General features: G+C 64.5%; 56 protein-coding genes and 1 pseudogene (2 of these 57 cut by a window edge). 25 read left to right on the top strand and 32 right to left on the bottom strand.

The window, feature by feature from the left end:
- A protein-coding gene (locus J1M86_RS09245; RefSeq protein WP_206510020.1) for an FAD-dependent oxidoreductase crosses the window boundary here: on the bottom strand, positions 1-1,168 show its 5' portion. The gene continues 410 nt to the left of window position 1, outside the view; the window shows 1,168 of its 1,578 coding nt (coding positions 1-1,168); the start codon lies at positions 1,166-1,168; its stop codon lies beyond the left edge, outside the window.
- Between the two features lie 260 nt (positions 1,169-1,428).
- Here J1M86_RS09245 and J1M86_RS09240 point away from each other — a divergent pair, with 260 nt between their 5' ends.
- Both J1M86_RS09240 and J1M86_RS09235 read left to right on the top strand, forming a co-directional pair.
- Positions 1,429-2,934, top strand: a complete 1,506-nt coding sequence (locus J1M86_RS09240; protein WP_075839720.1) for an APC family permease — start codon at positions 1,429-1,431, stop codon at positions 2,932-2,934.
- Positions 2,934-3,695, top strand: a complete 762-nt coding sequence (locus tag J1M86_RS09235) for an IclR family transcriptional regulator (protein ID WP_206509609.1) — start codon at positions 2,934-2,936, stop codon at positions 3,693-3,695. Before J1M86_RS09240 ends, J1M86_RS09235 begins: the two co-directional genes overlap by 1 nt.
- A gap of 29 nt (positions 3,696-3,724) precedes the next feature.
- Here J1M86_RS09235 and mftD (J1M86_RS09230) read toward each other — a convergent pair whose 3' ends face one another.
- From mftD (J1M86_RS09230) to mftA, 5 genes are all read right to left on the bottom strand, one after another.
- Positions 3,725-4,873: a pre-mycofactocin synthase MftD gene (mftD, locus tag J1M86_RS09230; RefSeq protein ID WP_206510019.1), complete on the bottom strand. Its 1,149-nt coding sequence runs from the start codon at positions 4,871-4,873 to the stop codon at positions 3,725-3,727.
- 17 nt (positions 4,874-4,890) lie between these two features.
- Entirely contained in the window at positions 4,891-6,069 is a 1,179-nt protein-coding gene (gene mftD, locus J1M86_RS09225; RefSeq protein WP_206509608.1) for a pre-mycofactocin synthase MftD, read from the bottom strand.
- A gap of 13 nt (positions 6,070-6,082) precedes the next feature.
- Entirely contained in the window at positions 6,083-7,315 is a 1,233-nt protein-coding gene (mftC, locus tag J1M86_RS09220; protein ID WP_075839700.1) for a mycofactocin radical SAM maturase, read from the bottom strand.
- A gap of 64 nt (positions 7,316-7,379) precedes the next feature.
- Positions 7,380-7,679 (bottom strand): mycofactocin biosynthesis chaperone MftB, encoded by a 300-nt coding sequence (gene mftB, locus J1M86_RS09215; protein WP_075839699.1) that lies wholly within the window; start codon positions 7,677-7,679, stop codon positions 7,380-7,382.
- A gap of 2 nt (positions 7,680-7,681) precedes the next feature.
- Complete coding sequence (gene mftA / locus J1M86_RS09210; protein WP_075839718.1) at positions 7,682-7,795, bottom strand: mycofactocin precursor MftA; 114 nt, start codon at positions 7,793-7,795, stop codon at positions 7,682-7,684.
- Positions 7,796-7,909: 114 nt separating this feature from the next.
- Between mftA and mftR the strand changes: the two genes are divergently transcribed.
- Positions 7,910-8,530, top strand: coding sequence for a mycofactocin system transcriptional regulator (mftR, locus tag J1M86_RS09205; protein WP_075839698.1), 621 nt, complete (start codon positions 7,910-7,912; stop codon positions 8,528-8,530).
- Between the two features lie 15 nt (positions 8,531-8,545).
- Complete coding sequence (gene mftM, locus J1M86_RS09200; RefSeq protein WP_206509607.1) at positions 8,546-9,370, top strand: mycofactocin oligosaccharide methyltransferase MftM; 825 nt, start codon at positions 8,546-8,548, stop codon at positions 9,368-9,370.
- Here mftM and J1M86_RS09195 read toward each other — a convergent pair.
- The 3 genes from J1M86_RS09195 to J1M86_RS09185 are packed head-to-tail and all read right to left on the bottom strand — an operon-like array spanning position 9,363 to position 12,561.
- Entirely contained in the window at positions 9,363-10,013 is a 651-nt protein-coding gene (locus tag J1M86_RS09195; protein WP_075839696.1) for a response regulator transcription factor, read from the bottom strand. The two genes, mftM and J1M86_RS09195, sit on opposite strands and share 8 nt — an antisense overlap.
- On the bottom strand, positions 10,010-11,356 hold the full coding sequence (locus J1M86_RS09190) for a histidine kinase (RefSeq protein WP_307786579.1): 1,347 nt from the start codon (positions 11,354-11,356) through the stop codon (positions 10,010-10,012). The genes J1M86_RS09195 and J1M86_RS09190 overlap by 4 nt, the downstream gene beginning before the upstream one ends.
- Positions 11,353-12,561: an iron-containing alcohol dehydrogenase gene (locus tag J1M86_RS09185; protein WP_241259901.1), complete on the bottom strand. Its 1,209-nt coding sequence runs from the start codon at positions 12,559-12,561 to the stop codon at positions 11,353-11,355. The genes J1M86_RS09190 and J1M86_RS09185 overlap by 4 nt, the downstream gene beginning before the upstream one ends.
- Before the next feature lie 236 nt (positions 12,562-12,797).
- Here J1M86_RS09185 and J1M86_RS09180 point away from each other — a divergent pair, with 236 nt between their 5' ends.
- The gene (locus tag J1M86_RS09180) at positions 12,798-13,841 is read left to right on the top strand and encodes a ferredoxin--NADP reductase (protein ID WP_206509606.1); all 1,044 of its coding nucleotides are present in this window, start codon (positions 12,798-12,800) and stop codon (positions 13,839-13,841) included.
- Positions 13,842-13,869: 28 nt separating this feature from the next.
- Here the strand turns inward: J1M86_RS09180 and J1M86_RS09175 are convergent, their stop codons facing one another.
- The 7 genes from J1M86_RS09175 to J1M86_RS09145 are packed head-to-tail and all read right to left on the bottom strand — an operon-like array spanning position 13,870 to position 20,863.
- The gene (locus tag J1M86_RS09175; RefSeq protein WP_206509605.1) at positions 13,870-14,511 is read right to left on the bottom strand and encodes an ABC transporter ATP-binding protein; all 642 of its coding nucleotides are present in this window, start codon (positions 14,509-14,511) and stop codon (positions 13,870-13,872) included.
- Positions 14,508-15,419 (bottom strand): ABC transporter ATP-binding protein, encoded by a 912-nt coding sequence (locus J1M86_RS09170; RefSeq protein WP_206509604.1) that lies wholly within the window; start codon positions 15,417-15,419, stop codon positions 14,508-14,510. Before J1M86_RS09170 ends, J1M86_RS09175 begins: the two co-directional genes overlap by 4 nt.
- 10 nt (positions 15,420-15,429) lie before the next feature.
- Positions 15,430-16,251: an ABC transporter permease gene (locus J1M86_RS09165; protein ID WP_206509603.1), complete on the bottom strand. Its 822-nt coding sequence runs from the start codon at positions 16,249-16,251 to the stop codon at positions 15,430-15,432.
- Positions 16,244-17,320: an ABC transporter permease gene (locus tag J1M86_RS09160; RefSeq protein WP_241259899.1), complete on the bottom strand. Its 1,077-nt coding sequence runs from the start codon at positions 17,318-17,320 to the stop codon at positions 16,244-16,246. The genes J1M86_RS09165 and J1M86_RS09160 overlap by 8 nt, the downstream gene beginning before the upstream one ends.
- Positions 17,275-18,882, bottom strand: coding sequence for an ABC transporter substrate-binding protein (locus J1M86_RS09155; protein WP_206509602.1), 1,608 nt, complete (start codon positions 18,880-18,882; stop codon positions 17,275-17,277). The genes J1M86_RS09160 and J1M86_RS09155 overlap by 46 nt, the downstream gene beginning before the upstream one ends.
- A gap of 36 nt (positions 18,883-18,918) precedes the next feature.
- The gene (locus J1M86_RS09150) at positions 18,919-19,695 is read right to left on the bottom strand and encodes a glutamate racemase (protein ID WP_206510015.1); all 777 of its coding nucleotides are present in this window, start codon (positions 19,693-19,695) and stop codon (positions 18,919-18,921) included.
- Positions 19,696-19,699: 4 nt separating this feature from the next.
- Complete coding sequence (locus J1M86_RS09145) at positions 19,700-20,863, bottom strand: cystathionine gamma-synthase (protein ID WP_075839691.1); 1,164 nt, start codon at positions 20,861-20,863, stop codon at positions 19,700-19,702.
- 96 nt (positions 20,864-20,959) lie between these two features.
- Between J1M86_RS09145 and J1M86_RS09140 the strand changes: the two genes are divergently transcribed.
- Positions 20,960-22,147 (top strand): acyl-CoA dehydrogenase family protein, encoded by a 1,188-nt coding sequence (locus tag J1M86_RS09140; protein ID WP_206509601.1) that lies wholly within the window; start codon positions 20,960-20,962, stop codon positions 22,145-22,147.
- A 61-nt stretch (positions 22,148-22,208) separates the two neighbouring features.
- On the opposite strand, the gene J1M86_RS09135 is transcribed toward J1M86_RS09140, so the two are convergent.
- Complete coding sequence (locus J1M86_RS09135; protein ID WP_206509600.1) at positions 22,209-23,594, bottom strand: cystathionine beta-synthase; 1,386 nt, start codon at positions 23,592-23,594, stop codon at positions 22,209-22,211.
- 123 nt (positions 23,595-23,717) lie between these two features.
- Between J1M86_RS09135 and J1M86_RS09130 the strand changes: the two genes are divergently transcribed.
- The gene (locus J1M86_RS09130; RefSeq protein ID WP_075839690.1) at positions 23,718-24,686 is read left to right on the top strand and encodes an SGNH/GDSL hydrolase family protein; all 969 of its coding nucleotides are present in this window, start codon (positions 23,718-23,720) and stop codon (positions 24,684-24,686) included.
- Positions 24,687-24,779: 93 nt separating this feature from the next.
- Positions 24,780-26,000, top strand: a complete 1,221-nt coding sequence (locus J1M86_RS09125) for an acetyl-CoA C-acetyltransferase (protein WP_206509599.1) — start codon at positions 24,780-24,782, stop codon at positions 25,998-26,000.
- A 145-nt stretch (positions 26,001-26,145) separates the two neighbouring features.
- On the opposite strand, the gene J1M86_RS09120 is transcribed toward J1M86_RS09125, so the two are convergent.
- Complete coding sequence (locus J1M86_RS09120) at positions 26,146-26,994, bottom strand: Bax inhibitor-1/YccA family protein (RefSeq protein ID WP_206509598.1); 849 nt, start codon at positions 26,992-26,994, stop codon at positions 26,146-26,148.
- Between the two features lie 201 nt (positions 26,995-27,195).
- Between J1M86_RS09120 and J1M86_RS09115 the strand changes: the two genes are divergently transcribed.
- Positions 27,196-27,618: a hypothetical protein gene (locus J1M86_RS09115; protein ID WP_075839689.1), complete on the top strand. Its 423-nt coding sequence runs from the start codon at positions 27,196-27,198 to the stop codon at positions 27,616-27,618.
- Positions 27,619-27,621: 3 nt separating this feature from the next.
- On the opposite strand, the gene J1M86_RS09110 is transcribed toward J1M86_RS09115, so the two are convergent.
- The 3 genes from J1M86_RS09110 to J1M86_RS09100 all read right to left on the bottom strand — a co-directional run bounded on the left by J1M86_RS09110 (position 27,622) and on the right by J1M86_RS09100 (position 30,323).
- A complete protein-coding gene (locus J1M86_RS09110) occupies positions 27,622-28,743 on the bottom strand; it encodes a methyltransferase (protein WP_307786577.1) in 1,122 nt (373 codons plus the stop codon).
- A gap of 240 nt (positions 28,744-28,983) precedes the next feature.
- Positions 28,984-29,508 (bottom strand): peroxiredoxin, encoded by a 525-nt coding sequence (locus J1M86_RS09105; RefSeq protein WP_075839688.1) that lies wholly within the window; start codon positions 29,506-29,508, stop codon positions 28,984-28,986.
- Positions 29,509-29,525: 17 nt separating this feature from the next.
- Positions 29,526-30,323 carry a tyrosine-protein phosphatase gene (locus tag J1M86_RS09100; RefSeq protein ID WP_075839687.1) on the bottom strand — a complete coding sequence of 266 codons (798 nt, stop codon included), beginning with the start codon at positions 30,321-30,323 and terminating at the stop codon, positions 29,526-29,528.
- 52 nt (positions 30,324-30,375) lie between these two features.
- On the opposite strand from J1M86_RS09100, the gene J1M86_RS09095 reads away from it, so the two are divergent.
- The 6 genes from J1M86_RS09095 to J1M86_RS26290 all read left to right on the top strand — a co-directional run bounded on the left by J1M86_RS09095 (position 30,376) and on the right by J1M86_RS26290 (position 35,489).
- Positions 30,376-31,506: an FAD-binding oxidoreductase gene (locus J1M86_RS09095; RefSeq protein WP_206509597.1), complete on the top strand. Its 1,131-nt coding sequence runs from the start codon at positions 30,376-30,378 to the stop codon at positions 31,504-31,506.
- Between the two features lie 30 nt (positions 31,507-31,536).
- Entirely contained in the window at positions 31,537-32,016 is a 480-nt protein-coding gene (locus tag J1M86_RS09090) for an Lrp/AsnC family transcriptional regulator (protein ID WP_075839686.1), read from the top strand.
- Between the two features lie 115 nt (positions 32,017-32,131).
- On the top strand, positions 32,132-33,328 hold the full coding sequence (locus tag J1M86_RS09085) for a CdaR family transcriptional regulator (RefSeq protein ID WP_206509596.1): 1,197 nt from the start codon (positions 32,132-32,134) through the stop codon (positions 33,326-33,328).
- A 169-nt stretch (positions 33,329-33,497) separates the two neighbouring features.
- A complete protein-coding gene (locus J1M86_RS09080; RefSeq protein ID WP_075839685.1) occupies positions 33,498-34,499 on the top strand; it encodes a TerC family protein in 1,002 nt (333 codons plus the stop codon).
- Positions 34,500-34,551: 52 nt separating this feature from the next.
- Positions 34,552-35,100 carry a Dps family protein gene (locus tag J1M86_RS09075; RefSeq protein WP_206509595.1) on the top strand — a complete coding sequence of 183 codons (549 nt, stop codon included), beginning with the start codon at positions 34,552-34,554 and terminating at the stop codon, positions 35,098-35,100.
- Positions 35,101-35,333: 233 nt separating this feature from the next.
- Positions 35,334-35,489 carry a DUF6131 family protein gene (locus J1M86_RS26290; RefSeq protein ID WP_230555501.1) on the top strand — a complete coding sequence of 52 codons (156 nt, stop codon included), beginning with the start codon at positions 35,334-35,336 and terminating at the stop codon, positions 35,487-35,489.
- Between the two features lie 82 nt (positions 35,490-35,571).
- Here J1M86_RS26290 and J1M86_RS09065 read toward each other — a convergent pair whose 3' ends face one another.
- Entirely contained in the window at positions 35,572-36,624 is a 1,053-nt protein-coding gene (locus tag J1M86_RS09065) for a Gfo/Idh/MocA family oxidoreductase (protein WP_206509594.1), read from the bottom strand.
- Between the two features lie 170 nt (positions 36,625-36,794).
- Between J1M86_RS09065 and J1M86_RS09060 the strand changes: the two genes are divergently transcribed.
- The 4 genes from J1M86_RS09060 (at position 36,795) to glgX (ending at position 41,542) form a co-directional block, all read left to right on the top strand.
- On the top strand, positions 36,795-37,367 hold the full coding sequence (locus J1M86_RS09060) for a giguanylate cyclase (RefSeq protein ID WP_230555321.1): 573 nt from the start codon (positions 36,795-36,797) through the stop codon (positions 37,365-37,367).
- 305 nt (positions 37,368-37,672) lie between these two features.
- Positions 37,673-38,638, top strand: coding sequence for a DICT sensory domain-containing protein (locus J1M86_RS09055; RefSeq protein WP_206509593.1), 966 nt, complete (start codon positions 37,673-37,675; stop codon positions 38,636-38,638).
- 267 nt (positions 38,639-38,905) lie between these two features.
- A complete protein-coding gene (locus J1M86_RS09050) occupies positions 38,906-39,385 on the top strand; it encodes a GNAT family N-acetyltransferase (RefSeq protein ID WP_206509592.1) in 480 nt (159 codons plus the stop codon).
- Positions 39,386-39,472: 87 nt separating this feature from the next.
- A complete protein-coding gene (glgX, locus tag J1M86_RS09045) occupies positions 39,473-41,542 on the top strand; it encodes a glycogen debranching protein GlgX (protein WP_206509591.1) in 2,070 nt (689 codons plus the stop codon).
- 4 nt (positions 41,543-41,546) lie between these two features.
- Here glgX and J1M86_RS09040 read toward each other — a convergent pair whose 3' ends face one another.
- From J1M86_RS09040 to J1M86_RS09005, 8 genes and pseudogenes are all read right to left on the bottom strand, one after another.
- Positions 41,547-43,334, bottom strand: a complete 1,788-nt coding sequence (locus tag J1M86_RS09040; RefSeq protein ID WP_206509590.1) for an acyl-CoA dehydrogenase — start codon at positions 43,332-43,334, stop codon at positions 41,547-41,549.
- A gap of 10 nt (positions 43,335-43,344) precedes the next feature.
- Positions 43,345-43,992 (bottom strand): ScbR family autoregulator-binding transcription factor, encoded by a 648-nt coding sequence (locus J1M86_RS09035; protein WP_075839713.1) that lies wholly within the window; start codon positions 43,990-43,992, stop codon positions 43,345-43,347.
- 136 nt (positions 43,993-44,128) lie between these two features.
- Positions 44,129-44,731: an isopentenyl-diphosphate Delta-isomerase gene (gene idi / locus J1M86_RS09030; RefSeq protein ID WP_075839683.1), complete on the bottom strand. Its 603-nt coding sequence runs from the start codon at positions 44,729-44,731 to the stop codon at positions 44,129-44,131.
- Positions 44,732-44,741: 10 nt separating this feature from the next.
- A pseudogene (locus J1M86_RS26980) lies at positions 44,742-44,834 on the bottom strand (hypothetical protein); the annotation flags it as partial.
- 192 nt (positions 44,835-45,026) lie between these two features.
- On the bottom strand, positions 45,027-46,511 hold the full coding sequence (locus J1M86_RS09020; RefSeq protein ID WP_206509589.1) for an FAD-dependent oxidoreductase: 1,485 nt from the start codon (positions 46,509-46,511) through the stop codon (positions 45,027-45,029).
- A 63-nt stretch (positions 46,512-46,574) separates the two neighbouring features.
- Positions 46,575-47,483 carry a diiron oxygenase gene (locus J1M86_RS09015; RefSeq protein WP_206509588.1) on the bottom strand — a complete coding sequence of 303 codons (909 nt, stop codon included), beginning with the start codon at positions 47,481-47,483 and terminating at the stop codon, positions 46,575-46,577.
- Between the two features lie 115 nt (positions 47,484-47,598).
- A complete protein-coding gene (locus J1M86_RS09010) occupies positions 47,599-48,774 on the bottom strand; it encodes a 4-hydroxybenzoate 3-monooxygenase (RefSeq protein ID WP_206509587.1) in 1,176 nt (391 codons plus the stop codon).
- Positions 48,775-48,820: 46 nt separating this feature from the next.
- Complete coding sequence (locus tag J1M86_RS09005; RefSeq protein ID WP_206509586.1) at positions 48,821-49,585, bottom strand: IclR family transcriptional regulator; 765 nt, start codon at positions 49,583-49,585, stop codon at positions 48,821-48,823.
- Positions 49,586-49,769: 184 nt separating this feature from the next.
- Between J1M86_RS09005 and J1M86_RS09000 the strand changes: the two genes are divergently transcribed.
- Positions 49,770-50,978 carry a GGDEF domain-containing protein gene (locus J1M86_RS09000; RefSeq protein WP_206509585.1) on the top strand — a complete coding sequence of 403 codons (1,209 nt, stop codon included), beginning with the start codon at positions 49,770-49,772 and terminating at the stop codon, positions 50,976-50,978.
- A gap of 10 nt (positions 50,979-50,988) precedes the next feature.
- On the opposite strand, the gene J1M86_RS08995 is transcribed toward J1M86_RS09000, so the two are convergent.
- Positions 50,989-51,798, bottom strand: coding sequence for a hypothetical protein (locus J1M86_RS08995; protein ID WP_241259739.1), 810 nt, complete (start codon positions 51,796-51,798; stop codon positions 50,989-50,991).
- Between the two features lie 249 nt (positions 51,799-52,047).
- Between J1M86_RS08995 and J1M86_RS08990 the strand changes: the two genes are divergently transcribed.
- The 3 genes from J1M86_RS08990 to glsA all read left to right on the top strand — a co-directional run bounded on the left by J1M86_RS08990 (position 52,048) and on the right by glsA (position 54,670).
- Complete coding sequence (locus J1M86_RS08990; RefSeq protein ID WP_206509584.1) at positions 52,048-53,070, top strand: Rv1355c family protein; 1,023 nt, start codon at positions 52,048-52,050, stop codon at positions 53,068-53,070.
- A gap of 158 nt (positions 53,071-53,228) precedes the next feature.
- The gene (locus J1M86_RS08985; protein ID WP_206509583.1) at positions 53,229-53,483 is read left to right on the top strand and encodes a hypothetical protein; all 255 of its coding nucleotides are present in this window, start codon (positions 53,229-53,231) and stop codon (positions 53,481-53,483) included.
- Complete coding sequence (gene glsA / locus J1M86_RS08980) at positions 53,480-54,670, top strand: glutaminase A (protein ID WP_206509582.1); 1,191 nt, start codon at positions 53,480-53,482, stop codon at positions 54,668-54,670. Before J1M86_RS08985 ends, glsA begins: the two co-directional genes overlap by 4 nt.
- 4 nt (positions 54,671-54,674) lie before the next feature.
- Here glsA and J1M86_RS26285 read toward each other — a convergent pair whose 3' ends face one another.
- On the bottom strand, positions 54,675-55,352 hold the full coding sequence (locus J1M86_RS26285; protein WP_307786575.1) for a HemK2/MTQ2 family protein methyltransferase: 678 nt from the start codon (positions 55,350-55,352) through the stop codon (positions 54,675-54,677).
- A gap of 382 nt (positions 55,353-55,734) precedes the next feature.
- On the opposite strand from J1M86_RS26285, the gene J1M86_RS08970 reads away from it, so the two are divergent.
- Positions 55,735-56,727, top strand: coding sequence for an iron-containing redox enzyme family protein (locus tag J1M86_RS08970; RefSeq protein ID WP_206509580.1), 993 nt, complete (start codon positions 55,735-55,737; stop codon positions 56,725-56,727).
- 82 nt (positions 56,728-56,809) lie between these two features.
- Positions 56,810-57,238 carry the beginning of a hypothetical protein gene (locus tag J1M86_RS08965; RefSeq protein ID WP_241259738.1) on the top strand. The gene runs 696 nt beyond the window's last position, so 429 of the gene's 1,125 nt are visible here — the first part of the coding sequence; the start codon lies at positions 56,810-56,812; the stop codon falls past the right edge of the window.

Here is a 57,238-nt window from a genome sequence, read left to right as displayed (position 1 = left end):
TGATCTGGGATATGTCCATGTCGGTGTTGCTGGCGCCACCGTAGATGCGCTCGTCGGTCTCCCACCATCGCCGCGAGTACTCGATACCGAGCTTTCCGGACGGTGTCGCTTTGGCTGACTTCAGCGCGAGCAGCACGTCGGCCGGCAGATTGTTCTCGAGCCGCGTGACGAGTGCGGGCGGGATCGTGCAGATGACGTAGTCGGCTGAGATCGACTCCGCGGATCCATCTTTCACGTACTCCACCGTCGCCCCGTCGGAGGTGTTCTTCAGTGCTGTGACCTCGGCGCCGTAGACGATGTTGTCGGCACCGATGGCATCGGAGAACGCGTAGTAGATCCGATCCATGCCCCCCACCGGGCTGAACATCAGCATCGCCTGGTCGTAGCCGAACTCGAAGCTGAAGTTTCGTCCGATGCCGCTCTGGATGACGTCGGACATTCCATAGGGCTTGGTCTCGTCGCCGAAGTTCAGGCCTGCACCCGGCTCCGAGCTGTATCCACGACGGGTGGACCCGATGTAGCGTCCGTCGTCGGAGAGGTCTCCGAAGCTGGACAGGAACTCCGACAGGGCGTCCTTGTCGTCGGGCGTCAGGACGTCGTCGAGAGCACCTCTGCTGGTGGCCTTCTGCAACAACTCCGACATGTAGCCGTAGGTATCGGCCTTGGCCGCGCGGTAGGACACCGACTGCTGATTCAACGCAGTGCCGCTCTTGTAGTTGACGAGCGTGTTCGCATTCTGGTTGCCGAATGTCTGCAACTCGACGCCGAGTTCCTTGCAGTAGTCCATCGTGATGTGGCTCTGCGGGATTCGTGTTGCGCCGATGTTGTAGAAGTGTCCGTCGGAGAAGGTGCACTTCTGGGTCTCCCCATTGAGGTCGGTCTCCTCGGCCCCACCGCGGATGGACCACACTCGCCCGCCCGGCCGCTGCCGCGCCTCGAGGATCGTCACTGCGTATCCGGCCTTCTGCAGCTCGTACGCTGAGCAGAGACCAGCGGGCCCGCCGCCGAGGACGACGACTTTCGGGCTTCCTTCGACCCTTCCGATCAGGTCGGCCATCGCAGGCGACTGAAACCGCTTGGGCGCCGCTGCGGCCGACGGTGCAAGACCGATCGACGACATCGCTCCGTAGGCAAGTCCTGCACCACCTGTGACACCGAGGCCACGCATGAACGATCTCCGTGTAACTGCCATGGGTTTCTTCCACTCCTTCTGCCGGCTTTCACTCGAATTACCGGCCGAAATCGACTGGTTTCGAGTTCGGTCAATGGTGGAATCTCGAGAATTCGAGAATGCGTAGCACGCGAAACGTTCATTCGACTCCGGGTGAGAACTCGACCACGACTCGGCTGGAGTTCTCACTCGATCGAATTCAGGCGAAGCATCGACGCAATGCGGCCGCAACAATGCGCAGCTACTTTTCGGCCATCATGTCTGCACTCGAACAGGCCATCACGGCCTCCTTCGCCGCTCGAGAGCCGGAGCGGCCGGCACTGTCACCACTGCGCGCACTCGGCCGCCGCCAGCTGTCGGGTATCGAAGTGTTCGCGCAATCGGTAGCCACGACCGCTCCGGCCGCATCGATGGTGATCCTGCCGATCACGATGTTGACCAACGAGACGATGCTCGGCGGTCTGCTGACGATAGCGGCCGCAACGATCGTCGTGTCGCTGATCGCGTTCTGTGTCTCGCAGTTCACGAGGCGGTTCTCGTCCTCCGGCGGTCTCTACAGTTTCGCGGTGAAGGGTTCGGGATCGCGCGGGGCTCTGACGGTCGGTATTGCGATGCTGTGCAAGTACTGCGCCAGTGGGGCGCTGACGCTTTATTTCGGCGGCCAGGCGGTGCGCACGGTGCTCCGTGAGACCGGAATACCCACCGGTGGAGTCGTTGGCGCCGTGGTGATTCACGCCGTGATCGCTCTCGGAATACTCGGATGTCTGGTCCGCGGAGTCAGATTCGCGGCTGCCGCAATTCTGGTGGTCGAGCTGTGCTCGCTGGTGTTCATCACCGCCCTACTCCTGTTGCCAGAGAGTCAACCGGTTACCGTCGAACCGTCCGGGGCACCGAACGGCCTGCTCCTCGTCGCTCTCGGTGCGATGTTCGCCCTCGCAGGATTCGAGAGTGCTACGTTCTTCGGTCCCGAGGCGAAACGTCCACTCGTCACTGTGACCAGGACGGTTCTGTTGACCCCGATGATCTGCGGCGCGCTCTTCACATTCGCGGCGTGGGCAGCGTGGTCCGGTCGAGGCGGTGTGCTGATCGGTGCGTACCAACACGGCTCCTCGACGGGTATCGATGTGTGGCTGGTCGTCGCATTGAATCTCGGACTGAGCTGCTCGTGGCTCGCCTCGGCCATGGCTTCGTCCAACGCGGCGTCGAGACTGCTCTACACGATGGGGATCGAGCGCGTCGTTCCCGATCGATTCGCCCGCGTCCACCAGACCTTCCGCACCCCGTACGTTGCACTCTGCGTAGTCCTCGGCGGATTGGTCGTAGTCAGTTCGACTTTCGTGGTGTTCAGCAGCTCCGCCGTGCTCGACGACGCGCGGCTTCTGGCTCGGGCGGCCCTCATCGTCGGATATGCCGTCGTCGCCATCGCCGCAGTGGTCTTCCTCAGGCGTATAGGAGAACTCACTGCGACGGTAGTGCTTGCCGGAGTGCTCGCGTGCACCGCTGGATGCGCCGTCCTGGCCAACCTCGTCGTAACGGTGGGGCTAGCGCAGAACGTCACCATGTTGATCATGCTCGGCGTGCTCGCACTGTCCGGATTCTGCTGGCGCGTCTATCTACACGTACACAGACCGGCCGCCCTCACCGCCGTCGGGGTGTTCGACAGCGCAGAAAGCCGCGACGTCCTACCGGGTGCTGCCGCGTACGGGGAAAACTCGCGCGGCGCGGTTGCCGTGGTGAAGAGTCCCTGGACCGACGCCCGCTGATGGCAGTGCGGACGGTGAGAACGAGCGAAGTCGGAGGACACGAACCGCGTGCCGTCCAGAAGGCGCTTGCGCTGCTCGAAGCCGTCGCACATCTAGGTTCGGGGGCAACGGCCAAGGAGGTCGCGCACGCCACAGCAATTCCACCTGCCACGGCGTACCGACTGCTCAATCTTCTGGTCGCCGACGGCTTCCTGGTGCGCATCGAAGACCTGTCGGGCTTCGCTCTCGGTCGCCGAACGAGAGAGCTCGCCACAGCGGCGCCTGCGAGCGAGGTCGACAATCACCACATCGTGGACGAGCTTCGTGCCCGCATCAGGTTCGGGGTGTACCTGGCGTCGTACGAGAACGATCGAATTCAGTTGATCGACCGAGACCCCGACCACGAACTGTCCGGCGAGACTGCACTGGTAACTCATATCCATGCGTCGGCGATCGGAAAACTGTTACTGGCCCACCGACCCGATCGCACCGTTCTGTCCGATCTCAGGAAATTCACGGCGCACACCATCGTCGATCTGGCCGAACTCGCGATCGAGATGAGCCGAATCCGCACGACCGACATCGCCGTCGAGACCAACGAGATCAAGGTAGGGCGATCGTCGGTGGCCGTCCCCATCCGCGACGACGATGGACGAGTATCCGGCGCTCTCGCGGTGATCGGGCGGACGGGCAGGTTGGTGCACGACGACCCCGATCTGATCGGTCTGCTCAGGTCGACCGCCAGTCAGGTGCGCTTGACCTATGTGCGCGGAAATACATAGCCCGCTATGTATTTCCGCGCACATGCGCGTCAGCGCCTGACGATATCCGACGGCTCCAGCTCATGGACCGACGAGTGCCCGAGCCCGAGTACTGCGGAGTCGAGGCCACCGCGAAGGATGTCCAGCACGTTCTCCACTCCGGCTTGGCCATTCGCCGCCAGGCCCCACAGGTAGGCGCGGCCGATCAGCACAGCTCGCGCCCCGAGGGCAAGAGCCTTCGCCACGTCGCTCCCCCGACGGACGCCACCGTCGAGGGTGATCTCGATCCGATCGCCGACCGCATCGACGATCGAGGGCAAAACGCGAATGGTTGCGGGCGTGCTGTCGAGATTGTTGCCACCGTGATTGGACACCGAGATCGCCGTGACACCCGCGTCCACGGCCCTCTTCGCGTCATCGACGCGCATGACGCCCTTGAGCATGAACGGTCCGCCCCACTGCTCGCGCAGCCAGGCGATATCCTCCCACGTCGGCAAAGGGGTGGACATCCAATCTCGGTACGCGCCGAAGAAGGTCGGCGGTGTGCCATCACGAGTAGTCAGATTCGGCACGGTCAGGTCGGGGATCTTGCCGGTCTTGGCGAACTCCCACAACCACTTCGGCCGCGTGATGGCCTCCGGCGCGAACTGCCACATCGCCTTCAGGTCGACCTTCTCCGGAATCGACGGGCTACCCCAGTCGCGCCCCTCGGAGAACGACCAATCCATCGTCAGGATCAGACCCACGGCACCGGCCGCGCGGGCACGTTCCACGAGCTGCAGCAGATACTCGCGTGAGCCGACCCAGTGCAGTTGAAAGAACGTGTGTGGATTCGCGGCAACGACGTCCTCGATCGGTTTGCTCGCGAACAACGAGAGCCCGATCGCAATCCCTCGTGCCGCGGCCGCTCGTGCCACGGCGACCTCACCCTCGGGGTGCACGGCCTGCACACCCGTCGGCGAGATCATCATTGGAAACGACAGTGGTTGTCCCATGATCGTCGTCGACAGGTCGCGCTTGTCCGACAACCCCGCGACATGCGGGGCGAATCCCAGCTCACCGAAGGCCGCCGTGTTGTCGTCGACGGTGATACCCCGCTCCGAGCCCGCCACCAGCGCGGCATACACGGACTTCGGGAGACGCTTCTCGGCCCGCCGTTGCGCCTCCGCAACGGTCTCGAACCATTCCGGTGTCGACATCATCGAGCGTGGGCCGGTCAGACGCCCAGCTTCCGGTCGAAGCCCATCGGCATCACGACATCGGACGGCGTCAGATCCTGAACGGACGAGTGCCCGAGCCCCAGCACCGCGGAGTCGACGCCACCGCGAAGGATGTCGAGCACGTTCTCCACCCCGGCTTGGCCGTTCGCCGACAGGCCCCACAGGTAGGCGCGTCCGATCAGTACCGCCCGCGCGCCCAGAGCGATGGCTTTGACCACGTCGCTACCGCGCCGGATCCCGCCGTCGAGGGTGATTTCGATCTGATCGCCCACCGCCTCTGCGATCGCCGGCAGCGCACGGATGGGCGCCGGAGTGCCGTCGAGATTGTTGCCACCGTGATTGGACACCGAGATCGCCGTGACACCCGCGTCCACGGCCTTCTTGGCGTCGTCGACGCGCATGACGCCCTTGAGCATGAACGGTCCACCCCACTGCTCCCGCAGCCAGGCGACGTCCTCCCACGTCGGTAGTGGGGTGCCCATCCATTCACCGTAGGCACCGAAGAACGTGGGCGCGTCGCCGCCACCGGGTGGGGTCAGGTTCGGCGTCGTGAGATCGGGGATCTTGCCGGTCTTGGCGAACTCCCACAACCATTTCGGCCGTGTGATGCCCTCCGGGGCGAACTTGGCCATCGCCTTGAGGTCCATCTTCTCGGGAATGGACGGGCTGCCCCAGTCGCGTCCGTTGGAGAACGACCAGTCGAGCGTCATGATCAGACCCACGGCGCCGGCCGCGCGGGCACGTTCCATCCGCTGGAGGAGCACTTCGCGGGACCCGACCCAGTACATCTGGAAGAAGGTCTGCGGGTTGGCCGTAGCGACTTCCTCGACGGACTTGCTCGCGAACGAGGACAAACCGATGGGGATGCCGCGCGCGGCTGCTGCCCTGGCCACGGCCACCTCTCCGTCGGGGTGTACCGCCTGCACACCTGTCGGGGAGATCATGACGGGAAAGGACAGTGGCTGCCCCATCACCGTCGTCGACAGGTCGCGCTTGTCCGACAATCCGGCGACGTGCGGGGCGAATCCCAGTTCGCCGAAGGCTGCCATGTTGTCGTCGATGGTGATGCCGCGCTCAGAGCCGGCCACCAGGGCGGCGTACACGGACTTGGGTAGACGTTTCTTCGCTCGCCGCTGCGCCTCGGCAACGGTCTCGAACCACGCGGAGTTGGTCATGGTGTTGTTCTTCCTATTCCATTCCTGCGAGCGGATTCTCGTCGCAGATCTTGGCCGGTGGCCGCATCATCAGCGTGAGCGGCACCGACTTTCTCGGTGTCTTGCGCTGCCCGGTTCGGGAATGGTCGACGCTGGACTTGGGGATCTCCCCCGCGGCAGCCAACGCCAATTCACCGTTGCCGATCACGCATTCGGGATCCGGGCCGTCCATCGGCAGGCCCGTGAAGAATTTGGCGGCCATACAGCCGCCGCGGCAGGCGTCGAAGTGCGCGCACTTGGTGCAGGCGCCCGAGGTCTGCGGTGAGCGCAGTTCTTGGAACAATTCCGATGTCTGCCACACAGTTTGGAACCCGCCCATGCCGTCTTTCGCGTCACGAACGATGTTGCCGGCGAGGAACTGCTCGTGAATGGCAAACGGGCAGGCGTAGACGTCGCCGATCGGGTCGATCAGGCAGACGACTCGTCCCGCCCCGCACAGGTTGAGCCCCGGCAGTGCGTCCCCGAATGCGGACAGGTGGAAGAAGGAGTCGCCGGTGAGCACCCCTTCACCGTTGGCGACCAGCCAATCGTAGAGCTCACGCTGCTGACCGGCGGTCGGATGCAGATCGTCCCACACATCGGCGCCGCGGCCCGAGGGACGCAGTCGTGTGATACGCAGTGTCGCACCGTATTTGTCGGCGAGCGCTTTGAACTCGTCGAGCTGGCTGACGTTGTGACGGGTGACGACCACGGAGATCTTGGCGTCCGTGAATCCGGCCTCACGCAAGTTTTCGAGCGCACGGACGGCCATGTCGAAGGAGCCGGGACCGCGAACTGCGTCGTTGACCTCGGCGGTGGCACCGTCGATGGATATCTGCACATCGACGTAATCCGACGCCGCGAGACGGGCGGCGACTTTCTTGTCGATCTTGACACCGTTGGTGGAGAATTTGACGCCCACCTGGTGTGCCGTGGCGTAGTCGACCAGCTCCCAGAAGTCGGAGCGCACGGTGGGCTCGCCGCCACCGATGTTGACGTAGAACACCTGCATCTTCTGCAGTTCGTCGATGATCGACTTGCACTGTTCGGTGCTCAGTTCGCGCGGGTCACGCCGTCCGGAGGAGGACAGGCAATGCACGCACGACAGATTGCACGCGTACGTCAGTTCCCAGGTCAGGCAGATCGGGGCGTCGAGTCCGAGTTCGAACTGGTCGACCAGCTTGCCGACGGCGGGGGGCGGCGACGGCCTTTCGAGCATGGAGGTCATGGTCTGTCCTCTTTCCGGAGATCGGTGGGCGATGAGCCGAGAGGCTCCGAGCGTCGTACGATGCTCAGACCCGGGCAATCATCTTCGAATCGGCCAGCGTGGCCAGGGCTTTCACGTAGGGCGCCATACCGGATTCGTCGATACCCGCGGCCGCGATGGCCGACCGCATGTCGGTGTGCTCGGGAAAGGATTCGATGATCGCGACGATGGTGCGATTCTTGAGAAAGGAGAGCTTGCGAGTTCCGAAGTGGTAGAGCAGCGCCCCGAACGATTCGGGACGCAGCGCCACCTGCGGGTGAAGGGCCCAGCGTGCATCGAGATCGAGCACGCTGGACATCTCAGCCGGCCGAGCGGGAGCGGACATGATCAGTACACGCCGCACATGCCGTCGATGGAGACCTCTTCCACCAACGATTCTTCGACCAGATCGGACTCGACCACGGCAGCATCGACTACGTCGGTCTTGGGGTTCTGGGACATCGAGGTACCTCCATCGGAGAGAATTGTTGTCTCGACCACAGTCAGTAGTGACAGTGACCTGGTTCACCACCATAATGGCATCGAGTGCAGAAAGACAGCAATCGGAGGGGAAAATTGCCCAGAGGTGCGAAACCGTCCAGCCGGGTAGGTCGGCGCCCGTCCACAACGAGGGGCCAGATCGGTGATCTCGGTATCGAACTCTTCGCGCGGAACGGGTTCGACGAAACCAGCGTCGACGACATCGCCGATGCCGCCGGTATCGCGCGGCGCACGTTCTTCCGGTACTTCCCGTCCAAGAACGCAGTGCCCTGGGGTGATTTCGACGAGCAGCTCGCCGCGCTGCGGACACTGCTGGCCGATCTGCCCGAGGACATGCCACTGGCCGACAGCATCCGTACTGCGCTGCTGCACTTCAACACCTTTCCCGAGGACGAGAAGCCGGTGCACCGCCAGCGCATGGAGCTGATTCTGCGAAATCCCGCGCTGCAGGGCTACTCGATGGTGATGTACGAGGGGTGGCGTCAGGTGATCGCCGAATACGTAGCCGCACGAACCGATTCCGGACCACAGGACCACTTTCCTCGAACTGTTGGCTGGATGGTCCTCGGTGTGGCAATGTCAGCGTACGAGCAGTGGCTGACCGACGAATCCCTCGAGCTCGCCCAGCTGTTGACCGAGGGCGCTCGCACGCTCCAGGTCGGCGTACACGCCCCAGAGCACGTCCCCGGAACCTGATCGGAAGTTGCGCACATGACCGAAATCGACGCCCTTGCGCCGGGCACGGCCGGGCGGTGGACACACGAGAACACCGCTGTCGAGTTCAGCGAACACCTCGCACCCGGCGCGGTGGTGCTCGACCGTCAGCACGGGTCGCTCTCGATTAGGCACCGACTCTCCTCGACCGACATCGGAGAGGCGTTGGTACACAGGCTCACCGATATGGACCTCTCGCAGCGAGAATTCGAACTGGTCCTGGTCGGACTCGTTCGCTCCACGGTGACCGATCCCGTCGAGGCCTGGACCACGTACTACCGCAACTCGCTCGACGATCTCCTCTCCGGCAGCGCCGATTTCGCGCCGGTGCACCAGCGCGCCGAGGCCCTCGTACGCGGATCCGTGCTGGACCTGGGATCGTGCTTCGGCTTCTTCCCCTTACGCCTCGCCATGGCCGGTATCGAGGTCACCGCCACCGATCTGTCGGAGGGCACGATGCGATTGCTGGGCACGGTAGCGCCGCACCTCGGTGCAACCGTCGACGTCCTGACGGCCGATGCCGCCGGTATACCGGTTGGCGACGGGTACGCCGACACCGTCACTGCCCTACACCTACTCGAACACGTCGAGGACGCGCTCGGGGACCGCATCCTCGCCGAGGCCATCAGAATCGCGCGCGAACGAGTGGTCGTTGCGGTGCCCTTCGAGACACACGCCACCGCGTGCCACGGACACATCCGAACCTTCGACGCCGAGGCACTGCGCGCCATGGGGTCTCGCACCGGGTTACCGTTCGAGGTCGAAACCTTCCACGGTGGATGGTTGGTACTCGACACCTCCCGCGTGGTCGCGCCTAGATGAGTCCCTGCTTGCTTGCGGCGTACACCGCCTCGGCCCGCCGACTCACACCCATCTTTCGCATGATGTTGCTGACATGAAACTTCACCGTCGTCGCCGAGATGAACAGCCTTGTCCCGATTCCGCTGTTGGACAGACCCGTTGCCAGTAGCCGAAGAACCTCGAGCTCACGGTCGGTCAATCGTTCGCTGGTCGAACCCTGCCCGTTGAGCGAGCGGATCACCGCCGACGCACTCCTGGAGTCGAAGGCGCTCTCGCCCCGAGAGACAGCCCGGATGGCCCGAACGAGTTCGGTGGTGTCGACATCCTTGACCACGTATCCACGGGCACCCGCATGCACGGCCTCCACGACGAGCCTGTCGTCGAGAAACGTCGTGAGGACCAGCAGCCCGAGTCCGGGATGGGCGCCGGAGAGCTGCGCACACAGCGCCAAACCCTCGTAGTCGGTGCTGGCCGACAGCTTGAGATCCATGAGCACGATATCGGGTTTGACCTGTTCGACCACCGCGAGCCCTTCGGCGCGCGAGGATGCCTCGCCGACGACCGAGAGATCCGTTTCGCGTTCGAGGACGGATTTGAGGCCGTCGCGGAGAATTGCGTGATCGTCGACGAGCACGATCCTGACCAAAGCGGTGTTCACGGTCACGATTGCTCACTCTCTTTCGACGGAACACGCACGGAAACTCGTACGCCTCCGATGCGGGCCCTACGGATTTCGAGCAGTCCGCCGTGTTCGCGTGCCCGTGCAGCCATGTTCGCGAGACCACGATGCCTACCGTCCACATCGTTGTTCTCCGCCATCCGCAGCATCAGTCGCAGATGCGCCGGATCGCCGTGGCCGTCGTCGGCTATCGACAGTGACACGTAATCCTCGCGGTAGGCCAGACGGATGACCGCGCGGTTGGCTCGACCGTGAACTGCGGTGTTGAACAGCGCTTCTCCGGCGATGCGCAGCAGCCCGTGCTCGCACTCACTGCTCAGCTCCACCGGAGTTCCCTCCACTCGCAACGAGACCTGCAACTCGTCGGGCATGTGCACCACCGACAGTTGCTCGAGCATCTCCGGCAGCGTCGTACGGTCCGCGTCCTGCGAATGATTGAGCGCATAGATCGCCGATCTCAACTGCTCGACGGCACGCCTGGTGAGTTCCTTTGCCAGATCCAATCTTTCGCGACGCTCCTCGGCCGGGATCTCGTTGCGGCACACCTCGATCTGCATTCCCGCGGACAGTACGGCCTGGGTGACGCTGTCGTGCAGTTCACGGGCGATACGGTGGCGTTCGTCGTCGAGTACCTGATGCCGGTGTGCGGCACCGAGTTGGCGCTGCGTCGCTTCGAGTTCGGCGTTGCGAACGGCGAGGTCTGCGGCAGTGCGATGTGCCTCGGCGTAGGCGCTCTCGGTCCGCTCCAGCAACACGCGGCGACTCTGGTACAGCGCCGAGTTCTGCAGGGCCACAGCCGTCTGGCTGGCAAGGATACTGAGCACTGCCGAGTCCGTCGCGTCGAGCACCCGCCGCTGCGGTGTCCACGCGGCGAACGCACCGACCACGCCGCCGTCGAGGGCAATGGGCACGAACGCGTGGTGCGATTCGATCTGCGGCTCACGCCCCCCGCCGATCCTGGCCAGCCGAATCGATTCGAGGCAGTCGACCACGTCATCGGGCAACGGTGGACCCACCACGTCGCCGACTAGGAACGGCGTGGCGTCGGGACCGAGAACCAGCCTGCGCGGACCGGCGTCGGGAAGGGCGCCGTCCGCGAGCGCGAACACCACCCACTGCGCCGACAGGTGCGCCCTCGCGGCTTCGGCCACCGCGCAGATGAGCGTTTCGGGTCCGTCGACGGTGCGCACCAGCGCGCGTGAAATCAGCTCCAACGCATGCACGACCCGTTCGAGTCTCTCGGCCGCTCCGCGGTACTGGGGATAGAAGGTGCTCTTCCCCGACCGCAGACCGGTCAGCAGCGAGAGGTCCGGCGGTGGCGCGTTCACAGCGCTGTCCTGAACAGCGACGCCATCTCGGCGTGGGTGGCCTGACGGGGATTGGTCGACATACAGGCGTCCCGCAGGGCGTTGGTGGCGAGCACATCGATGTCGGCGTCGCTGACGCCGATCTCGCGGAGTCCGACGGGCACACCGACCTGGCGGGCCAACTGCTCGACCCGCTCCGCGACTGCCAGGGCAGCTTCCTCGGCGGACGCTCGGCCCTCCGGCAGACCGAGGCTCGCCGCGATCGCCACGTAGGGCATCGGATCGGCAGCAGCGTTGAACCGGATGACGTGCGGCAGGAGGACGCCGTTGATGACACCGTGTGGAAGGTCGAGCAACCCACCGACCTGATGGCTCATGGCATGCGTCGCCCCGAGTATCGCGTTGGTGAACGCCAGTCCCGCCTCCAGGCTTGCCTGCGCCATCGAGGTGCGGGCCCGCATGTCCGACGGCACGTCCATGGTGTGGGCGAGGTGAGTGGTCACCAAGGTCACCGCCCGCAATGCATGATGATCCGTCAACTGATTGTGCCCGAGCGAGACGAACGCCTCGATTCCGTGCGTGAGCGCATCGAGGCCCGTTGCCGCATTGAGCCATTCGGGCATCGTCGTCAGCAATCGGGGATCGATGACGGTGATATCCGGAACGAGTGCGCGTCCGAGGATGGTGATCTTCGTGGACCGCGCCGTATCGGTGACGATGCAGAATTGCGAGACGTCCGCACCTGTACCCGAGGTGGTGGGGACCATGACGAGCGGAGGAATCGGCCGTCTCGCCTGGTCGACTCCCTCGTAGTCGAGGATCGATCCGCCGTTGCCGGCGAGGACGGCGATACCCTTCGCCGCATCCATCACCGAGCCGCCACCGATCGCCACGAGAACGTCACATTCGGAGGCCTGGTAGATCTCGTGCCCGGCCTCGATCTCGAAATCCTTGGGATTCGGTGTCGAGCCGCTCCACATCGTCGGCGCCAAGCCCTGCTCCTCGAGCAGATTCATCAACTGCGCAACCCAGCCGGTCTCGATGAGGCCCGGATCGGTGACCACCATCGGTCGCTGCGCGCCCAACCGCAGCGCCGCGTGAGCGACCTCGCCGAGCGAATCCTGGCCGAATACGATCTCTGGCGCATGGAACTTGAGTACCCGCGGTGCCTCGACCGAACTGCGATGTGAATGCAAGTCGTGCAGCGCCTGGCCTGTCGCTGCCATCTCGATCATGACTTCTCGCCTCTTCTGGCTCCGGGCGGCAGCGTGATCTGCCACCCTCACATGCACAGGCACCTGTGATGCACGTTACAACCCTATCCGCATTCGGGCCCGGATGCCCACCAGCTTCCGGGCGGGGCGCCTACCTACCCGATCGGGTAGGTAGGCGGCGGGGGGTGGCGCGGCCGAAGGCCGGCAGGTTAAACTAGAACACGTTACAGTTTTACGAGAGGACGTCGATGGTCACAGCTCAAGCACCGCACGGTTCTCGTTCGGTGACCCTCACCGTTGCCGATGTTGTCGATGAAACCGCCGACGCCCGATCGATAGTCTTCGACACTCCAGCAGCATTCGACTATCGCCCGGGGCAGTTCCTGACGCTGCGCATCCCGAGCGAGCGCACGGGCTCGGTGGCTCGCTGCTACTCGCTGGCCAGCTCCCCTCATCACGACGAGCGGCCGAAGGTCACCGTCAAACGCACCGCCGACGGGTACGGCTCCAACTGGGTCTGCGACAACCTGGCACCCGGCGACACCATAGAAGCCCTGCCGCCGTCGGGGTTGTTCACCCCGGCCGACCTCGACGAGGACTTCCTGCTTCTCGCCGCCGGGTCCGGCATCACCCCGGTCATGTCGATCCTCAAGTCCGCCCTGAGCGAAGGGGTGGGGAAGATCGCGCTGGTCTACGCCAACCGCGACGAGAGGTCGGTGATCTTCGCCGGCGAACTACGCACTCTCGCAGCGCAATACCCGCGCAGGCTGACAGTGCACCACTGGCTCGAGTCGATTCAAGGTTTGCCCACCGTCGATCAACTGGCCACGCTCGTAGGCCCGTATCGCGATCATCAGGCTTTCGTGTGCGGCCCCGGCCCCTTCATGGACGCCGTCCACAAAGCGCTCGAGTTCAGCGGGTTCCCGCGCAACCGGATGCACAGTGAGCTCTTCAAATCCCTCTCGGGCGACCCTTTCGCCGACGTACCCGATCTGGAAGTCTCGGATTCCGAGAGTGCGCCTGCGGCGAGTGCCGTCGTCTCACTCGACGGCGAGACACACACTCTGGACTGGCCGCGGCAGCACACCCTGGTGGACATCATGTTGGCGAAAGGAATCGATGTCCCCTACTCCTGCAGGGAGGGAGAATGCGGTTCGTGTGCCTGCACCGTCCTCGATGGTGAAGTAGCCATGGACAACTCCGAGATCCTCGACGACGAAGACCTCGCCGACGGGCTGATTCTCGGATGTCAGGCACGTCCCGTCAGCGACATTGTGCGCATCGAGTTCTGACCCGTGTTCGCATGGTTACCATCGGCGGTCACCATGCGAACACGGGCGGCGAAGCCGCGCCGACTGCATCGAGCAGCTCGATGTCATGGCTGATCATCAGTACACCCATTCCAGCCTCGCTCGCCTCGTGCAGAACGAGCCGCATGATCGACGCCGTCGTCGCGGCATCGAGCATCGCGGTCGCCTCGTCGCAGATGAGATACCGCGGCTGCTGAGCGAGGGCGCGGGCAATGCACGCGCGCTGCAACTGTCCGTCGCTGACTTGGTGCGGTCGACGCCCGAGCAGATCGGGGGTCAGCCCCACCCGCGACGCCAGCTCGTCGACGTCGACGGCGCGGCGGGCGATCGCGGCAGGTTGTCCGATGATGGTTCGCAGCGCCATTCGCGGGTCCGTCGCGGCCCTCGGCGACTGGAACAACAACGCCACCTGCCGTCGCACCTGTGACGGAACGGCATACCCGGCACCGCGCACGAGCGTCCCATCGATCGTCACCGATCCGGCGCGAGGCTCGTGAAGCAGCGCGAGCACTCTGGCCATCGTCGATTTGCCGGTTCCCGACGGCCCAGTCAATCCCACCAACTCACCGGCGGGAACGGACAAGCAGCGGTCGCGGAGAACGTCCGCTCGGCCGGGGTAGCCCGCCGCGATTCCCACGGCGTCGAGGCTCACGCGCTCACCCTGGTCCGGTAGCTCCGCTGCCCGACCGTGACGAGAGCGGTGCGTCCCCCGGAGTGCACGGAGGTGGGACGACGGAGGTGATAGACGCACTCGTCCGGCAGATCGGTCAACTGCGGCGGCATCCCCGGAATCGGTATCAATCCGTGAGAAGGCAATGCGCCCAGCAGATCTCGTGTGTAGTCATGAAGTGGGTCCTCGAACACGAGTGAGGCCGGTCCTGTTTCCATGATCCGCGAGGCGTACATCACCGCAACCCTGTCCGCTACCTCCGAGCGCATCAGCGACGCCAGATCGTGGGTGACGAGCAGAACGGCAGCACCGTCGTCGGCGGATCGGCGGAGAAGTCCCAGCACGCGATCTGCGAGCTCGCGGTCCAGGTTGGCCGTCGGCTCGTCCGCGATGATCACCGCGGGATCTCCGACGAGCGCACCCGCGAAAGCGACCCGCTGAGCCATCCCGCCGGACAACTCGTGCGGATAGCAGTCCAGATGCGCGGGGTCCAGACCGACCATGCGCGCCAACTCCTCGCAGGTGCGGCCGGACCCGAGTACCCGAATCGTTTCTTCGAGCTGAGACCGAGCCGTCCGCACCGGCGTCAGGTACGAGGACGCGGACTGCGGAACGAGTCCGACGTCGCGGCCACGGAACGAGGAGTCGGTGAACGGGTCGATGCGTCGGTCGGCGGTGACGACGGTAACCGAGCCGGTGACGCTCGACCCCGGTGGCAGCATGCCCAACACCGCCGATGCGAGAACCGATTTGCCGCAACCCGATTCGCCCACCAACGCCGTAATTGTGCCGGCATCGACGGCCAGGTCCACATTGCTCGCCGCATGCACGCTCGCGCCCCCGGGCAGCGGGATCCGTACCGTCAGGTTCTCGATCAGCAGCGCGGTCACAGCAGGGTTCTCACAATCGCAGTTCGGCGGGGGCAGGCGGTGCGACGGCGGTTCGCAGCGCGGACCCGGCGAGAGCCACCGACACCGTGGCCAGCACCAGGATGCCGGCCGGGAAGACCAGGGTCCACCATCCACCGAGAAGCAGCGAGCTGCGCGCCTCCGACAGCAATGTGCCCAGGCTCGGTTCGTGCGGTGGCAAACCGAAACCCAGGAACGAGAGCGTCGACTCGTGCCAGATGGCATGTGGCAGCAGCAGTACCACGGCGATCAGTGCCTGCGGCATCACGGCCGGGAACATGTGGCGTCCGATGACGTGCGCTCGGCTCGCACCCGCAGCGACGGCGGCGTCGACGAAGGGGCGCCCGCGAAGGCCGAGGATTTCCGATCTGACTATCCGCGCCACCTGGGTCCAATGCGTCAGAGCTATCGACAGCACGATCGCCGTGATGCTCCCGCGGAACATCGCTACGATGACGATCCCGAGGAGCAGGTGTGGGAGCGCATTGATCGCGTCGGTTGAGCGCATGACCACCCGGTCGACCCATCCGCCCCACACGCCTGCGAAAACTCCGACCACGGTGCCCAGCACGGTCGCGAGCACCGCACAGGCCGCCGCGATCAGAAGCGAGGTGCGGATGGCGGAGGCGCTGCGAACGAACAGATCTCGGCCTGCGGAGTCGGTACCGAACCAGTGCGAGGCCGATGGCCCCTGCCGGGCGGAGGCGAAATCGGTGATCCGATCGTCGACGCCGGACAACCACGGAACTGCGATCGCATAGAGCGTCAACAGACCCAGAAGCACCGCCGCCACCACGAGCCTGCGCCTACCCATCGGTGGCCACCCGCGGATCCAGCATCGCCGCCACGACGTCGGCGAAGAGAGAGCCGATCATCACCGCCAGCGTGGTGCCCACGGTGAGCACGGCCAGCAGTGCCATATCGAGATCGCGGGCCGAGGTGACGACTGCGCCCGCTATACCGGGCCAGGAGAACACCTCTTCCACCAGCACCGCGCCCACGACGAGCTCGGGCAACCGCACTCCCACGACATTGACGAACGGAGCCAACGATGTCGGCACGATGTGTCGGCGGGTCACCGTGGAATCGGGGATACCCCGCGCCAGCGCTCCTGCGACGTAGTCCTCGCTCCGCGAGGCCGATACCGACTCGCGGACAACGAGCAACAGCCACGGCACCTGCGACACCGCGAGCACTGCAACGGGCAGCACCATGTGTTCGGCTACTCCTGCGACGGTCGGGTCTGCTCCCCCGTCGGACAGGCCCGCTACCGGCAACCACCCGAGCCCGAGGGCGAACAGCGCGATGGCCCCCAACGACAGCACGAATGGCGGCAGCCCCTGCACAGTGATGCAGAGGCCGGTGAGTACACGATCGAGCATTCCGCCTCGGCGCATTCCGGCGGCGACACCGAGTACCAGCGCCACCGCCGCAGCGAGCAACAATCCGGTGCCGGCGAGCAACAGCGTCCACGGAAGGCGCTCGGTGAGAACCTGGGCGACCGGCTGGCCGAACGTTCTCGATGTGCCGAGATCGCCGGTGAACACACCCTGCAGCCACTGCAGATAGGTCGAGTACCAGGGCTGGTCGAAGCCGAGTTGTTCAGCGAGAATCGCCTTGTCCGCTTCGGACGTGCTGGTGTATCGCGCGCCGAGGTAGGAAACCAACGGGTCGAAGGGCGAGGCCGCGGCGGCTGCGAACAATCCTGCGGACACGCCCGCGCAGACGGGGACGACGAACAGTAGCCGTCGTCCGATCATCCCGAGAATTCGGCGGCGTCTGCTGTGTCGGTCGCGGCGGGCCGTCGCCGATACCGGGGCCGGGGTGATGGTTGCCGTCATGATTGCGGTGTCCACGTCTGCAACGACCACCACGGTCCCCAGGTGACGCCGTGCGAATGCGGTTCGAGGATGGGCCCGGACATCGTCCAGTCGGAAGTCTTCCACACGTAGGTGTGATCGAGGAAGACCAGGAAGATCGAGCCGGGATCGGCGACATACGCCCGCTGCATGTCTCGGTAGGCGGCACTGCGCTGAGCTGGGTCCAGGCTTCGGCGTCCCGTTTCGAGAGCCGAGTCGACCGCAGGATTGGAATAGTCGCTCGCGTTGTCGTAGATGCTGCCCACTCCGGGTTCGAGGAACACCGAGTGCAGCGCGTTGTATGCCTGCGTGTCCGGGTCGTACGGTTCGGAGCCACCGCCCATGAGGGTCGAATCGTAGGAGATCCGCGGGTCGATCCGATCCCACGAAAGCGCCTCGAGATTCACTTCGATGCCTACCGCAAGTGCGTCGGATGCGAAGGCCTGAGCCAGATCTCGGCGTACGGTGTCGGCGGAGTTGTACATCACGGTGAACTCGGCGCGGATGCCGTCCCGCGAGCGGATCCCGTCGGAACCGTCGATCCAGCCGGCCTCGCTCAGTAACCGTTCTGCTTCAGCGGGGTCGTAGGCGAATACGGCCTCGGGCTCGTACGCGTCGCCGTACGCGTCGGGCATGGGAGTGGCGGCTTCTCGACCGTATCCGGCGAGCACGTTGTCGACCATGGACGCTCGGTCGGCAGCGAGATTGAGCGCCATCCGCACCGCCGGGTCACCGGAGACCGGATTGTCGGTGGGCATCGACACTCCACGCCAATCGGCGGAAGTGTTGGCGGACACCGTCATCGCTTCCCGGTCGTCGAAGGTTCGCGCGAGCACCGGAGGTAGAGTCGTCCCGTCGATCTCGCCGGAGGCCATTCGCTGAGCGCGAGTGTTGTCGTCCGGAACGTAGAGCAGCGTCAGCTTCTTCACCTCCGGTGCCCCGTCCCAGTAGTCCTCGTTGGCCTCGAAGACAGCGCGGTCGGGTGTGAGATCGACGAGCTTGTACGGCCCGGTTCCGACAGGCGCGGTGTTCAGCTCCGACTCGGCGGCCAGGCCCGGTTCCGCCAGCGCCTCCGAGGCAGCGATCCCGATGAGCAGCTTGGTCTCGAAGGCCGCGTACGGATGGGCCAGTCGAAATTCGACGGTGTGCGGATCGAGCTCGACGACGGAGGTGATCATGTCGAACGAGGATCGCACCTCCGACGCCGAGGCGGGGTCTTCGATGGCCTCGTAGGTGGCCACCACATCCGCGGCCTCGAAGGTCGAGCCGTCGGAGAAGGTGACGCCCTCGCGCAATGGGACCGTCCACACCGTCGCGTCGGCGTTGGGGGTCGGCAATTCGGCGGCGAGGGCGGGCTCGAAGCCCGGCAACCCCGGGGCACCGTCGAGGCGCAACAAACCGTCGTACATCTTCGCCTCACCCGCGGAGCCGAATCCGGCGACCGGGTTGTATCCACCGAGCTCGTGCCCGTCGGCGAGCACGATGCCGGCGTCGGCCGAAGCTGCGGCCGGATCGGTGGGGGCGCTGCACGAGGTGAGCGCGAGTGCGCCGACTGCAGCCGCGACGACCCACGCACGTCGCACCATCGACTCTCCAGACGTTCATCTGAGCAATTGTTCAGATCAACGAATGATCCCACAGCGGTGGTTGGTCAGCAAGGCGCCCTCTCGGTGCGCGAGCGCACTGGCCGGTAAGTCACCGGCTCGTCCGCTCAGCGAGACCGTCACCGATCCGGACCCTTCGTCAGGACCGCCGAGCTCGTCGATACGTCGCAGGGTTTGCCGGGCCACGGCCTCGGCACTGTCGTAGAGCCGAGTGCCGGCGGGCAGCGACGCGAGGATCTCGTCCACCACCAGCGGATAGTGCGTACAACCCAACACGACGGACTCCACGTCCTCGGGTGTCGATGCCGCGGCCGCCCGGATCGCCGCCGACACACCGTCCGTGTCGCCACGATCGATCGCATCCGCGAGCCCATGACACGCCACAGGCGTCACCGTCCGGCCGGCAGCGAACTCCTCGACCAACCGAGCCTGATAGGAACTCGCCGTCGTCGCCGCAGTCGCCCAGATCGCGATGCGCTCGCTCTCCGCCGCCGCAGGCTTGATGGCGGGAACCGTACCCACCACCGGAACACCCGTGCCCAGATGGGCGCGCACGTGCGCCAACGCAGTCACACTGGCGGTGTTGCACGGCAACACGATCACCTCAGCGCCTGCAGCGACCGCGCGATCGACCGCGGCGAGCACTCGATCAACCACCCAGGCGTCGGGCTTGGGCCCCCAGGGCGCCTCGTCCGGATCCATCAGCAGAATCAGATCCAGCCTCGGACGTAGCGTTCTCAGTCGCGCCGCCGTCGGCAGCAACCCGAGCCCCGAGTCGATCAAGGCGACGATCATTCCCCTACCGACCCAGAGCCTGCTCGATGTCACCGACGAGATCGGCAGCGTCCTCGATACCGACCGACAGCCGCACCAGATCGTCCGGCACCTCGAGCAGCGACCCGGCCGTCGACGCGTGCGTCATGGCCCCGGGGTGCTCGATGAGCGACTCGACACCACCGAGCGACTCCGCGAGCGTGAACACCTCGGTACGCGAGCAGAAGTCCAACGCCGCCTGCTTGCCGCCGGCCAGCCGCACCGAGATCATGCCGCCGAACCGTCGCATCTGCTTGGCCGCGACCACATGCGAGGGATGCGATGCGAGACCGGGATAGATGACCGTGGAGATCGCGGGATGGCCGTCGAGCATGTCGACGAGCTTCTCCGCGTTGTCGCTGTGACGCTCCATCCGCAGCGCGAGCGTCTTGATGCCACGCAGCGTCAGGAACGCGTCGAACGGGCCCGGGACTCCGCCGGCACCGTTCTGCAGGAAGGCGAACGCCGCATCGAGTTCTTCGTCGTCGGTGATCAGCGCGCCGCCGACCACATCGGAGTGGCCCCCGATGTACTTGGTGGTCGAATGCAGCACCACGTCAGCACCCAGCTGCAACGGCTGCTGCAGGTAGGGCGAGGCGAACGTGTTGTCCACGACGAGCTTGGCATTCTTCTCGTGCGCGACCTCGGCGAGCGCGGCGATGTCACCGATATTGAGCAGCGGGTTGGTCGGTGTCTCGACCCACACCAGCTTCGTGTTGGGGCGGATCGCGTCGCGGACCGCGTCCACATCGGACACCGCGGCCACCGAGTACTCGATGCCCCACTGAGTGAAGACCTTGTCGATCAGCCGGAAGGTGCCGCCGTAGGCGTCGTTGGGGATGACGAGGTGATCGCCGGGCCGCAACGCTGCCCGGAGCAGCGCGTCCGTCGCGGCCATGCCCGAGGAGAACGCGCGCCCGTAGGTACCGGACTCGATGGCAGCCAGGTTGGCTTCGAGGGGCCGACGCGTCGGGTTTCCGGTGCGGGCGTACTCGAAGCCGTTGCGCATGCCGCCGACTCCGTCCTGAGCGAACGTCGAGCTGGCGTAGATCGGAACGTTCACGGCACCGGTCAGCGGATCCGGTTCGTAACCGGCATGAACGGCCTTGGTGGAGAATCCCTGCTCTGCCTTGCTGCGCTGCTCACTCATGGCTTTCAGCCTAGTGGGCGACCGCGCGCATTCTCTATCGCGTCCGCCGCTCGCGTGGGTAGCCTGCGAAGACATCCCTGATCAGAAAGAGGCACCGTGACCGAGAAGACATCCCTCCGCTCACAGAGCGTCGATGAACTGTTCGCGATCGACTCTCTCCTCGACACCGAGGAACGGCAGATTCGGGACACGGTCCGCAAACTCGGCAACGAGCGGATCCGGCCACACCTGGCAGATTGGTTCGAGGAGGGCACCGTCCCCGCGCGCGAGCTGGCCAAGGAACTGGGCGCGCTCGGACTCCTCGGCATGCACCTCGAGGGATACGGGTGTGCCGGCACCTCGGCGACTGCTTACGGGCTGGCCTGCCTCGAGCTCGAAGCGATGGACTCCGGCATCCGCAGCCTGGTGTCGGTACAGGGCTCGCTCGCGATGTTCGCGATCTGGAAGTTCGGATCGGAGGACCAGAAACAGCAGTGGCTGCCCGGGATGGCCGAGGGATCACTCATCGGCTGCTTCGGTCTGACCGAAGCGGACTTCGGCTCCAATCCCGGCGGCATGCTCACCCGCGCCAAGAAGGACGGCGACGACTGGATCCTCAACGGCAGCAAGATGTGGATCACCAACGGTCCCGTCGCGGACGTCGCGATCGTGTGGGCGCAGACGGACCACAAAGTGCGGGGCTTCATCGTCCCAACCGACACGCCGGGGTTCACCGCGAACACGGTGAAGAAGAAACTCTCACTACGCGCGTCCATCACCGGCGAGCTCGTCTTCGAGGACGTCCGACTCCCTGCCGACGCGATGCTGCCCGAGGCCGAAGGTCTTCGTGGCCCGCTGAGCTGCCTGAACGAGGCCCGCTTCGGCATCGTTTTCGGGGCGATGGGCGCGGCCCGCGACTGCATCGAGTCCGCCGTCGAATACTCCAAGACCCGTGAGGTCTTCGACAAGCCCCTCGCTGGATACCAGCTGACCCAGGCCAAGCTCGCCAACATGGCCCTCGAGCTCGGCAAGGGAGAGCTACTCGCCCTGCACCTCGGGCGGCTCAAGGACAAGGGCGAACTGAGCGGCGAGCAGGTCTCCCTCGGCAAGCTCAACAACGTCCGGGAAGCGATCGCAATCGCCCGGGAGTGCCGCACCATCCTCGGCGCCAACGGCATCACTCTGGAATACCCGGTGCTCCGGCACGCCAACAACCTCGAATCGGTCCTCACCTACGAGGGCACGTCAGAGGTTCATCAATTGGTGATCGGGCAGGCGCTGACCGGGTCGAGCGCGTTCCGGTAGGCGCTTCACGCATGTGCGCGGAAATACATAGCGGGCTATGTATTTCCGCGCACATGCGCCGCTAGGCGCCTTTGCTCAGGAATCCGAGCAGGTCGTGCCGGGTGATGACGCCGACGGGCTTGCCCTCTTCGACGACCATCAGTGCATCGGATTCGCCGAGCGCCTTCGTCGCGTCGGAGACAGTCTCGCCTGCACCGATCAGCGGAAACGGATCGCTCATGTGCTGAGCCACCGAATCGGCGAGCGCAGCACGGCCTTCGAAGACCGCGCTGAGCAGGTCGCGTTCGGTGACGCTGCCCGCCACCTCACCGGCCATGACGGGCGGCTCGGCGCCGACGACCGGCATCTGCGAGACGCCGTACTCACGCAGGATCTCGATGGCATCGCGAACGGTTTCCGACGGGTGCGTGTGCACCAGGTCCGGGATTGCCCCCGACTTCCCGCGCAGCACCTCTCCGACGGAGGTCTCCTCGGTTGTGCCGTCGAGACGCGAACGAAGGAAACCGTACGAGGACATCCAGGAGTCGTTGAAGATCTTGGCGAGGTATCCGCGACCACCGTCGGGCAGCAGCACCACGACGAGAGCGTCGGGGCCCTCGCGCTCGGCGACCTGAATCGCCGCGACCGCAGCCATCCCGCAGGATCCGCCGACCAGTAGGCCTTCCTCGCGGGCGAGGCGGCGCGTCATGTCGAACGAGTCGGCGTCGGAGACAGCGATGATCTCGTCGGGGATCGAGGGGTCGTAGGCGGTGGGCCAGAAGTCCTCGCCGACGCCCTCGACGAGGTACGGCCGCCCGGTGCCGCCGGAGTAGACGGAGCCTTCGGGGTCTACGCCGACGACCTTGACCTTGCCCCCCGAGACCTCCTTCAGGTACTTGCCGGTGCCGGAGATCGTGCCGCCGGTACCGACGCCCGCGACGAAGTGGGTGATCTTGCCGTCGGTGTCGGCCCAGATCTCGGGACCGGTGGTCTCGTAATGGCTCTGCGGACCGGCGGGATTGGCGTACTGGTTGGGCTTCCACGCGCCGTCGATCTCACGCACGAGGCGATCGGACACGCTGTAGTAGCTGTTCGGATCCTCCGGGGCCACCGCTGTAGGGCACACCACGACCTCGGCTCCGTACGCCCGCAGGACATTGCGCTTGTCCTCGCCGACCTTGTCCGGGCAGACGAACACGCACTTGTAGCCGCGCTGCTGCGCGACGAGTGCCAGCCCGACACCGGTGTTGCCCGACGTGGGTTCGACGATGGTGCCGCCCGGCTTCAACTCGCCGGCGGCCTCGGCCGCGTCGATCATCTTCACCGCGATGCGGTCCTTCGACGAACCGCCCGGGTTGAGGTATTCGATCTTGGCTGCAACCGTCCCCGCGTTGTCGCCGACAACGGAGGAAAGCTTGACCAACGGGGTGTTACCGATGAGTTCGGTGATGTGCTGAGCAATGCGCATGCCTTCATCTTCCCAGATGCCGTCTTTTCCACACACGCCGCGCCGTGCGTCGAGCGGTACGGCTCTGACGCATCGCCCGGATGAATACGATGGTGTGGTGGCCCGTATCGAAGGAGACAAGCAGTGCCGTTGAAGAAGTGGCGAACCGCGGCCAAGGCCGGTGCCGCAACGGTGGTCGCGGGCTCTTCGGCGGGAACTGTATCCTGGGCCGCGTACCGGCATCTGATGTCGCAGGCGACGTCGGCCCGGGGCGTCATCGGTCGCAACACTGCTCGGCCACCCGAGGCCGACGGCGTCTACGGCCCCGGGGACCTCACCCCCGAGCGGTGGCGCTTCGACAGTTCGGCAGATATTCACCTGATGGTCTTCGGTGATTCCACTGCAGCCGGGGTCGGCTGCACGGTCGCCGACGAGGTTCCCGGCGTGCTGGTCGCTCGCGGCCTCGCCGACGAGACCGGAAAACGAGTACGGCTGAGTACCAAAGCCATCGGCGGCGCCACATCCAAGGGCTTGGAAGGTCAGGTCGACGCCATGTTCGTCGCCGGCCCGGCGCCGGACGCGGCGATCATCCTCATCGGCGCCAACGACGTCACCAAGAAGTTCTCGGTCGCCGGTTCCGCGACGCGGCTCGGCAACGCGGTGGAACGGCTGACCGCGAAGGGAACGGTCGTCGCCGTCGGCACCTGCCCCGACCTCGGCGTCGTGACGGCCATCCCGCAGCCCCTGCGAACGGTCGTGCGCAATTGGGGTCTGCGCCTGGCCAAGGCTCAGGCCGAGCAGACGATAAAGGCGGGCGGATACCCGGTGGCGCTGGCCGATCTGCTGGCACCGGAGTTTCTTGCGGCGCCGGACACCATGTTCTCCGCAGACCGGTTCCATCCTTCTGCAGCGGGCTACGAGCTCGCGGCGAGGCAGCTTCTTCCGGTGCTGGCCGCCGCGCTGGGCGAGTGGAACGGAGGCCCGCTCCCCGACTTGCCCGAGGTTTCCGCAGCGGCAGAATCACGCCGGTTCATTCCGCGAGCTGCGGCGTCGGTAGATCGGTTCCTGCGCAGACGAGGTGCCGAGATCCGAGCGCAGACCGAGGAGCGATAAGTTCGAACAACGGGCCACGCCTACTCGGCGTCGACTTGCGCAGTAGCGATAGCTTCCGCCGTACGCAATGCAGCATCCAACGAAGGAGAGTTCATGCCAGAGGCAGTGATCGTCAGTACCGCTCGTTCACCGATCGGCCGCGCGATGAAGGGATCGCTCAAGGACATTCGTCCCGACGATCTGACCGTGCAGATGGTGGCCGCCGCGCTCGCGAAGGTCCCCGAGCTCGATCCTCTGGACATCGACGACCTGCTTCTCGGGTGTGGTCTTCCCGGAGGCATGCAGGGCAACAACCTTGCACGCATCGTCGCCGTCCTCCTCGGTTACGACTCGCTCCCCGGCACCACGATCACGCGCTACTGCTCCTCGTCGCTGCAGACCACCCGCATGGCGCTGCACGCGATCAAGGCAGGCGAGGGTGACGTCTTCATCTCCGCCGGCGTCGAGAGCGTCTCGAGTTTCGTGCACGGCAACTCCGACTCGCTGCCCGCCAGCCACAACCCGCTCTTCGCCGACGCCGAAGCACGCACCAAGAAGGCCCAGGAAGAGGGCGCTGACAGCTGGACCGATCCGCGTGAAAGCGGAGAGCTCCCCGATGCGTACATCGCGATGGGGCAGACCGCCGAGAACGTCGCCCTGCTGACCGGAATCGGCCGCGAGGAGCAGGACCACTGGGGCGTACGCAGCCAGAACCGCGCCGAGGAAGCAATCGCCTCCGGCTTCTTCGAACGTGAGATCACTCCTGTCACGTTGCCCGACGGCACCGTGGTCAGCACCGACGACGGTCCCCGCGCCGGCACCACCTACGACAAGATCAGCCAGCTCAAGCCGGTATTCCGGCCGAACGGCACGATCACCGCGGGCAACGCGTGCCCGCTCAACGACGGCGCAGCGGCGCTCGTCATCATGAGCGACACCAAGGCGAAGGCGCTGGGACTGACCCCGCTCGCCCGGATCGTCTCCACCGGCGTCACGGGCACCTCACCCGAGATAATGGGACTCGGCCCGATCGAGGCCACCCGCCGGGCGCTGGCCATCGCCGGAATGTCGATCTCCGACATCGACCTGTTCGAGATCAACGAGGCCTTCGCCGTGCAGGTTCTCGGCTCGGCCCGCGACCTGGGCATCGATCACGACAAGTTGAATGTCTCCGGTGGCGCCATCGCCGTCGGTCACCCGTTCGGTATGACCGGTGCTCGCATCACCACCACGCTGCTGAACAACCTGCAGACGCAGGACAAGACGTTCGGTGTCGAAACCATGTGCGTCGGCGGCGGCATGGGTATGGCAATGGTGCTCGAACGCCTGAGCTGAGCGCTCGAGTCCTAGGTGCACACAAATCGCTGCGCGAGGGTCGAATGTGACTGCTGGACGCGACTTGTGTGCAACCAGGCACACCGAACACGCAACGAAAAGGGCCCCGCACTCATCGGAGTGCGGGGCCTTTTCGTGCGAGCAACTAGTCGCTGTTGAAGTAGCTGAGCAAACGCAGGATTTCGACGTACAGCCACACGAGTGTGATCGTCAGTCCGAGTGCGACGCCCCAGGCTGCCTTCTCCGGCGCCTGAGCGCGGATCAGCTGGTCGGCCTGATCGAAGTCCAGCAGGAAGCTGAAGGCCGCGATGCCGATGCAGACGAGGCTGAAGATGATGGCGACCGGGCCGCCGTCGCGAAGGCCGAGGCCACCGTCCATGAAGAAGCTTGCGACGAGGTTGCCGAGTGCGAGGACGACGACACCGATGAGTGCGCCGACGATCATTCGGGTCAGGCGAGGGGTGACCCGGATGGCGCCGGTCTTGTAGACGACCAGCATGCCGAAGAACACACCGAACGTTCCGAGCACTGCCTGCGCGATCAGGGTGCTACCACCTGCGCCACCGAAGCTGATATCGGTGAACATGAACGACAGCGCACCGAGGAAGAAGCCCTCCGCGACGGCGTAGGCGAGAACGAGAGCCTTGTTGTCCATCTTCTTGCCGAACACCGCGACCAGTACGAGTACGAGGCCGATGAGTCCGCCGCCGACGACGAATGGGACCGCGAGATCTCCGTTGTTGTCGACCAACAGGTAGGACACGATTGCCGTGATAGCCAAGACACCGAGCGTGATGCCCGTCTTGGTAACGACATCGTCGATGGTCATGGACCGCGACGTGGGTCCGGTCCGATACGGGTCGGCAGCCGTGGCCGGCTGGCCGAATTGCTGTGCAGCCTGCGAGGCGCCTGCCGTCGCAGTGCCGAAAGTGGCGTATCCGCCGCCTCCCTGCTTGGGCAGGTTGCGGAACACCGGGTTGCTTGAGGTGCGCACCGTGTTTCTTCCCTTCATGAATTCAGGCCGTGCTCGAGGAGTTCCTCGACAGTCGTAGGTAGAACGTTTCACATACGGACGAAAGTTCCCAGCCGGACTACGACCGTTTTACGACAATTCGGACTCTACCGCGCCGCCCGTCGGGACGCGTCCGCGAGCGGAAGAGTTTCTCCTGCGCGAAATGGGGGCATGATTCGGTACATGAGCATCGAAGACGGACCGGACCAGACACTCGATCAGAGCGAAAGCCTCGACTCGGACGAAGTGCGCAACGACGACGGCGACACCGTGGTCGACGCGCCGGATCACTGGAGCGAGGCGGACAAGTTCGGGACCACCCTCGAAGAGGCCCGCGAAGGTGAAAGCCTCGACGCGAAGCTCGCCGAGGAAGAACCCGATACCGCAGCGGAGGAGGAAGAGCGTTCGGTCAACGAGATCCCCGACGAGGAACTGACCGAGGAACTCGTCGACCACGAGCTCGTCGAATCGGACGAGAATCCCGATATCGACTATGCCGAAGGGCAGCGTCGAGCCGAGATCGTCGAAGGGACCCTGGTGGAAGACCGCGGTATGGATCGCGGCCAGATCAGCGGGACACCGGAGGATGGCGGACCGGTCGAATAACGGTCAACGTACCGACCGGGTGACGGTGAACTTCTTGTTCTTCCCCGCCACCTCGGTCGGCCCGACTGCATTGGACAGCGCCTGCCGGTACCCGAGATGGGTGTTGTAGACCGTCCACATCTCGCCGCCGGGGCGCAGCACCCGCCCCGCCGCCGCGAACAGTTTCTCCGCGCTGCCCGTGTGCAGCGACGCGCCCTCGTGAAACGGGGGGTTGCACACCACCAGATCGACCGACGAAGAGGGCAGCGTCGACATGGCGTCGTCGCGGAACACATCGATGACGACACCGTTCGCCGACGCCGTGGCCCGCGCAGACGCCACTGCCGCGGCCGATCTGTCGGTGGCCATGACACGCGCGGTGTCGTGGGTCCGGGCGAGCAGACACGCGAGAATCCCGGTACCGCAACCGAGGTCGACGACGACGGATGCATCCGGCTTCATGCGAGCGGCGAACGATCCCAGGAATCTCGTCCCGATGTCCAACTTGGCGCCCGCGAACACCGCACCGTGCGCGAGAACGGTGAGATCAATGTCACCGATGAACTCGCTGACCGGATAGGACAACGCCAACGGTCGGATCGGGCGCGAGGCGCTCAGCACGCGTGCCTTCTGCCGCCCACGACCTGCGCTGACAGATTCGAACGACGCGCCCAACACCGCATTCATCGCCGGAGTCATGTGCTTGTCTCGACCGCCCGCGTAGACCTGCACCTCGGGTGCGGCGAAGCGGGCGATCGTCTCGGCGATTTCAGTGAGCTCGGCCAGGCTGCGGGGCAGCTGCATCAGCACCACATCGACACCGTCCAGAAGGTCTTCGCCGAGGTCGTGATGGCTGAAGACACCTGCCAGCCCTGCATCTGCGGCGTTGCGCGCGAGCGCGAGCTCGCCCGTAACGGAGTCCTGGTGCACCCGAATGCCCGTGATGCCGTGCCGTGCCGCGACACCGAGCGTCAGCGCACCGTAACGGTCGTTGATGACCGCAATCGTGCGGTCGACCAATTCGGCGCCTCGCTCGGCCACGGTGTCGAGCACCAGCCGATCCGCCGCATCGACGGCGAACAAATTCGGGGCCTCGGCATCGGGATAGCGGCGTATTCCACCAAGGACGGTTTCTGCATCGAGCACGGCGTCAGTGTTGCACCCCGGCAGATTGCGTTTCAAACACGTTGATCTTCGATAATTTTGCAGGCGACCGCTGCGCGCGTCCGGGTGGCGTTTTCTTCGAACGGAGAGCATGCTCGTGGGATGGAACCATCCAAGAAGAACGAGGCTTTGTTCAGCCACGTCGACGATACCTCTGCCGATTCACCCGCGGAAAACAAGAAGCCTGCCGTGTACACAGCCCTCTTCAGCGGCGAAAACACTTCAGGCCAGATAGCGTAGAAAGTCCAGCGCCCTGTCCGCGTGGACGTGCGCGCGCTCGCTCGTCACCTTCAGTCGCACCACTCGATGTCGGTCGATGACGAAGGTAGTCCGCTTCACCGAAAGCAGTCTTCTGACAATCCCCCGCTTCGCCGCATGCGATCTGCGCCTCTCCAGATCACGGCGACGCCGGAATCTCGTCATCCAGTTACCCCGGCGCACACCGAACTGTTCCGCGACCGTTGCGTCCGAGTCCGAAAGCAACGGGTAGTCGAAGGCGCGCTGCATTGCGAAATGGCTTTGCCTGTCTGCGGTGTCGGTGCTAATCCCGACGCGCTGAGCACCCAAGGCCGCGAAGGATGCCCCCAGATCACGAAAGTGACAAGCCTGGGCCGTGCAGACCGGACTCGAGGCGGCGGGATAGAAGAACAGAACCACGGGGCCACCGGCCACCATGTCACCGAGCGACCGGATGTTCCCTTCGTGATCCGGAAGTCGAAAATCCGGCGCGATATCGCCAGTACGCATGGTGGACAGGGTACGCGTCAGGCTCTCGCGTCCAGCAATACTGCGTTCAATGCGCTGACCGAGTCACCGTCGAACCCGAGTGCGTCGAGATATCCGTCGAACGACCCGTACATCGAGTCCACAGTCTCGAAGCCCCTGCGGTAGTACTCCTCGGTGACGCCGAGTACGGCATCGGACAGCTCCACGGGAGCCCCGTCCGCGCCTCTTTCCCAGACGGCTTGCACATGCGCACGTAGCGGTTCGATCGCGTCGTTGCTGGCCAGATAATCGGCCAGCACGTCCTCCTCGGTGACGCCGACCGCCCGCAGAATGGTCGCGACGGTCCACCCGGCTCGGTCCTTGCCCGCTGCACAGTGCACCAGCGCGGGCCCGTCGCCGCGGGCCAGGGCAGAGGCAACGCCGTTGATCGCACGCTTGGCGCCGTCGAGCGACGGAAACGAGGTGTACGCGCGCATCATGTATTGCCTCTGCGCCTGCTCGACGGACACGTCGACCTCGTGCGGGGCATGTGTGCGCCGGCGATCGTCGAACGGCAGGTTGTGCACGGCGACGCCGTGCGGGACTCGATCTCGACCGCTTCGTTCGATCTCAGGCGCGCCGCGCAGGTCGAACACGCGAACGATCCCCAACCGCGTCAGTTCGGCGCCGCCGGCGTCGTCGAGACGACTGAGCTCGGACGAGCGGTACAGGACGCCGCCACGAACGGCCCGACCGTCGACCGTGCGTGCGCCACCGACATCACGAAAATTCCAAGCCCCGGACAACCGAAACTGACCGACCGGCGAATCCGAAACGGGGACATAGCTCTCTGGCATGACCCGACAGTAACGAACCTCCCGCCGAACGGGCGGGCGATAGTCTGCGTCAATGAATGCACGGCACGAGTTCGATGTCATCGTCGTGGGCGGCGGCATCGCGGGTGTGTCGATCGCCTGTGAACTGTCGCGGGATCGGGCAGTGTGCTTGCTCGAACAGGAGGCGGCTCTCGCCTTCCACACGACGGGGCGTTCGGCGGCACTATTCCTCGAGACGTACGGAAACGCTCCGATTCGGGCACTGACCTCGGCTAGTCGGCAGTTCCTCACCGATCCGCCCGAGTTCTGGGACAGCGCATTGCTCTCACCCCGCTCGCTGCTGCAGTTCGCGGTACGCGGACGTGGCGACGCGCTCGAATCCCTCTTCCACCAGGTACACGAATTGGCGCCGAGCGCTCAGCTCGTCTCACCCACGGAGGCCCACACACTGTTTCCGCTGCTGCGGGCCGAGCACATCGACGCTGCGTTGTTCGATCCCGAGGCCATGGAGGTCGACGTGCACGCACTCCATCAGGGGTATGTGCGGGGCCTGCGGGCTCGTGGTGGATTCGTCGTCACCTCCGGCGGCGTCGTAGCGCTCGAGCGCCTCGGTGAGGTATGGCAGGTGACGTCCTCGGACGGTTCGATACGTCGGGCGCCGGTTGTGGTGAACGCTGCCGGTGCGTGGGCGGATTCGGTTGCCGACCTCGCCGGTGCTGCGCGTGTGGGGTTGCAGCCCTTGCGGCGCACCATCTTCATGCTCGGCCTGCCCGAGGGGGTCGATATGGCACGGCTCCCGACGCTCAGCGACATCGACGAGTCGTTCTATCTCAAGCCCGAGGGCAACCAGATGTTGTGTTCGCCTGCGGACGAGACGCCGACCGAGCCCTGTGATGCGCGTCCGGACGATCTGGAGATCGCGCGAGCGCTGGACGCCATCGGTGAGGCAACGACGCTGACCTCCCGACATGTTCGTTCCTCGTGGGCCGGCCTTCGCAGCTTCGTCGCGGACCGGACGCCGGTGGTCGGGTTCGACGCAACCGTCGAGGGATTCTTCTGGTGCGCAGGTCAGGGCGGCTACGGAATTCAGACGTGTGCGGCCCTCGCTCGTGTCGGCGCTGCACTCGTGCGCGGCGAGCCGGTACCCCAGGACGTTCTGGCCCGCGGCCTGGCCGTAGACGATCTTTCTCCGGCGCGTCGATGATGTGGTCCACTTTCGTGGCAATCTGAACCGATGACCGATTTCGACAGAACCGACGCCCGCCTGTTGCTGGCTCTGTGCGAGCGACCACGTGCCACCGGGGTGGAACTGGCAAACATCCTGGGGATGTCCCGCAACACCGTGCAGGCTCGGTTGACGCGGTGGGAAGAGAAGGACACTCTCACCCCCATCGACCATCGGGTTCGCCCGCGCAGCCTCGGCTATGCACTTCAGGCTTTCGTCACCACGCGAGTGGATCAGCACAAGCTCTCCGAGGTCACCGATCATCTGCGGACGATTCCGGAGGTGTTGGAGGTGTTCGGGTTGTCCGGCGCCTCGGACATGCACATCCGCATCGCGGCGGTCGACGCCGACGATCTCTATCGCGTCGCCGGTCTGATTCTCAAGATCCCCGGGGTCGAGCGGACCAACATGTCCATCGCGATGAGCGAGCTCATTCCGTACCGAACGACACCGCTGCTCGACCGGGCCGCGGGCGCCAGATCGAAGTGACTCTCGCGCAGCTCCCCCGGTTGGGGTGTGAAGGATCGGCGCCGCCCCCGACGCGGCGCCGATCTTGTTCGAACGGTAGCCGATTGCGTCCGCAAGGCCGCATACGATGAAACCGATGGCAAGCGACTTTCCGGCAGCGACGAGCGAAGCAAGTCAACGACGCGTGGCCGATCTGGCTGCCGAGGATGCAGGCGGTCTGCCCACCGAGCTGCTCGGTGACTTCCTCGACGTGCTGTCCTCTGCCGTGTCCGACGGGAGACCGCTGACGCGTCGGCAACTGCGCACGCTGCGCACCCACGGGGGCGCTGCAGCGAGACAGGGCGTAGCTCTACGCGCTCTCCTCGACCTCTACTTGTCATCCGCGTGGCGACTGTGGCGGACGCTGCCCGCGGTCGTGGGCGCCGAGCAGGACCCGAGCGCGGTGGTGATGGCCGGCGAGGTCATGCTCCACGCCGTCGACGACGCTGTGGCCGAACTCGCCGAAGGCTTTCAGCTCGCGAAACGCACCGTCGTGCGAGCCGAGGTGTCCGCTCGACGCGAGTTCGTCGACGATCTGCTCTCCGGCAGCGCGGACGTAGCCGGGGTGCTGGGCCGCGCCGAGAGCTTCGGCATCGACCTCACCGGGCCCCACGCCGTCGTGGTGGTCGACGCCACCACGCCGTTCACCGACGGTGCAACCGTGCTCGCCGAGGTCGAGCGCGCCGTCCAGGGCACAAAGGGGGACTCCGACGTCCTGGTCGCCAGCAAGGAGGGCCGACTGGTGGTGGTGTTCGCGGCACCGGACAACCGCGCCGTGGAATTCGTCATCGCCGCCGTTCGCGATGCAGTCGTATCCGACCACGACGCAAGCGGTAGGTGGCGGCGGATCGGCGTCGGACGCACCGGCCCGAACGTTGCCGGCGTCGCATCCTCGTACCGTGAGGCGCTCGACTCGTTGGATCTGGCCACGAAGCTCGAACTGGAGGCCCGCGTGGTCGATGCGCGCGAATTGCTCGTCTACCGCGTTCTGCTCGATGACCGGAGCGCGATCATCGACCTGGTAGAGACGGTTCTTGCACCGCTGACTACAGCCCGCGGGGGCGCCGAGCCGCTCCTTGCCACTCTCCTGGCGTATTTCGCATCCGGCGGAAACTCGGCGTCGACGGCTCGCTCGATGCATCTTTCAGTTCGCGCGGTGACCTACCGTCTCGCCCGCGTCGCCGAATTGACCGGCCACGACGTCACCGATCCGAGCGAGCGTTTCACTCTGCAGACCGCTGTCTACGCGGCGCGTCTTCTCGACTGGCCCCAGTCGAGACACCAGCTTGCTTGATTACGGCAACAAACCACCATCAAAGGTGTCCAAGTTCCGACGATGACTGCCGCAATCAGAACAGGCACACTTGTAAGAACGCGGCCGAACTACTGCCGTATCACGGCCACCGAAAGAAGGAGCACCAGAAGATGGACTCCACGATCTCGACCAGTAAGGACACCCGCCGATGAACGTCGTCCCGCTATGGGCGTGGGCGGCGTTCGCCGCCACCATCGTCATTCTTCTCGCCATCGACCTGCTCGCGCACCGCGGGGCGCACATCATCGGCTTCAAAGAAGCGGCATGGTGGAGCGCTCTATGGGTCGGCGTCGCCATCATCTTCGGCGGAGTCGTCTTCGCTACGCTCGGTACGACGGCCGGTGTCGAATACACAACGGCCTGGTTGCTCGAGAAGAGTCTGTCCGTCGACAACCTCTTCGTGTTCGCCTTGATCTTCGGCTACTTCAAGGTGCCGCGCGAGTATCAGCACCGCGTGCTGTTCTTCGGCGTTATCGGCGCGCTGGTCTTCCGAGGGATTTTCCTTGCCGCGGGCGTGGCCATCGTCAGCAAGTTCGCCGCCGTTCTCTTCGTCTTCGCCGCAATTCTGCTCTACAGCGCGTGGAAGTTGATGAAGGACGAGGACGATTCGTACGATCCGAGCACCTCGATTGCGGTCCGTTTGCTCCGCAAGATCATTCCGGTTCGCGACGAGTACGACGGGACGAAGTTCTTCGTCAAGGAAGCCGGCAAGCGCGTCGCGACCCCGCTGCTCGCGGTCGTGGTCGCGATCGAGGCGGCAGACCTCGTCTTCGCCGTCGACAGCGTGCCCGCAGTGCTGGCCGTCAGCGACGACCCGTTCATCGTCTACTCGTCGAACGCCTTTGCCATCCTCGGTCTTCGCGCGCTGTACTTCCTGCTTTCGGGTCTTCTCGACAAGTTCCACTACCTGTCCAAGGGCCTTGCCATCATCCTCGGGTTCATCGGCGTCAAGCTGATCCTGCAGGCCGGCCACAAGGTCATCAGCACCTCCATCCCGGAGATCCCATCGCTGGTCAGTCTCGCGGTGATCGTGATCGTGCTTGCCGGCTCGATAGTTCTGAGCCTGAAGCGGCCACAGAAGGAAGAACTCGAAGAAGTCGCCGCCGACGCGGACGTCCCGGGTGCGACGAAGGACCCAGAACAGAAATGATGTCTACTACCCGGGGTGTTTCGTAGACGAGCACCCCGGGTAGCCCCCGACCATGACCAATTCGAATTCGTACACAGTTCCCGGATTGAGCAACGATCAAGGCGCACGGGTCGCTGCCCTGCTGCAGGACCGCTTGAACGCGTACAACGATCTGCACCTGACCCTCAAGCACATCCACTGGAATGTCGTGGGCCCCAACTTCATCTCCGTACACGAGATGCTCGACCCACAGGTCGAGACGGTGCGAGGGTTCGCCGACGAGGTGGCCGAGCGCATCGCCACCTTGGGTTCGTCAGCGAAGGGCACTCCCGGAACGATCGTCGACGGACGTTCCTGGGACGACTACTCCATCGGCCGCGCCACTGCAATCGAGCATCTGGGCGCCTTGGACCTCGTCTATGCCGGCGTCATCGGTGACACTCGCAAGGCCATTGCCGAGATCGGCGACATCGATCCCGTCACCGAGGATCTGCTCATCGGTCAGAGCGGGCAGTTGGAGCTCTTCCACTGGTTCGTCCGAGCACACCTCGAGAACTCAGGCGGACAGTTGTCCACCTCCGGCGCTTCGAGCGAGAAGGCCGCTGCAAAAGCAGCAAACTGATTCGCCGAGCAGTCGATGACCGCCCACCCAGGGCGATCGTAGGCTGAGGTGTTTGAACGTTTCCGCCGCAGGGTAGCCCTAATTGTCCGACTCTCCACCCGGAGCGTCGGACTGAACTTCCGTCAAGCCGTCAGCGTCCACACGTGGCCACTGTCGGCGTGCAGTTGCAACCGCTCGACAGTGGAAGAGCGGTTGCCTCGGCCAGCGGCATCGAATCGAAAGTAGGCACAACAGTGATCATCCTGGGAATCATCCTCGCCCTGATCGGCTATTTCGCGTCGATCAGCATTCTGACCACGATCGGCATCATCCTCGTGGTCGTCGGAGCCGTCCTGACCATCCTCGGCGCCACAGGCAATGCAATCGGTGGCCGCAAGACCTTCTATTGATCTACACGCAGTAACCAGTGAAAGCTCCGCACCGTGTTCGAAGGTGCGGAGCTTTTTCTCTCGTGGGCCTACACCGACGAGGTCACTCACATCCGAACGGCGGCGTGGTCGAGTTCACGCGGACGACCTCACCGCTGACAGCAGCGCAGCGCGCAGCGTCCAGCACTTCGAGGGTGTGAATGACCTGCGCACCCGGAACGGGCTGAGGCAAGTCACCGCTGGCAGCCGCCGCGAATTCACTGTAGAAGCTCTGGTAGCTGCCCTGTTCGGAGGGAACCTTTTCCACGCCGTGGACCGAGCGCAGTGTTCCCCATCGCTCTTCCAGCTCGTATCCCCATTCGGCCGGATTCTCGCTGGGGCGACGTCCCGCGAACACTGCACCCGCCTGGACGTCGGTGCCGTCCGAGTAGTAGCTGCCATCGATGCCGTAGACACGCAGTTGCCGGGCCTGAAAGTGGTTCGCTTTGGTCGCAGAGACAGTCGAGTGCACGCCGCTGTCGTGGTCGATGTCGATAACGAATGCACTGTCGGTTCGGTCGTCTCCCTTCCCGCGCCAATCCATCCGCGCATACACCGATGCGGCTGGGCCGAAAAGCCATAGGACCTGGTCGACGAGGTGGGCGCCGAGATCTCGCAGCAGGCCACCGGCGGGTCCGTAATCCAGGGTCGACGGCTCGTCGAGGTCGAATCGCGACTCGATCCGCCATACCCGTCCGAGTCGGCCGCTGTCGAGCACCGCCTTCAACGTCCTGATGTCGGCGTCCCACCGTCGATTCTGGAAGACGCTGAGCATCAGCCCGGCGCGCTCTGCGGCGCGTACCAGTTCGACTCCGCCCGCAGGGTCGGGAGCGAACGGCTTGTCGGCCACAACGTGCACACCGCGCGAGAGGGCTTCGAGGACGAGTTCGCGTCTCGTCGCCGGCGGCGTCGTAATGGTGACGGCGTCGACTCCTGCGTCGAGCAGTTCCCCCAGGCTCGAGTAGACGGGCGTTCCTGGCGCGTCGAGCTCGACCTGCGCGGCGCGTTCGGCCGACCGAGTGACGATCCCTGCCAGTTCGATCCCGTTCGCGGCCTGGACGAACGGGGTGTGAAAGTACCGCCCACCCATTCCGTAACCAACCACACCCAAACGCATAGCGACCCCTAACTTTGTAAAGACATTCGCACACATTACACGGGGATTATCGCGCGTTCGAGTGTTCCATTCGGTCGTCGAATATGGGGTTGCAGCCAGCAACCATGTGTTTCAATCGGCTACCGGTACGGACACAAGGGGTAATGATGGCCACCGCTGCGAGATCGTCAGTGAATTCGTCCACGGAGCACTACGAGTGGGGTTTGGCTCTGATGTCCTCACTGGCAGTGAGCGGCATCGTCAAGAAGGTGATCGCACTTGCCACGCTGAGCATGGCCGTCGTGGTGACGCTCGAGATGGCGTTCGGATACGGCGCAACCACGCCGATCGCAATCGCGGTGCAGTGGACGTCGATGATCGCGGCCTACATCATGGGGTTGTTCTGGCTCTTCGGGCCCTGGCCGACGCTCACCGAAGCGTTCGCGTTCGTCGTGATCGCGAACATCGCAATTTTCGGGGCCACGTTCGTCGCGGACTTCCCACCTGAGATCACCCTGGCGAAGACAGCATTCTTCATCGAGATCGGCATGTTCGTCGGGTTCTTCTTCGAACGCTGGATGCTCGCGTTCCACATCGTCTTCTGTATCGCTGCTACGACATTCATCGCGGCATACGTGGTCGTGTTCGAAGACGTCGCAGTACTGCAGGCGGTCGTGGTGTGGTCCCCGGTCGTCGTTTCGATCGGCGGTTTCGTGCTGCTGCTGCACTTCGCCGCGCGGTCCATGCGCCTCGAGTTCGAGTAATACCGGGCGAGGCCCGGCCCCTACCGCAAAACCAACTCGGCATTCTCGACGGACTCGACGGCAGCCCGCCATGAAGCCGAGTCTGCCACGAGTCGTCGTTACCGCTTCGTGATTTCCGTTATCCACTCGTTACCCATCGGGCATCGGCAAAGAAACTTCGCTGAGCGAAGCTTCTGTTGGCAGGAGAATTCGATCCCACAGTGGACTGACCGAACGGACGAGTGTGATGACTCTGGCCGGCGCTGTGTCCGCGTGAGAGTCCGCGTGCAGTGTGCGAACTCGGGTGACCGAACGAGTCGGTGCCCATGACCACCGCACACACGCCCGCAGTCGAGCTCGAATCACGCGGCAGCCAGCGACACCGATTCGATCTGTTGTCCGATGCGTTGGTCGTCGACACCAAGTCTCTCGTCGACAGTCCGGCCCAAACGCTCTGTTCGGTCGAAAACGCTCGCGAGCAGCAGCGGGTGGTGGCCGTCGACTCCGTGGGTATACGTCCGGATTCGTTGTCACTGCTTCCCCTGATCGAACCGGACATCATCGTCCTTGCGCCAGAGTTGGCGAACGACGCGCCGACCACCGCGGCAGCGCATGCGCTGCACGTCCTTGCAGCACAGGCCGAACGCACGGGCGCCGTCATCGTTGCCAGCGGTATCGACACCGAGATGCATCGGAGAAGAGCGCTGGCAATGGGAGCCACTTTCGGTATCGGCGAGTTGTACTCACCGGCCGAGGCCGACAGCACGAAACAACACCGGGATCCGGTCGCAGCCGGGCTTCCGCCCACGTGGAGCACCCCGCCCGCCGAGGCTGCATCTCCCTTCGACATCACATCTGCCGAACACCTCGCCACCTCGAGTACCAAGAGGCTACTGATCGAGATGAGCACGCACATCGAATGCCAGGCCGCTCTCTCGGGCCCGGACACCCTGACACTCGGCACCTTTCAGCATGCGCGTCAGTTCGGTCCCACCACGCGTCGGCGATGGCGGGCGATGGCAGCGCGAATCGCCTACACCGGTGTGTACGGCGTCGACATGCGCGGGATGACCGATCCCGGCATCACGCACTCGGACCTCGACCCGACCGACCCGCTGATCGAGGAATGGAACATCGTGGTGCTCGGGCAGTTCTACTGCTGCGTGCTGTCGGCCCGCGATCTGCGCATCGGGCGTTGCGAGTCCGATCGCCGATTCGACTACGTCGTCTCACATGACCGCGGGACCGTCATCCGATGCGCGCGTGCGATTCTCTCTCGGTTCGACGGGTAGCGCGCCTCACCAGGACAACCACGGTTCCTCGGAGGCAACGGTCAGACCCACGTCTGCTGACGTGCGAAATGCCGCGCTGTTCCACCGACGTTGGAACCGGTGGCCGATGGAGGGCTGGCTCGCCGCCTTCGAGGCCCGAGGGTTGATCGAGCGATTCCCGTCGGGTGAGATACGACGCTTGGAATCGGGCGAAGCATGAACTCCGCAACGGCGGGTATGCCTGATGGAACGTACGGATACACGAACGATGAACACGGGAAGATAACGATGATCAGCACAGGCACCGTTGCCAGCCGACCGCCCACCCTCATCCGGTCGTGGGCACCCGACCTCGACACCGACCGCCTCTACGCGATCTTGAAACTGCGCGTGGAGGTGTTCGTCGTCGAGCAGGCGTACTTCTACCCGGAGCTCGACGGATTCGATCTGTTGCCTCGCACCAGGCACTTCTGGCTCGAACGTGACGGCGAGGTCATCGGGACGGTCCGGCTGCTGGAGGAGAACGTGGGCGGCGAGAAAGAATTCCGGCTCGGTCACCTGTGCACGCGCCGCTCCGAACGTGGACTCGGACACACCACACGACTGCTGCAGGCCGCCCTGGCCGACGTCGGGGAGGCGCGATGCCGAATCGACTCACCGAGCTATCTCGTCGAGATGTACACCCGACACGGCTTCGCCCGCGATGGCGACGAGCGTATCGACAACGGCGTACCGCTGAACCCCCTGGTCCGGGACGTGCGCGCCTGACAGGCGAGGTGGGACGGTCAGCGATTCGACCCGAGACGAGCCGTGCCCACAAGTGTGCGTCGGCACCGAACTGGGTAGGTAGGGTCGATGACCGCAGCGAAGACCACCGCCGACAGCACCTCCACCGCGAGTACGTCTACATCCGTGCCGTATCCGCTCGGCGTCTCGCTGCGGCCCGATGGGAAGGCCGATGTCGCCGTCTACTCCGAAACGGCCGATTCGGTCACGGTAGTCATCGTGGACGAGTCGAACAACGAGATCTCCAGCACCGCTCTCGGTAGCAGGACCGGACACGTCTTCCACGGGTTCGTCGACGGCCTGGGCCACGGAACCCGGTACGGCTTGCGCGTCGACGGGCCCTGGGATCCGCAGGAAGGTCTGCGGCACAACGTCGACAAGCTTCTGCTCGACCCCTATGCGCGGGCGGTCGCCGGTTCGGTCGAGTGGGACGAGGCCGTCTTCTCTCACCATCACGAGGAGCCCGCAACACTCAACGAGGTCGACTCCGCTCCGTTCATGCCTGTGTCGGTGGTCTCGCACTCGGACTTCGACTGGGGCTCCGATACTCCGCCCCGGATCCCACTCGATGCCAGCGTCGTCTACGAGGTGCACGTCAAGGGCTTCACTGCGCGGCATCCCGATGTCGACGAGTCACTCCGCGGCACCTACGCCGGTCTGGCCCATCCCGCAGCGATCGCGGCTCTCGTAGACCTCGGAGTCACGGCGGTCGAGTTGCTCCCCGTTCATCAGTTCGTGCAGGACTCTCATCTCCTCGAGGACGGCCGCCGAAACTACTGGGGGTACAACTCCATCGGCTTCTTCGCGCCCCACAACGAGTACAGCAGTGCGGGCGACGAGGGGGGCCAGGTCGACGAGTTCAAGACGATGGTCAAAGCACTTCACGAGGCGGGCATCGAAGTCGTACTCGACGTGGTCTACAACCACACCGCAGAGGGCAATCACCTCGGGCCCACGTTGTCGCTGAAGGGAATTGACAATCGGTCCTACTACCGGCTGGTCGATTCCGATCGCAGTTCGTACTTCGACACCACAGGTACCGGAAACAGTCTCAACGTGGGGCATCCCGCCGCGCTCGTGTTGATCATGGATTCGCTGCGCTACTGGGTCACCGAGATGCATGTCGACGGTTTCCGGTTCGATCTGGCGAGTACGTTGACCCGTCAGGACTCGGCTCTGGACATGCACAGCGCCTTCCTCAGCCTCGTGCATCAGGACCCCACTCTCGCATCGGTGAAGCTCATCGCGGAACCCTGGGATACGCACGGGTATCAGGTCGGCGGGTTCCCCGCCAGGTGGTCGGAGTGGAACGGCAAGTTCCGCGACGACGTCCGCGACTTCTGGCGCGGGGTGGAGGGCTCGCTCGGTGCGTTGGCCCAACGCATCACCGGTAGCCCCGACGTGTACGAGGACACTCGTCGTCCGACGCTCGCGAGTGTGAACTTCGTGACAGCGCACGATGGATTCACGCTGGCCGACCTCAACAGCTACGACGACAAACACAACGATGCCAACGGTGAGGACAACACGGACGGTGAATCCGACAACCGGTCCTGGGGTTGCGGAGCCGAAGGACCGACCGAGGACGAGGGCATCCGCGCCCTGCGCGCTCGTCAACAACGCAATCATCTTGCCACCCTGCTGCTCTCGGCCGGCGTGCCGATGATTCTCGGCGGGGACGAGATCGGACGGACCCAGAACGGCAACAACAACGCCTACTGCCAGGACAACGAGCTGTCCTGGTTCGACTGGGCCGGCGCCGATCGCGATCTGCAGCAGTTCACCACCGATTTGATCCGTCTTCGCAGGGACCATCCCGCGCTACGACCGATCTGGTTCCGGCACGCGAGCGAGTCCGACGAGAAGACCTACGTCGACTTCCACCGAGCCGACGGCCAACAGTTCGGCGAGGAGGACTGGGCCGACGATTCCGCGCTGTCCATGTTGGTGGCCATGGCATCCGAGGGAGACGATGCCGTGTTCGCGTGGCTGGTCAATGCCTCCTCCTCGCCGGTGGAGTTCACGCTACCGACCGGGAACTGGAAGCAGAGCCTCTCCAGCGACCCAGATCAGGCGTACGAGTCCGCGGGCCCGAACATTCTGATTCGCGAGCACTCGTTCACGCTGTTGATGCGCTGAAGAGTCAGAACCACTCGGGTTTCATGTCCAGGGTCGTCCGGTCCAGGCTCGACAGCAGAGCGAGTTGCGGTGCGACCTTGGGCAACTCGTACACGAAGAAGTATCGGGCGGCTCGGCGCTTGCCGTCGTAGAAGTCCCCACTCTTGCCCTCGACGGCGGTGAGTTGCTCGAGCCACATCCAGGCGATGACGATGTGCCCCATCGCCTCGAGATACACCGTCGAGTTCGCCAGCGCCACAGCCGGATCACCGGTGGACCACAGGGCGGCTGTGACAGTGACGATGTCGTTCCACGAGGACTCGAGCCTGGCCGCGAATTCGCCCGTGTCACCGCTGGCCCCGCGGGCTCGTTCGACGGTCTCGGTCAGTCGCGATCCCAGCAGTAGCAGGCCGGCGCCACCCTGCATCGTGACCTTGCGGCCGAGTAGATCGAGTCCCTGAATGCCGGTGGTGCCCTCGTGGATCGGATTGAGTCGGTTGTCCCGGTAGTACTGCTCGACGTCGTAGTCGCGGGTGTAGCCGTAGCCGCCGTGGATCTGGATGGCGAGGGAGTTCGCTTCGAGGCACCAGTGCGACGGCCAGCTCTTCGCGATGGGGGTGAGCACATCGAGCAGCAGAGTCGATTCGCTCTTGATCCGGTCGTTGTCGGTGGAGTCCTGCTCGTCCACCAGCCTCGAGCAGTAGAGCCCCAGTGCCAGCGCTCCTTCGACGTACGATTTCTGGGCCAGCAGCATGCGCCGGACGTCTGCATGTTCGATCAACGCGACGGGCGGGGACGACGGGTCCTTCGCGCCCAGCGGCCGTCCCTGCGTTCGTACTTTCGCGTAGTCGAGTGATTTCAGGTATCCGACGTACCCGAGCGAGATCGCAAGGAATCCGACACCGATGCGAGCCTCGTTCATCATGTGGAACATGTAGGACAGTCCGCGATGCTCTTCACCGACCAGATATCCGACCGCACCCGCTGCATCGTTGCCGGCGACGGCATTGGTTCCGTCGCCGAAGTTCAGCAGGGTGTTCGTGGTGCCGCGATTGCCCATCTTGTGATTGAGGCCCACGAGGGTGACGTCGTTGCGGACCCCGTCGGGCAGGTACTTCGGAACCACGAACAGTGAGATTCCCTTGACTCCCGGGCCACCGCCTGCTGCTTTGGCGAGGACGAGATGAACGATGTTCTCGGTGAGTTCGTGGTCTCCCCCGGAGATCCACATCTTGGTTCCGGTGATCCGGTAGCTGCCGTCGTCCTGCTTCACCGCGCGCGTGGTGATATCGGCAAGCGATGATCCGGCCTGCGGCTCCGACAGACACATCGTGCCGAAATACTTGCCCTCGAGCATCGGACGAACATAGTGGTCGATCTGTTCGGCCGTACCGTAGGTCGCAATGAGATTGGCATTGGCCATCGTGAGGAACGGATACGCCGAGGTCGAGGCGTTCGCGGCTTGGAACCATGCCATCGCGGCACGGGCCACGGTCGTCGGCAGCTGCATACCGCCCAGGGCCTCGTCGAACTGGCCGGCTATGAGCCCGGCGGCCGAGTAGACGTCGAGAGCCGCTTTGACGTCCTCGATCATCTCCACGGTGCCGTCGGGCCGCATCCGGGGTTCGGTGGCGTCGGAGAGCTTGTTGTGCGGCTCGAAATGCTTGTGCGCGATGTCCGCACACAGGTCGAGCACTGCGTCGAACGTGTCCTTCGAATGCTCGGCGAAACGCTTGGCCGAGGTGAGCGACTCGACGTCCAGCCATTCGTAGAGAAGGAAGTCGAGATCGCGCCGGGAGAGTACATCGGTCATGCAGTCCACACTAGGTTACGGGTTCTGCCCCTTTGCGGGGTTCGCCGTCGGCAAGCGCGCGGACGCGATCGAGCGCGTGTGGCGCCGCGATCGCCGGCAGCAACAACCGCCACATCTCCGTCAGGCGCGCGTAGAGATCGGACCGACCGTAGAGGACGTCGGAGAGAGTCTGAACTCCGGTGAAGGCACCGACGACGAACCTCGCGAGCGCATCGACATCGACCCCCTCGATGAGGTCACCCTCGCGCGCTGCCCGCTCGGCCAGAACTCGGATGGATTCGATCCAGTCGAGATACGGCCGTTGGACGGGTCCGCGGATGCTCCCGATTTCCAGAGTCAGCCGCATACCACCGCGCGCGATGGGTTCGACGACCAGCTGGCGTGCCATTTCCTGGCTGACCAGAATCAACGCATCCAAGGCGACGGGAACATCGTCGATGATGGCCCGCAAACCGTCCATTGCCATGTGGTGCTGCGCGTCGATCACGGCATGAGCGAGCTCCTCCTTGGAAGAGAAGTGGAAGTACATCGCCCCTTTGGTGACTCCGGCGTGCGCCAGGATGGTCGACAGGCTGGCTGTCCCGTAGCCGAACTTCTCGAAGCTCACGGCCGCGCCCATCAGCACAGCCTGGCGTGTGTTCTCAGCGCGCTGCTGCATCGTCACCGACCCGTTCGCGCGCCTCTACGGACGCTGTTGGCGGAAAGCACTCGGAAGACACCGACCGGACTATACAGTTTTCAGCGTCATTCGTTCGAATGACACGAGCTGACGTCGTCCGAGGTCGACGACCTTCTCAAGGGTGACGAGCAGCCGGCGGTAGATCCGAGGCGCTTCCAGTCGGCCACCGGGCGGGATCGTCACCCAAGGCACGCAAGCGCGGCATCTGTTCGGCACACCACGGCGAAACCGCGCCACCCTCGTCGACGAACCGAGAGAACTCCGCCCACGGGATCCACTCGGCGCGCGAGACTTCCTCTGGGTCCGGCTGCGGGTCCGGGCCGTCGTAGCGGACGCCATACACCGGGCACAGCTCGTTCTCGACGGTTCCGTCGGCCATAACCGCCCGGTACCGAAAATCGGGCAGAAGCAGCCAAGGGTCCGCCACGACGATCCCCAACTCCTGTCCGAGCCGGCGGATCACAGCGCCGCCGAGATCCTCACCGGGTGCCGGGTGTCCGCAGCAGCTGTTGGTGGTCACATCGGGCCAGGTCTTCTTGTGGCCTGCGCGCCGCGTGATCAACACCTCATTGTTCGAGTTGAACACATAGCACGAGAAAGCCAGGTGCAGGGGTGTGTCGGTGGTGTGGACCGTCGACTTCGGTTGTGTTCCAACGGCGTGTCCATCGTCGTCGACGAGGACCACCTCTTCGGGCACGCGAGTTCGAGTCGTGGGCATGGAATCCACACTATCGGGCGAAATTGTGCACCATCTCCTCCGCGACTTCACGGGCCTTGCGATTGCAGTGCCGTGAGAGCGTCCTCAGCCGTCGAAACGCGGTGTCGTCGTCACAAAAGGCCCTGCGCCGCGCTCAGGCCCATACCGTGCCGATCGTGATGACAATGTTTTGCATCGACGGGTCTGCGGGTAGAGCCATGAACGGCACGCTCCGACTTGCTCGGGTTGTCGCCGACACGTTCGGGTGGGTTGAGACCACAGCCCCTCGAATGTGTTTCCAGGCGTGAAGATCGGCCTAGCGCCCCGAACGCAGCTTCACTCGACCGAGCCGTCGGCGTTCGCTGGGCGGAGCGTCCGCGATGTCCTCGAGCAGGGCCTCGACAGTTTCCTCGGAGTCGACCTTGTTGTCGCCGATCCCGCCGGTCGCGCCACGCTTGGCCCAACCCACGACATAGCGTCCCGGCACTCGCGCGTCATTGTCGTCCACGATGCGCCCGCCGACGTTGCGGATCGCACCTTTGGCGGTGTCGAAAGGCAGCCCGGGTGAAGGCCGACCGCGGTACCCGATGGCAAGCAGAACCAGATCCGACGCCACGACTGTGCCGTCCTCGAACTCGACGCCGTCAACTCGTGAGGTACCGCTCACCCCAATGGGGGCTCGGCCGAAGCCGAAGACGATTCGGCGGGCCGACCCGAGCGCGGGGACGACGTCGTTGTCGTTCAGATCCACGACGGCAGCGTTCTGCAGCGCCGACGCCGGTGCCGACATCGGCAGTTCCTCGATCGACTGTTTCGTCCCCTCGGGGCCTGAAACAGCCACCTCGACTCCCCGCCGGGTGACGAGCGCCTGGCACTCCGAACGCGTGAACGCGGCGTGTTCCGGGCCGCGCCGGGCGGCGATGACAACCTCTGACACAGTGCTCGCACGCAGCGCGGCGAGCGCGTGCGGTGCGATGTCGGTGCCGACGAGATCCTCGGGATCGGCGGTGAGGATGCGTGCCGCGTCGAGTGCGACGTTCCCGTTCCCGATGATGGTGACCCGTCGGACGCCGGTCAGATCGACTGCGTCGGCCGGCACATCCGGGTGCCCGGTGTACCACCCGACCAAGGTTCGAGCGCTCATCGAACCAGGCAGGTCGATGCCGGGGATGTCCAGACGGCGGTCGGTATCGGCGCCCACGGCGTAGACGACGTAGTCGTGACGCTCGCTCAGTGTCGCGTGCGAGACGTCAACACCGACGTCGACTCCGAGTTTCATCGTCACTCGAGGATGCGTGAACATGCTGCGGAAGTGCTCACCGATCCGGCGTGTGCCGGTGTGATCGGGCGCAACCCCGAACCGCGCCAGGCCTCCGGGAACGCGAAGCCTGTCATAGAAGGTGATGCGGCTGCTCGGAACACGAAGCAAAGCCTGTGCGGCGTAGCAGGCTGCGGGACCGGTGCCGACGATGGCGACGTCGAACCGAGGCATCGTGTTGATGGCGGCAGGAGGGAACTTCGGTGTCGCCCACTCCGCGACCACGGGACGGTCACGGTAGTAGTCGGCGTTGATCTCCGCGTAGATGGCCTGGTCCGCGGGCAGCCTCGACACGCGGGTGATCGCGTCGACCGGGCATGCATCCGCGCACGCGCCGCAGTCGATGCACGTGCGTGGATCTATGTAGAGCGATTCGGTGTGGCCGAAATCGGGTTCGTCAGGCGTCGGGTGGATGCAGTTGACAGGACACACCGACAGGCAGGACGCGTCGTTGCAGCAATTTTGGGTGATGGCAAAGGCCATGTCAGTTCTCTTCTCGTCCTCGGCAAGACCATCACGCCCCTGCCAGCACCGTACAAAACACCGTCACAACATATGCAGGCGCTTGTAAATTACCTCGGCAGGCTTGGTCACCAAGCCGCAATCGTGCAAGAACGCCATGAGGTGCTCGCTGCTGGTGCGCATCATCATGTGATGGTGCGCGTTGTTCTTTGCTTCACGAACCGCGCGATCGGCGTCGAGTCCGGCGTTGATGTACACGTCCTTGCTGACCATGTTGGACACGATCATGCGGGCTGCGATGGCAACCACCAACGCGCTGGCCTTGCGACGAGCAGCGCTCTTGCCTTCGATTCGCTCGCGCATCTGCTGACGAGCGAACGTCATGTGGCGCGACTCCTCGACGACGTGGATCTTGCTCGTCGTCCGGACCAGGGGCAGTACATCCTCGCCGCGCATCCAGTCGCGCTGCATCACGTCCAGGACCTCCTCGGCGACGAGAATGCCGCCGTAGGCGGTTTCAGCCGAGGCAATGGCCTTGAATCCGCGACCCAGTTCACGTGAGATGCGACCAGGCACGTATGCCTTGATGCCCATCTTCGTGCACGCACGAGCGAACATGATCGAGTGGCGGCACTCGTCGGCGATTTCGGTGAGAGCGAACTGGAAGTCCGACGCCGAGGAATCCTTGCAGTACTGATCGCGCAGCACCATCTGCTGGAGGATCATTTCGAACCAGATTCCGGTGCTCATGATCGAGCAGACCTCGTGGCGCGTCAGCAGGATGCGCTGGTCCTCGGTCATCTCGTTCCACATGTCGGTCCCGTACAGGGTGCTCCACTGCGGGTTGAGTCCGTACAGCTTCGGATCCAGATCTGCATCCCAGTCCACCTCGTCGGCAGGGTCATAGGAGAGCAGTGCAGCCGAATCGAGCAGCCGAGCTGAAACGTCCTCGGTTGCGGGAACCGCAGTCGGTGCGTTGAGCGTGCTGGTCATGGTGCCTTCTTCCCTCTGGCGACGATGATCTTTTCTGTTACCCAGAATAGCAGGTACTTGAATTTATAGATACCGCCTCGCGAGCGCAAGGGAAGAACAGGCCCAGGCCGGGGCGTCAGAAACCGATCGGTAGACCCGCGTAATTCTCGGCCAGACCCATCGCTCCGGCTTCACTGCTCGCGACCCACCGCAGCTGCGACAGTTGCAGTTGCGCGTCGAAGGGGTCGGTGCTGGTATGCAGCATCGTCGTCATCCACCAGGAGAAGTGAGTGCACCTCCATACGCGGCGAAGGGCGTCGTCACTGTACGAGTTCGCCAGCTGCTCGTCGTTCTTGCGCAGCAACGCCGTCAGCGCAGGCGCCAGCAGCGCTACGTCGGCGACCGCGAGATTGAGTCCTTTCGCTCCCGTCGGCGGAACGATGTGCGCCGCGTCGCCCGCAAGGAACAGTCGTCCGTGGCGCATCGGAGTCTGCACGTAGCTGCGCATCGGGAGAACGCTCTTGTCCGTGATCGGGCCGCGTTCGAGACTCCAGCCGTCCTGACCGTGACCGAGCCGCTCGGCCAACGCGTCCCAGATACGGTCATCGGACCAGGTTCCGACGTCGGTGCCGTTGGGCACCTGCAAGTACAACCTGCTCACCTTCGGCGAACGCATCGAATGCATGGCGAAGCCGTCCGGGTGCCAGGCGTAGATGAGCTCGTCCGTCGACGGCGCCACATCCGCGAGGACGCCGAGCCAGGAATACGGGTAGGTGCGCTCCCACGCCTGCCGCACCGACTCGGGCATCGCGGCCCGGCTGGGGCCGAAGGACCCGTCACAGCCGGCGATGACCGCCGCGTCGATACGTACCGCCGCACCCGACGAATCGGTGAAGGTCACGTAGGGCGCTTCGGTGTCGACATCGTGCAACGCCGTATCGGATACCTCGTAGAACATCGCTTGCCCTGCATTTTCGCGAGCGGAAACGAGGTCCTTGGTGACCTCGGTCTGCCCATACACCCACACGCTGCGCCCCACCAGATCGACGAAGTCGATGTGGTGACGTTCCTGCGGCCACTGCAAGTAGATACCGCGATGTTCCTGCCCCTCGGCGTGCAGCCTCGTCCCGAGTCCGATGGCGTCGAGCAACTCGACGGTCGAGTGCTCGAGGATGCCGGCGCGGATCCGTGACAGGACGTACTGCTGGCTTCTGGTCTCGATCAGTATCGAATCGATGCCCTGCTCGGCCAGCAGGTGGGACAGAAGGAGGCCGGCAGGGCCGGCTCCGATGATGGCGACTTCGGTACGCATGCCGAGAAGTACACATCGTGACCGCCACCACTACCAGCATTCACTTTCACTGAGCGGAAGTCTCCCGCAAACTGCGTCCGATGCCGCGCGCGGCAACCTGCAGCGAGGCGATCAATGCGACTCGCTCACGACCCAACCGAGGCACGACGACTCCCACTGCGGCGGCCACCTCGCCGTCACCGCGGCGTACCGGCACCGCGACCGAGCACGCCCCGAGTGTCATCTCCTCGACAGTCTGCGCATACCCGTCGCGCTGGACACGGGCGAGCTCACGGCCCAGCTGGCCGGGACTGGTGACGGTGTACGGGGTGATCCGCGTCAGCGAACCCATGACGCGCGATTGCACTTCCGCCGGCGCGAACGCCAGCAGGACCTTGCCGACCCCGGTGGCATGCAGCGGCAGGCGCGACCCGACGCGACTGACCGCCGGCACCGAAGCGTGTCCGGCGAGTCGGTCCAGATAGAGCACCTCGTCGCCCTCCCTGATGGCCAGGTGAACCGTGGCCTTCGTCGCACCGTAGATGTCGTGCAGAAACGGTGATGCGATATCGCGTAGGTCGGATTGATCGGACGCCAGCATTCCCAGCTTCCACAGACGCCGTCCGACGACGTAGGCCCCCGAGTCTGTACGCACCAACGCGCCCCATTCGACGAGTTCGCGCACCAGCCGATGGGTGGTCGCCGCCGCGAGACCGGAACCGGCGGAGAGCTCGGTCAGCGTCAGCGACGAATGCTGCTCGTCGAATACCGCAAGGATGGCGAGCAATCGGCTCGCTACCGACTGCCCCGCGTTCCTCGTATTTCCCGCCACGCCCCCCATCTTCGCCGAGATCGAGGTTGCGTCTCGAAATTGCAGCGGAATGGTGCACAACTTCGATCTCGGCGAGGGGGCGTGCCGAGGCGTCAGCAACAGCAGTGGCACGTCCGCGATGCCGTGAGCCGAAACGTGGCTATGCTGACGTCGACAACCGTCCGCGACCCGAGGCCACCGACATATGAGCGCGATCCTGCGCAACACCAGTGCAGAACCGCATCGCTTCTTCTCGCGCTTCGATACCCGTACCGCGATGGTCATCGTGAGTGCGTCAGGGGCGCTTCCGCTACTGGCCATCGCATTGCTGTCCCCATCGTTCCTGCGCCCCGGCGCTTTTCCGGCACTCACCGCGATCGTGACGTTCACCGCAGCCACCGTTCTGGTCGCCATCAAGGTGGGCCGACTGAACGACGTGCAATTCGCGGTTCTCGGTGCGGGCGGAATGTTCGGTGTGGCTCTATCGGCCTATCTCATCGCCGATCCTGCAGGAACGCGTGCTGTCAGTTCGATGCTCGCCGTCGTTCCTGCCATTGCGGCCTCCGGATCCGCCCTACGAGTCACCGCGGCACTCACCACCGCCTCGGTCGCGTTGGCAACATGGCTCTCGGTCATCACCCTGTCGTCCTCGGGTTTGGCGATCACCTTCGTGGCAGTCGGTGCGGCAGCCACCACGGTGCTCGTCCCCGTGATCTTGATCGGCGCACTGCGCCGTTCGCTGCTCGCCGTCAACGGACGACTCAACATCCTTGCCAACACCGACCCATTGACCAGGTTGCTCAATCGCCGCGGAATGCTCTCCCAGGTGGAGGCGCTCCTGGAGAAGACACGAGACCGCCGGGGCCAGATCTGCGCGTTCGTGGTCGACATCGATCATTTCAAAATCGTCAACGACAGTCTGGGACATGCGGCAGGTGACCGCGTCCTGGTGACCATCGCCGAAGCGCTAGGTCATGCGACCGACGAACTGGGTTCGGTAGGCTCCATCGTCTCCCGAATCGGCGGCGAAGAGTTTCTCGTTCTCACCGAGGGGACGCCGAAAAACCCGCTCGATACAGCGATACTCGAACAGGTCCGACGTGACTGCGATGTCACCGTCAGTGTCGGTTCGGTCACCGTCGACGTCCGGGGACCGCTCGATCCTCGCCTCACTTTCGGCGACTTCGGCAGTTCCGGAAGCTCCGAAAACTTGAATGTCGAGCACGTCGACCATCCACACGTCGAACATGTCATCGACACCATCATGCATGCTGCCGACAAAGCTCTCTACGACGCGAAAGCCAACGGACGTGACCGCGCGTCACATGCTGGCACCATCCTGGTCACCTGGGCTCCGCGCGGCGCCGATCATCGGCACCGCCCGTCCGAACAGGCCCGGCGCACAGCGCTGTAACAGCGCACGTTCACGCAACGGCGGCCGAAGTGAATTCGTGGCCGGTCAGTTCGCGAGCGTGTGTAGTCATCGCTTCCCACACGGCTGGCTGCGCCTCCCGACCGATGCTCTCGCGATCCCACCACATCATTCTCGTGCGGTACTCGGCACTCGGATAGGCGGCGGCAGGCACCTTCACGTCGATCCGTCCACCTGAGGACTCCCATTGCCGCAGGACATGATCGGCTGCGCTCGCGAGCAGATACCTGCTGCCGGTCAGATTCAGAGTCGGCAACGCGGTGCGGGCCAACATCGACGAGACGGCCCGGGCGGGGCCGCCGGTGCCGACCCAGGCGCTCTTCATCTCGACTATCCCGTAGGGCAGTCTCGCTCGAAGCCCCGCCGTGACAGCGTCGAGGCCGGGTGAATTCTGCCATTCGGTCAACACGTGCGACTGCTCGATGAAGGTGTACGGACCCTGGGCGCGAACCCCGCCGAGCATGTGACCGTCGCGATCCTGCACGACGTAGAACAGGGTTGTCGTCGCCCCGGAGGCAACCTCGTCCATATCCAGCGCGACCGTCACACCGTGTCGAGAGTAGGACTCCCAGGCGCCGTCGACGTACCGCGACCACAGGTCAGGGGCGGCGGCGGGTGTTGCCACGATGAGGGACATCGCGCCGTCGACGCTCCAACTCGAACTCGGACCGAACGAGGAGCCGAGATAGCCCCGGCGCACGGCGTATCTGCCACGCACCGCGCGTGCTTCTCTGCTCTGATATCGGCCGGTCCCGGCGACAACGGATTCGGCGACAACGGTTTGAGGGGTGTGTGCGGGCATCGAGCACTCCTTGACATAGAAAGTCGAAGATTCCGGTCGGAACCCAACGAAACAACTGCCGACTCGAGTAGATTGCAGCCGACGATCCTTCTGCCGAACGGCAGCCTGGTCCATTCTTGCCGTTTCTTCCTGCACTCGGTGCGTCAACACCTTCGCGGACGCCAACCGTCGGATACTTTGACCGCAGCGCAGTAAGTAGTCGCCGGAAACCGCACCGGTGATCGATGAACTCACGGGAACGAGGGCGGCGTGGCGGAGCATCAGGTGTTGAATGCAGTCAGCAGTGTCGACAAGACGAGGATCGACGACCTGGCCGCAATCGCCGGCATTCGGATTCTGGATACCACGGCAACCCAACTGGATTCATTGCGTGAGCTGCTGCCGATACCGCAAGCGGATGTGTTGGAGGAGGACCCTCGCTGGATCCACTACCCGTGGCGCGGAGCTCTCGTGCGTGTGCTCGGGCCGCTCGGTTACCGCCGCCTGCGGCTGGACCGCAATCGAAACAAGATCACCGCCGACGAGCAGGCACGTATGGCCGACCTGACTGTCGGAGTTGTCGGACTCAGTGTCGGACATGCCGTTGCTCACACACTCGCGATCGAAGGCCTGTGCGGCGAGCTCCGCCTGGCGGATTTCGACGAACTCGACCTGTCCAACCTCAACCGTGTCCCGGCCACGGTGTTCGATCTCGGTGTCAACAAGTCGGTCGTCGCAGCGCGCCGCATCGCCGAGGTGGATCCCTACTTGTCCGTCCTGACATTTCCACAAGGGTTGACCGAGACCACAGTGGATTCGTTCATGGACGGCCTCGACATCGTGGTCGACGAATGCGATTCACTCGATGCGAAGCTCGTTCTGCGTGAGCATGCTCGTCGACGCGGAATCCCGGTGGTGATGGAAACGAGCGATGGCGGCATTCTCGACGTCGAGCGATTCGATCTCGAACCGGACCGGCCGTTGCTGCACGGACTGCTCGGCGACGTCGACGCGTCCGCCCTGGTAGGGCTCACCAATGCGGAAAAAGCGCCGCTGGCCGCGCGCATTCTGGACCCGCGGAAACTGACCGTCCGCATGCTGGCTTCGCTACCGGAAATCGGCACCACCCTCTCGACGTGGCCTCAACTCGGCAGCGATGTCGCGCTGGGCGGGGCGTCCGTCGCCGCGGTCGTACGCGCTTTCGGAATCGGGTCTCCGCCGAGGTCGGGGCGAGTGCGTGTGAACCTCGACGCCCATGTCGCCGATATCGCCGAAGTGCACCCACCGGACTAGACCATCCCGCATGACGGACCTCACAGCTCGGGCGTCGAAAAACAAACGCGTTTCAGGTTGATCACGGCGAAACAGGGGTATTCGCGGTAGCAACGACCTGAGGAGTTCTTCCGATCATGAATTCGAGCTGCACCGTGCACCCCCCGGCGCGGACAACTATGACCACCACCGGGGCCGTCGACCACGCGGCACGTCCACGCTCACACACGTTGCCGGCCGCAATGCCGATTCTTCTGGATGAGCCCCTGGTTCGGTTGCTGCTCGATGTGCTCGGCGCAATCGCGCTGTTTGCCACCGCAGCAATTGCCCTTTCCGTTCGCGACGCGGTCACGGTGACTCTGACGGTGGCACTTCTCGTGGTCGCAGCTCGATGCCTACGCACGATCCGCGTCGGGGGTAGTCCCACATCGTGAAGTCACCGATACCCGAGTATCTGGAACGAATCCTGCTCGAGTGCCGCGATCTCGACGGCGGGACCATTCCCGAGGGCAACAGCGAGCTCGCCAAAGCCGATCCCGATTTCTTCGGTGTTGCTCTGTCGACTGTCGGCGGGTCGATCTACACCGCCGGCGACGTCGACGATCTGTTCTCCATCCAGTCCATCTCCAAGACGCTCACCTACGCACTTGCCCTCGACGACAACGGCATCGAAGCGATGCTGCGTGTGGTCGACACCGAGCCCTCCGGTGACTCGTTCAACGAGATCTCGTTGGAGCCGGAGACGGGGCGCCCGCGCAATGCATTGATCAACGCCGGCGCGCTCGCCGTGCACGCGATGGTGAAGGCGGATTCGGTCGAGCATCGTGTCGAACGCATTCGCGCACTGCACAGTGCGCTGGCGGGGCGTGAACTGTCGGTTGACAGGGCAGTTCACGAAGCCGAGCTCGCGGCCGACGATCGCAATACCGGTATAGCGCACCTGTTGAAGGCGGTCGGGGTACTCGGCGCCGAACCCGCAGATGTCGTCGAGGGCTACGCCGGACAATGCTCCATCTCGGTCAGTTGCCGCGATCTCGCGACCATCGCGTCGGTGATGGCCAACGGCGGAATCTCTCCCAGCACAGGAGAACGACTGCTCGACGCCGCCACTGATCGGCGCGTACTCGCAACGATGGCCACTTGCGGAATGTACGACGGCTCCGGCAGTTGGATCTTCACAGTGGGAATTCCGGCCAAGAGCGGGGTGGCGGGCGCGATCATCGGCGTTCTTCCCGGTCAGGTAGGGGTGGCCGTGGTGTCACCACGATTGAACGAACACGGCAACAGCGTGCGCGGTGTCGCTGTGTTCGAGCGTCTGTCGCGGGATCTGGAACTGCACATGATGCACGTGTCCTCCACCGGCCAGTCCGCGATAAGGGCGGTGCACGATCGCGAAGAGTCGTGCCGAGTGGAATTGCAGGGCGACCTCCGTTTCGCCGGTGCAGAAACCGTAGTCACTCGGTTCACCGAAGGCTTCCCCGGTCGACGAATGATCGAAGTGGACTTCCGGCATGTACGCGAAGTGGACGAAGCCGCGCGCGGACTGTTGAACGAGAGCCTGTTCCGGCTTCGCGAAGACGGCTACGAAGTCGACGTGATCGACCCGAATGCACTCTTGTAGCGAACTATCGAAGATGTCCCTCGATGATTACCAATTCTTCTCGTCGACAACCGATTTCGAGCTTTCCCGTCGCTTCGAGCCACGACGAACGCTGGTGCATGACGGGCCCGAACTCTATGGTCTGCCTTCGCACCACACCGGCTCGCAGACCGCTCAGGCGTAGCTGCCGGAGCGACTCTTCCGTGTCCGAGAATTCCGACTGCACCATCAGCAGCACACCCCCGCGCGCGAGAAGCTCGAATGCGCTGCTGCACAGCAGATCCAACACTATGCGGCCACGGTCGCCTGCGTCCCAGGCGCGATGCAAACCCGCTCCGGACGGGTCGTGCGGAGACGGAACGTAGGGCGGATTGGACACGATCACGTCGAACGGGCCTTCGTCGACCGCGTCGCGCAACGTTCCCACACGTACATCGACATCCACACCATTGGTGACTGCGTTGGCACCAGCGCAGGCCACGGCGCGCTCGGAGATATCGTATGCGAACACTTCTCGCGCACCGTTTCGCGCCGCTTCGATCGCCGCGATTCCGCTACCGGTGCACATATCGAGTACTCGTGCCCCCGAGACCGAGCTGCGCCGCGCAATCTCGTTGCACAGCAAGAACGAATCCTCCTGCGGTGCGTACACTCCGGCTTCGACGAAGATAGACGGGTATGTACGTTCACCAGCAGTGGTCACAGGATCCTCCGTAGTCGATAGCTGAGGTTGCCCCGGGCGGGGGCGATATAAACCCACCACGGGTGGCGAGCAACCGTGAACGTCGTTCAGCCCTGCAGAAGTCGAGCGTCTGCGGCGCTGAGGTGGCGACGCGGTCCCACCCGCGATATGACCGAGACGACCGGCAGATAGTGCAGACTTTGGTTGTGGTTGTGGATGACATCGAAACTGTTGTCCGAGGCTAGATTCGCAGCAAGTCCGCGCCGCACGGTCCGATACCCACTGCAACAGGGCAGGAAACCAGAAGCGGGAGAACACACCGCACCTTCCGCGCATGACTCGCGACACACCGGTGTGCAGGCAAGGAGGATTGATCCTCCTCGGGCTCGGGTAGTCATACAACATGACTGTTGCTTCTCTGCGCTCCGCGCCGCCCCTCCCGGCGCCCTGCGGGATCCTGTCCGAAAGCGTGAGCAGAGCGCTGTCGAGCGGTGACACCGGAGCGCTACCCACCTCTGTGCACACGCCCGATCCGATGTCGCGCGATCTGCACCTGGCGTTGACGATGTGCTACGAGCTGCACTATCGGGGGTTCGAGGGAGTCGACGACGAGGTGGAATGGGATCCCGATGTTCTGCGCCTGCGCCGGATGCTCGAAACGGCCTTCATGGACTATCTCCGCGACAACATCGAAACCGGAGGCGACGTGGTGGCCGAAATGGACGCCCTGTCGATCGAGCCGGCTACAGGAACCGGTCCGTCGTGGTTCTTGCAGGACAATGGCACGTGGGATCAGATGCGGGAGTACTTCACGCATCGATCGATCTACCACCTCAAAGAAGCGGATCCGCACGCCTGGGCCATCCCCCGGCTGCAAGGTCAGGCCAAGGCCTCGTTCGTGGCCGTCGAGTTCGACGAGTACGGCGGCGGCCGCGGTGAACGGGTGCACCAGCAACTGTGGGCCGACTTGATGGACTCGGCAGGACTGGACTCGTCTTACCTCGGCTACGTGGACCAGGTTCCGGCGCAGTCGCTGGCCTCGGTCAATCTCATGTCGCTGTTCGGTCTGCACCGTGGTTCACGCGGAGCGACGGTAGGCCATTTCGCGGCAACCGAGATCACCTCCTCACCCGGTTCGCGCAGATTCGTCGCGGCGCTGCAACGGCTCGGCGCGCCGGAACCGTGTGTCGCGTTCTACCGCGAACACGTCGAGGCCGACGCCGTGCACGAGCAGATTCTGCGCCACGACGTCGTCGGAGATCTGGTGCGCCGCGAGCCCGACCTCGAAGCGGACGTCGTCTTCGGAATGCGTGCCTTCGACCTCATCGAGGGCGCGCTGGGTGATCACATCCTGACGGCGTGGAACGCGGGCGAGAGCTCACTTCTGTCCAGCTGAGAATCAACTTCCCGCACACGGCCGGCAGAACCCCTTCTCGAGGTCGGTGTGTCCGTCGGCGCAGACCGGGTACGCGAGGCACATGTCGTACAACGAACAGCACCCTCGACCCGACGAGGCAAGCACAGGGCATTCCCAACGGATACTGCGTGTGGGCGTCGTCAGTGACGGAGGTTTCGCTTCGACCATCGCCTCGGCGATCATCGATGCCCTCCCCGATCACGTACGCGTCGACGGCGCCGCGGTAGGGCTCGAGGTCGCTCGCGCTTCGGTCACTTTGCCTCCCACCGCAACAGGATCCGCTCAGCTCGGTCAATGGCTCGAGTCCGTGCAGGCGACCGAGTCCTACGACATCGTGCTGTGCGTGTCGGAGGTACCTCGCCGGCTACGATCACGGCCGGTGGTCGCCGAATTGCACGACAATTCGACGGGCGCGCTGTACGTCCCGTCCTTCGGCACCATCGCCGTGCGGCGTCGCGCAATCAGGTCCGCAATCACGGTGTTGCACGAG

Origin of the sequence: Rhodococcus sp. KRD197, assembly GCF_017168235.1 — a bacterium.
GTDB lineage: Bacteria > Actinomycetota > Actinomycetes > Mycobacteriales > Mycobacteriaceae > Rhodococcoides.
The sequence above is the reverse complement of the archived record's forward strand: the minus strand, read 5'-3'. Positions and strand labels throughout refer to the sequence as shown.

Excerpts from the sequence above, each read along its gene's own strand:
- J1M86_RS09240 (WP_075839720.1), top strand. The coding sequence starts at position 1,429 with ATGTCTGCACTCGAACAGGCCATCACGGCCTCCTTCGCCGCTCGAGAG.
- J1M86_RS09235 (WP_206509609.1), top strand. The coding sequence starts at position 2,934 with ATGGCAGTGCGGACGGTGAGAACGAGCGAAGTCGGAGGACACGAACCG.
- mftD (WP_206510019.1), bottom strand. The coding sequence starts at position 4,873 with ATGTCGACACCGGAATGGTTCGAGACCGTTGCGGAGGCGCAACGGCGG.
- mftD (WP_206509608.1), bottom strand. The coding sequence starts at position 6,069 with ATGACCAACTCCGCGTGGTTCGAGACCGTTGCCGAGGCGCAGCGGCGA.
- mftC (WP_075839700.1), bottom strand. The coding sequence starts at position 7,315 with ATGACCTCCATGCTCGAAAGGCCGTCGCCGCCCCCCGCCGTCGGCAAG.
- mftB (WP_075839699.1), bottom strand. The coding sequence starts at position 7,679 with ATGTCCGCTCCCGCTCGGCCGGCTGAGATGTCCAGCGTGCTCGATCTC.
- mftA (WP_075839718.1), bottom strand. The coding sequence starts at position 7,795 with ATGTCCCAGAACCCCAAGACCGACGTAGTCGATGCTGCCGTGGTCGAG.
- mftM (WP_206509607.1), top strand. The coding sequence starts at position 8,546 with ATGACCGAAATCGACGCCCTTGCGCCGGGCACGGCCGGGCGGTGGACA.
- J1M86_RS09185 (WP_241259901.1), bottom strand. The coding sequence starts at position 12,561 with ATGGCAGCGACAGGCCAGGCGCTGCACGACTTGCATTCACATCGCAGT.
- J1M86_RS09180 (WP_206509606.1), top strand. The coding sequence starts at position 12,798 with ATGGTCACAGCTCAAGCACCGCACGGTTCTCGTTCGGTGACCCTCACC.
- J1M86_RS09165 (WP_206509603.1), bottom strand. The coding sequence starts at position 16,251 with ATGGGTAGGCGCAGGCTCGTGGTGGCGGCGGTGCTTCTGGGTCTGTTG.
- J1M86_RS09155 (WP_206509602.1), bottom strand. The coding sequence starts at position 18,882 with ATGGTGCGACGTGCGTGGGTCGTCGCGGCTGCAGTCGGCGCACTCGCG.
- J1M86_RS09150 (WP_206510015.1), bottom strand. The coding sequence starts at position 19,695 with ATGATCGTCGCCTTGATCGACTCGGGGCTCGGGTTGCTGCCGACGGCG.
- J1M86_RS09145 (WP_075839691.1), bottom strand. The coding sequence starts at position 20,863 with ATGAGTGAGCAGCGCAGCAAGGCAGAGCAGGGATTCTCCACCAAGGCC.
- J1M86_RS09135 (WP_206509600.1), bottom strand. The coding sequence starts at position 23,594 with ATGCGCATTGCTCAGCACATCACCGAACTCATCGGTAACACCCCGTTG.
- J1M86_RS09125 (WP_206509599.1), top strand. The coding sequence starts at position 24,780 with ATGCCAGAGGCAGTGATCGTCAGTACCGCTCGTTCACCGATCGGCCGC.
- J1M86_RS09115 (WP_075839689.1), top strand. The coding sequence starts at position 27,196 with ATGAGCATCGAAGACGGACCGGACCAGACACTCGATCAGAGCGAAAGC.
- J1M86_RS09105 (WP_075839688.1), bottom strand. The coding sequence starts at position 29,508 with ATGCGTACTGGCGATATCGCGCCGGATTTTCGACTTCCGGATCACGAA.
- J1M86_RS09100 (WP_075839687.1), bottom strand. The coding sequence starts at position 30,323 with ATGCCAGAGAGCTATGTCCCCGTTTCGGATTCGCCGGTCGGTCAGTTT.
- J1M86_RS09095 (WP_206509597.1), top strand. The coding sequence starts at position 30,376 with ATGAATGCACGGCACGAGTTCGATGTCATCGTCGTGGGCGGCGGCATC.
- J1M86_RS09090 (WP_075839686.1), top strand. The coding sequence starts at position 31,537 with ATGACCGATTTCGACAGAACCGACGCCCGCCTGTTGCTGGCTCTGTGC.
- J1M86_RS09085 (WP_206509596.1), top strand. The coding sequence starts at position 32,132 with ATGGCAAGCGACTTTCCGGCAGCGACGAGCGAAGCAAGTCAACGACGC.
- J1M86_RS09080 (WP_075839685.1), top strand. The coding sequence starts at position 33,498 with ATGAACGTCGTCCCGCTATGGGCGTGGGCGGCGTTCGCCGCCACCATC.
- J1M86_RS09075 (WP_206509595.1), top strand. The coding sequence starts at position 34,552 with ATGACCAATTCGAATTCGTACACAGTTCCCGGATTGAGCAACGATCAA.
- J1M86_RS09065 (WP_206509594.1), bottom strand. The coding sequence starts at position 36,624 with ATGCGTTTGGGTGTGGTTGGTTACGGAATGGGTGGGCGGTACTTTCAC.
- J1M86_RS09055 (WP_206509593.1), top strand. The coding sequence starts at position 37,673 with ATGACCACCGCACACACGCCCGCAGTCGAGCTCGAATCACGCGGCAGC.
- J1M86_RS09050 (WP_206509592.1), top strand. The coding sequence starts at position 38,906 with ATGATCAGCACAGGCACCGTTGCCAGCCGACCGCCCACCCTCATCCGG.
- glgX (WP_206509591.1), top strand. The coding sequence starts at position 39,473 with ATGACCGCAGCGAAGACCACCGCCGACAGCACCTCCACCGCGAGTACG.
- J1M86_RS09040 (WP_206509590.1), bottom strand. The coding sequence starts at position 43,334 with ATGACCGATGTACTCTCCCGGCGCGATCTCGACTTCCTTCTCTACGAA.
- J1M86_RS09035 (WP_075839713.1), bottom strand. The coding sequence starts at position 43,992 with ATGCAGCAGCGCGCTGAGAACACACGCCAGGCTGTGCTGATGGGCGCG.
- idi (WP_075839683.1), bottom strand. The coding sequence starts at position 44,731 with ATGCCCACGACTCGAACTCGCGTGCCCGAAGAGGTGGTCCTCGTCGAC.
- J1M86_RS09020 (WP_206509589.1), bottom strand. The coding sequence starts at position 46,511 with ATGGCCTTTGCCATCACCCAAAATTGCTGCAACGACGCGTCCTGCCTG.
- J1M86_RS09015 (WP_206509588.1), bottom strand. The coding sequence starts at position 47,483 with ATGACCAGCACGCTCAACGCACCGACTGCGGTTCCCGCAACCGAGGAC.
- J1M86_RS09010 (WP_206509587.1), bottom strand. The coding sequence starts at position 48,774 with ATGCGTACCGAAGTCGCCATCATCGGAGCCGGCCCTGCCGGCCTCCTT.
- J1M86_RS09000 (WP_206509585.1), top strand. The coding sequence starts at position 49,770 with ATGAGCGCGATCCTGCGCAACACCAGTGCAGAACCGCATCGCTTCTTC.
- J1M86_RS08995 (WP_241259739.1), bottom strand. The coding sequence starts at position 51,798 with ATGCCCGCACACACCCCTCAAACCGTTGTCGCCGAATCCGTTGTCGCC.
- J1M86_RS08985 (WP_206509583.1), top strand. The coding sequence starts at position 53,229 with ATGACCACCACCGGGGCCGTCGACCACGCGGCACGTCCACGCTCACAC.
- J1M86_RS08970 (WP_206509580.1), top strand. The coding sequence starts at position 55,735 with ATGACTGTTGCTTCTCTGCGCTCCGCGCCGCCCCTCCCGGCGCCCTGC.